At 45.5% G+C, this 57671-nt stretch carries 50 protein-coding genes, 9 tRNA genes, 1 rRNA gene and 1 other RNA gene (1 of these 61 only partly in view); 57 read left to right on the plus strand and 4 right to left on the minus strand.

The annotated features are described in order from the left end of the window. The 34 genes from ACUUJN_RS00785 to ACUUJN_RS00950 form a co-directional block, all read left to right on the plus strand. Window positions 1–2632 (plus strand): 23S ribosomal RNA (locus ACUUJN_RS00785) (it extends 294 nt beyond the left edge of the window). A gap of 128 nt (window positions 2633–2760) precedes the next feature. Beyond that, window positions 2761–2852: transfer RNA gene (locus ACUUJN_RS00790), tRNA-Ser, on the plus strand. A 31-nt stretch (window positions 2853–2883) separates the two neighbouring features. Then, window positions 2884–2960: transfer RNA gene (locus ACUUJN_RS00795), tRNA-Met, on the plus strand. Between the two features lie 10 nt (window positions 2961–2970). Continuing rightward, window positions 2971–3046 (plus strand) — tRNA-Val (locus tag ACUUJN_RS00800). 4 nt (window positions 3047–3050) lie between these two features. Continuing rightward, window positions 3051–3126, plus strand: a tRNA-Thr gene (locus ACUUJN_RS00805). A 23-nt stretch (window positions 3127–3149) separates the two neighbouring features. Next, window positions 3150–3226: transfer RNA gene (locus ACUUJN_RS00810), tRNA-Asp, on the plus strand. Window positions 3227–3304: 78 nt separating this feature from the next. Further along, a tRNA-Phe gene (locus ACUUJN_RS00815) sits at window positions 3305–3377 on the plus strand. A 9-nt stretch (window positions 3378–3386) separates the two neighbouring features. Continuing rightward, window positions 3387–3472 (plus strand) — tRNA-Tyr (locus ACUUJN_RS00820). Between the two features lie 7 nt (window positions 3473–3479). Next, window positions 3480–3552 (plus strand) — tRNA-Lys (locus ACUUJN_RS00825). 159 nt (window positions 3553–3711) lie between these two features. After that, complete coding sequence (locus tag ACUUJN_RS00830; protein WP_023986464.1) at window positions 3712–4854, plus strand: PucR family transcriptional regulator; 1143 nt, start codon at window positions 3712–3714, stop codon at window positions 4852–4854. A gap of 102 nt (window positions 4855–4956) precedes the next feature. Beyond that, complete coding sequence (locus ACUUJN_RS00835) at window positions 4957–6081, plus strand: ABC transporter ATP-binding protein (protein WP_028541867.1); 1125 nt, start codon at window positions 4957–4959, stop codon at window positions 6079–6081. Between the two features lie 349 nt (window positions 6082–6430). Further along, window positions 6431–7369: an HPr(Ser) kinase/phosphatase gene (gene hprK, locus ACUUJN_RS00840; protein ID WP_013308232.1), complete on the plus strand. Its 939-nt coding sequence runs from the start codon at window positions 6431–6433 to the stop codon at window positions 7367–7369. Between the two features lie 43 nt (window positions 7370–7412). Beyond that, the gene (gene lgt, locus ACUUJN_RS00845) at window positions 7413–8468 is read left to right on the plus strand and encodes a prolipoprotein diacylglyceryl transferase (RefSeq protein ID WP_484669156.1); all 1056 of its coding nucleotides are present in this window, start codon (window positions 7413–7415) and stop codon (window positions 8466–8468) included. Further along, entirely contained in the window at window positions 8465–9118 is a 654-nt protein-coding gene (ppaX, locus tag ACUUJN_RS00850) for a pyrophosphatase PpaX (protein ID WP_028541868.1), read from the plus strand. Before lgt ends, ppaX begins: the two co-directional genes overlap by 4 nt. Continuing rightward, on the plus strand, window positions 9115–9612 hold the full coding sequence (locus tag ACUUJN_RS00855) for an acyltransferase (RefSeq protein WP_028541869.1): 498 nt from the start codon (window positions 9115–9117) through the stop codon (window positions 9610–9612). The genes ppaX and ACUUJN_RS00855 overlap by 4 nt, the downstream gene beginning before the upstream one ends. 142 nt (window positions 9613–9754) lie before the next feature. Then, entirely contained in the window at window positions 9755–10906 is a 1152-nt protein-coding gene (locus ACUUJN_RS00860) for an acyltransferase (RefSeq protein ID WP_484669157.1), read from the plus strand. Between the two features lie 338 nt (window positions 10907–11244). Continuing rightward, window positions 11245–12450, plus strand: coding sequence for an ATP phosphoribosyltransferase regulatory subunit (locus ACUUJN_RS00865; protein WP_023986474.1), 1206 nt, complete (start codon window positions 11245–11247; stop codon window positions 12448–12450). After that, entirely contained in the window at window positions 12447–13091 is a 645-nt protein-coding gene (gene hisG / locus ACUUJN_RS00870) for an ATP phosphoribosyltransferase (protein ID WP_023986475.1), read from the plus strand. The genes ACUUJN_RS00865 and hisG overlap by 4 nt, the downstream gene beginning before the upstream one ends. A gap of 68 nt (window positions 13092–13159) precedes the next feature. Beyond that, on the plus strand, window positions 13160–14473 hold the full coding sequence (hisD, locus tag ACUUJN_RS00875; RefSeq protein ID WP_264454304.1) for a histidinol dehydrogenase: 1314 nt from the start codon (window positions 13160–13162) through the stop codon (window positions 14471–14473). Beyond that, a complete protein-coding gene (gene hisB / locus ACUUJN_RS00880; protein ID WP_013308245.1) occupies window positions 14457–15065 on the plus strand; it encodes an imidazoleglycerol-phosphate dehydratase HisB in 609 nt (202 codons plus the stop codon). The genes hisD and hisB overlap by 17 nt, the downstream gene beginning before the upstream one ends. A 3-nt stretch (window positions 15066–15068) precedes the next feature. After that, on the plus strand, window positions 15069–15698 hold the full coding sequence (gene hisH / locus ACUUJN_RS00885; protein ID WP_028541873.1) for an imidazole glycerol phosphate synthase subunit HisH: 630 nt from the start codon (window positions 15069–15071) through the stop codon (window positions 15696–15698). Window positions 15699–15793: 95 nt separating this feature from the next. Next, window positions 15794–16525, plus strand: coding sequence for a 1-(5-phosphoribosyl)-5-[(5-phosphoribosylamino)methylideneamino]imidazole-4-carboxamide isomerase (gene hisA, locus ACUUJN_RS00890; protein ID WP_023986478.1), 732 nt, complete (start codon window positions 15794–15796; stop codon window positions 16523–16525). A gap of 11 nt (window positions 16526–16536) precedes the next feature. Further along, entirely contained in the window at window positions 16537–17295 is a 759-nt protein-coding gene (gene hisF, locus ACUUJN_RS00895) for an imidazole glycerol phosphate synthase subunit HisF (RefSeq protein WP_023986479.1), read from the plus strand. Continuing rightward, window positions 17292–18023: a bifunctional phosphoribosyl-AMP cyclohydrolase/phosphoribosyl-ATP diphosphatase HisIE gene (gene hisIE / locus ACUUJN_RS00900; protein ID WP_484669158.1), complete on the plus strand. Its 732-nt coding sequence runs from the start codon at window positions 17292–17294 to the stop codon at window positions 18021–18023. The genes hisF and hisIE overlap by 4 nt, the downstream gene beginning before the upstream one ends. 36 nt (window positions 18024–18059) lie before the next feature. Further along, window positions 18060–18884 carry a histidinol-phosphatase HisJ gene (gene hisJ, locus ACUUJN_RS00905; protein ID WP_023986481.1) on the plus strand — a complete coding sequence of 275 codons (825 nt, stop codon included), beginning with the start codon at window positions 18060–18062 and terminating at the stop codon, window positions 18882–18884. A gap of 237 nt (window positions 18885–19121) precedes the next feature. Continuing rightward, window positions 19122–20891, plus strand: coding sequence for a tetratricopeptide repeat protein (locus tag ACUUJN_RS00910; protein ID WP_023986482.1), 1770 nt, complete (start codon window positions 19122–19124; stop codon window positions 20889–20891). A gap of 39 nt (window positions 20892–20930) precedes the next feature. Further along, window positions 20931–21884, plus strand: coding sequence for a thioredoxin-disulfide reductase (trxB, locus tag ACUUJN_RS00915; RefSeq protein WP_013308252.1), 954 nt, complete (start codon window positions 20931–20933; stop codon window positions 21882–21884). Window positions 21885–22290: 406 nt separating this feature from the next. After that, the gene (locus ACUUJN_RS00920) at window positions 22291–23241 is read left to right on the plus strand and encodes an ROK family glucokinase (protein WP_023986484.1); all 951 of its coding nucleotides are present in this window, start codon (window positions 22291–22293) and stop codon (window positions 23239–23241) included. A gap of 72 nt (window positions 23242–23313) precedes the next feature. Further along, window positions 23314–24213, plus strand: coding sequence for an RNase adapter RapZ (rapZ, locus tag ACUUJN_RS00925; protein WP_013308254.1), 900 nt, complete (start codon window positions 23314–23316; stop codon window positions 24211–24213). Window positions 24214–24225: 12 nt separating this feature from the next. Further along, window positions 24226–25212 carry a gluconeogenesis factor YvcK family protein gene (locus ACUUJN_RS00930; protein ID WP_023986485.1) on the plus strand — a complete coding sequence of 329 codons (987 nt, stop codon included), beginning with the start codon at window positions 24226–24228 and terminating at the stop codon, window positions 25210–25212. 5 nt (window positions 25213–25217) lie between these two features. Beyond that, a complete protein-coding gene (gene whiA, locus ACUUJN_RS00935; protein WP_013308256.1) occupies window positions 25218–26162 on the plus strand; it encodes a DNA-binding protein WhiA in 945 nt (314 codons plus the stop codon). 136 nt (window positions 26163–26298) lie between these two features. Continuing rightward, entirely contained in the window at window positions 26299–26568 is a 270-nt protein-coding gene (locus tag ACUUJN_RS00940) for an HPr family phosphocarrier protein (protein WP_013368811.1), read from the plus strand. A 272-nt stretch (window positions 26569–26840) separates the two neighbouring features. Then, complete coding sequence (locus ACUUJN_RS00945; RefSeq protein WP_076159786.1) at window positions 26841–27602, plus strand: SIMPL domain-containing protein; 762 nt, start codon at window positions 26841–26843, stop codon at window positions 27600–27602. A 239-nt stretch (window positions 27603–27841) separates the two neighbouring features. Continuing rightward, entirely contained in the window at window positions 27842–28951 is a 1110-nt protein-coding gene (locus ACUUJN_RS00950; RefSeq protein ID WP_484669159.1) for a PdaC/SigV domain-containing protein, read from the plus strand. Between the two features lie 126 nt (window positions 28952–29077). On the opposite strand, the gene clpP is transcribed toward ACUUJN_RS00950, so the two are convergent. Both clpP and ACUUJN_RS00960 read right to left on the minus strand, forming a co-directional pair. Continuing rightward, entirely contained in the window at window positions 29078–29674 is a 597-nt protein-coding gene (gene clpP / locus ACUUJN_RS00955; RefSeq protein WP_013368815.1) for an ATP-dependent Clp endopeptidase proteolytic subunit ClpP, read from the minus strand. 211 nt (window positions 29675–29885) lie between these two features. Next, a tRNA-Arg gene (locus tag ACUUJN_RS00960) sits at window positions 29886–29960 on the minus strand. A 269-nt stretch (window positions 29961–30229) separates the two neighbouring features. On the opposite strand from ACUUJN_RS00960, the gene ACUUJN_RS00965 reads away from it, so the two are divergent. From ACUUJN_RS00965 to ACUUJN_RS01070, 22 genes are all read left to right on the plus strand, one after another. Continuing rightward, window positions 30230–31267: a sugar-binding transcriptional regulator gene (locus ACUUJN_RS00965; protein ID WP_023986487.1), complete on the plus strand. Its 1038-nt coding sequence runs from the start codon at window positions 30230–30232 to the stop codon at window positions 31265–31267. A 94-nt stretch (window positions 31268–31361) separates the two neighbouring features. Next, on the plus strand, window positions 31362–32372 hold the full coding sequence (gene gap, locus ACUUJN_RS00970) for a type I glyceraldehyde-3-phosphate dehydrogenase (RefSeq protein ID WP_023986488.1): 1011 nt from the start codon (window positions 31362–31364) through the stop codon (window positions 32370–32372). A gap of 120 nt (window positions 32373–32492) precedes the next feature. Then, entirely contained in the window at window positions 32493–33674 is a 1182-nt protein-coding gene (locus ACUUJN_RS00975; RefSeq protein ID WP_023986489.1) for a phosphoglycerate kinase, read from the plus strand. A 59-nt stretch (window positions 33675–33733) separates the two neighbouring features. Then, the gene (tpiA, locus tag ACUUJN_RS00980; RefSeq protein ID WP_023986490.1) at window positions 33734–34486 is read left to right on the plus strand and encodes a triose-phosphate isomerase; all 753 of its coding nucleotides are present in this window, start codon (window positions 33734–33736) and stop codon (window positions 34484–34486) included. Between the two features lies 1 nt (window position 34487). After that, window positions 34488–36032, plus strand: a complete 1545-nt coding sequence (gene gpmI, locus ACUUJN_RS00985; protein WP_023986491.1) for a 2,3-bisphosphoglycerate-independent phosphoglycerate mutase — start codon at window positions 34488–34490, stop codon at window positions 36030–36032. 63 nt (window positions 36033–36095) lie between these two features. Next, the gene (gene eno / locus ACUUJN_RS00990; protein ID WP_013308266.1) at window positions 36096–37382 is read left to right on the plus strand and encodes a phosphopyruvate hydratase; all 1287 of its coding nucleotides are present in this window, start codon (window positions 36096–36098) and stop codon (window positions 37380–37382) included. 339 nt (window positions 37383–37721) lie between these two features. Then, window positions 37722–37955, plus strand: a complete 234-nt coding sequence (gene secG, locus ACUUJN_RS00995; protein WP_013308268.1) for a preprotein translocase subunit SecG — start codon at window positions 37722–37724, stop codon at window positions 37953–37955. A 188-nt stretch (window positions 37956–38143) separates the two neighbouring features. Further along, on the plus strand, window positions 38144–40765 hold the full coding sequence (gene rnr, locus ACUUJN_RS01000; RefSeq protein ID WP_023986492.1) for a ribonuclease R: 2622 nt from the start codon (window positions 38144–38146) through the stop codon (window positions 40763–40765). 279 nt (window positions 40766–41044) lie between these two features. Next, complete coding sequence (gene smpB, locus ACUUJN_RS01005) at window positions 41045–41524, plus strand: SsrA-binding protein SmpB (RefSeq protein WP_013308270.1); 480 nt, start codon at window positions 41045–41047, stop codon at window positions 41522–41524. A gap of 250 nt (window positions 41525–41774) precedes the next feature. After that, window positions 41775–42139: a transfer-messenger RNA gene (gene ssrA / locus ACUUJN_RS01010) on the plus strand. Between the two features lie 40 nt (window positions 42140–42179). Then, the gene (locus tag ACUUJN_RS01015; RefSeq protein ID WP_143757182.1) at window positions 42180–42899 is read left to right on the plus strand and encodes a hypothetical protein; all 720 of its coding nucleotides are present in this window, start codon (window positions 42180–42182) and stop codon (window positions 42897–42899) included. An 862-nt stretch (window positions 42900–43761) separates the two neighbouring features. Continuing rightward, on the plus strand, window positions 43762–46827 hold the full coding sequence (locus tag ACUUJN_RS01020; RefSeq protein WP_484669160.1) for a DNA/RNA non-specific endonuclease: 3066 nt from the start codon (window positions 43762–43764) through the stop codon (window positions 46825–46827). A gap of 5 nt (window positions 46828–46832) precedes the next feature. Next, window positions 46833–47321, plus strand: a complete 489-nt coding sequence (locus ACUUJN_RS01025) for an immunity protein YezG family protein (protein WP_484669161.1) — start codon at window positions 46833–46835, stop codon at window positions 47319–47321. 623 nt (window positions 47322–47944) lie between these two features. Beyond that, window positions 47945–48643 (plus strand): hypothetical protein, encoded by a 699-nt coding sequence (locus ACUUJN_RS01030; RefSeq protein WP_484669162.1) that lies wholly within the window; start codon window positions 47945–47947, stop codon window positions 48641–48643. Further along, window positions 48618–49460, plus strand: a complete 843-nt coding sequence (locus ACUUJN_RS01035) for a serine/threonine-protein kinase (protein ID WP_484669163.1) — start codon at window positions 48618–48620, stop codon at window positions 49458–49460. Before ACUUJN_RS01030 ends, ACUUJN_RS01035 begins: the two co-directional genes overlap by 26 nt. Next, a complete protein-coding gene (locus ACUUJN_RS01040; RefSeq protein WP_484669164.1) occupies window positions 49457–50626 on the plus strand; it encodes a hypothetical protein in 1170 nt (389 codons plus the stop codon). The genes ACUUJN_RS01035 and ACUUJN_RS01040 overlap by 4 nt, the downstream gene beginning before the upstream one ends. Before the next feature lie 95 nt (window positions 50627–50721). Further along, entirely contained in the window at window positions 50722–50949 is a 228-nt protein-coding gene (locus tag ACUUJN_RS01045) for a hypothetical protein (protein WP_484669165.1), read from the plus strand. Window positions 50950–51552: 603 nt separating this feature from the next. Further along, the gene (locus ACUUJN_RS01050; RefSeq protein WP_484669166.1) at window positions 51553–52533 is read left to right on the plus strand and encodes a ParA family protein; all 981 of its coding nucleotides are present in this window, start codon (window positions 51553–51555) and stop codon (window positions 52531–52533) included. A gap of 12 nt (window positions 52534–52545) precedes the next feature. Next, window positions 52546–52992: a hypothetical protein gene (locus ACUUJN_RS01055; RefSeq protein WP_484669167.1), complete on the plus strand. Its 447-nt coding sequence runs from the start codon at window positions 52546–52548 to the stop codon at window positions 52990–52992. Between the two features lie 552 nt (window positions 52993–53544). Next, window positions 53545–53772: a DUF896 domain-containing protein gene (locus tag ACUUJN_RS01060; protein ID WP_484669168.1), complete on the plus strand. Its 228-nt coding sequence runs from the start codon at window positions 53545–53547 to the stop codon at window positions 53770–53772. A gap of 67 nt (window positions 53773–53839) precedes the next feature. After that, window positions 53840–54238, plus strand: a complete 399-nt coding sequence (locus tag ACUUJN_RS01065) for a DoxX family protein (protein ID WP_023986495.1) — start codon at window positions 53840–53842, stop codon at window positions 54236–54238. Between the two features lie 74 nt (window positions 54239–54312). Then, window positions 54313–55263 (plus strand): ring-cleaving dioxygenase, encoded by a 951-nt coding sequence (locus tag ACUUJN_RS01070; protein ID WP_484669169.1) that lies wholly within the window; start codon window positions 54313–54315, stop codon window positions 55261–55263. Window positions 55264–55500: 237 nt separating this feature from the next. Here the strand turns inward: ACUUJN_RS01070 and ACUUJN_RS01075 are convergent, their stop codons facing one another. After that, entirely contained in the window at window positions 55501–55848 is a 348-nt protein-coding gene (locus tag ACUUJN_RS01075) for a winged helix-turn-helix transcriptional regulator (protein WP_034094951.1), read from the minus strand. A 175-nt stretch (window positions 55849–56023) separates the two neighbouring features. Between ACUUJN_RS01075 and ACUUJN_RS01080 the strand changes: the two genes are divergently transcribed. Next, window positions 56024–56656: an NAD(P)H-dependent oxidoreductase gene (locus ACUUJN_RS01080; protein ID WP_484669170.1), complete on the plus strand. Its 633-nt coding sequence runs from the start codon at window positions 56024–56026 to the stop codon at window positions 56654–56656. 311 nt (window positions 56657–56967) lie between these two features. Here the strand turns inward: ACUUJN_RS01080 and ACUUJN_RS01085 are convergent, their stop codons facing one another. Next, the gene (locus ACUUJN_RS01085; RefSeq protein ID WP_340859431.1) at window positions 56968–57441 is read right to left on the minus strand and encodes a tautomerase family protein; all 474 of its coding nucleotides are present in this window, start codon (window positions 57439–57441) and stop codon (window positions 56968–56970) included. Window positions 57442–57671 lie beyond the last annotated feature (230 nt).

A 57671-nucleotide genomic window follows, 5' to 3' on the forward strand; every position in this document is an offset into this window, starting at 1 on the left:
GGGGTTGTGGGACGTCTCACATGGAGTTACAAAGGAACCGGTTAGATGAAGAGGTCTGGAAAGGCCCGCCAGAGAAGGTAAAAGCCCTGTAGTTCAAAACTTGTTCTCTCCGAGACGGATCCCGAGTAGTGCGGGGCACGTGAAACCCCGTATGAATCCGGCAGGACCATCTGCCAAGGCTAAATACTCCCTGGCGACCGATAGTGAAGCAGTACCGTGAGGGAAAGGTGAAAAGCACCCCGGAAGGGGAGTGAAATAGATCCTGAAACCGTGTGCTTACAAGAAGTCAGAGCCCGATCTATGGGTGATGGCGTGCCTTTTGTAGAATGAACCGGCGAGTTACGTTCCCGTGCAAGGTTAAGGTGAAGAGCTGAAGCCGCAGCGAAAGCGAGTCTGAATAGGGCGACTTGAGTACGTGGACGTAGACCCGAAACCGGGTGATCTACCCCTGTCCAGGGTGAAGGTGCGGTAACACGCACTGGAGGCCCGAACCCACGCATGTTGAAAAATGCGGGGATGAGGTGGGGGTAGCGGAGAAATTCCAATCGAACCCGGAGATAGCTGGTTCTCCCCGAAATAGCTTTAGGGCTAGCCTCGGAAAAAAGAATCGTGGAGGTAGAGCACTGATTGGGTGCGGGGCCCGCAAGGGTTACCAAGCTCAGTCAAACTCCGAATGCCATAGATTTAGTTCCGGGAGTCAGACAGTGAGTGCTAAGATCCATTGTCGAAAGGGAAACAGCCCAGACCATCAGCTAAGGTCCCCAAGTGTGTGTTAAGTGGGAAAGGATGTGGAGTTGCACAGACAACCAGGATGTTGGCTTAGAAGCAGCCACCATTGAAAGAGTGCGTAATAGCTCACTGGTCGAGTGACTCTGCGCCGAAAATGTAACGGGGCTAAACACACCACCGAAGCTATGGCTTGATGCTTGCATCAGGGGTAGGGGAGCGTTGAATGCGGGTTGAAGGTGTACCGTAAGGAGCGCTGGACTGCATTCAAGTGAGAATGCCGGTATGAGTAACGAAAAGATCTGTGAGAATCAGATCCGCCGAAAGCCTAAGGGTTCCTGAGGAAGGTTCGTCCGCTCAGGGTAAGTCGGGACCTAAGGCGAGGCCGATAGGCGTAGTCGAAGGACAACAGGTCGAAATTCCTGTACCACCGTAATCCGTTATGAGCGATGGGGTGACGCAGTAGGGTAGTGACGCGGACTGATGGATGTCCGTCTAAGCAGTGAGGCTGGTGTGTAGGCAAATCCGCACATCGTAAGGCTGGGCTGTGATGGGGAGCGAAAATTGTAGTAGCGAAGGTCATGATCTCAGACTGCCAAGAAAAGCCTCTAGCCAGGAGAAGGTGCCCGTACCGCAAACCGACACAGGTAGGCGAGAAGAGAATTCTAAGGCGCGCGGAAGAACTCTCGTTAAGGAACTCGGCAAAATGACCCCGTAACTTCGGGAGAAGGGGTGCCTCGGTAGGGTGAATAGCCCGAGGGGGCCGCAGTGAAAAGGCCCAAGCGACTGTTTAGCAAAAACACAGGTCTGTGCGAAGCCGCAAGGCGAAGTATACGGGCTGACGCCTGCCCGGTGCTGGAAGGTTAAGGGGAGTGGTAAGCCTTCGGGCGAAGCTATGAACCGAAGCCCCAGTAAACGGCGGCCGTAACTATAACGGTCCTAAGGTAGCGAAATTCCTTGTCAGGTAAATTCTGACCCGCACGAATGGCGTAACGACTTGGGCGCTGTCTCAACGAGAGATCCGGTGAAATTTTAATACCTGTGAAGATGCAGGTTACCCGCGACAAGACGGAAAGACCCCATGGAGCTTTACTGCAGCTTGATATTGAATTTGGGTACGATCTGTACAGGATAGGTGGGAGCCGTAGAACTTTGAGCGCCAGCTTGAAGGGAGGCATCCTTGGGATACCACCCTGATCGTATCTAGGTTCTAACTTGGTACCGTAATCCGGTGCGAGGACAGTGTCAGGTGGGCAGTTTGACTGGGGCGGTCGCCTCCTAAAGAGTAACGGAGGCGCCCCAAGGTTCCCTCAGAATGGTTGGAAATCATTCGAAGAGTGCAAAGGCAGAAGGGAGCTTGACTGCGAGACCTACAAGTCGAGCAGGGACGAAAGTCGGGCTTAGTGATCCGGTGGTACCGCATGGAAGGGCCATCGCTCAACGGATAAAAGCTACCCTGGGGATAACAGGCTTATCTCCCCCAAGAGTCCACATCGACGGGGAGGTTTGGCACCTCGATGTCGGCTCATCGCATCCTGGGGCTGAAGTAGGTCCCAAGGGTTGGGCTGTTCGCCCATTAAAGCGGTACGCGAGCTGGGTTCAGAACGTCGTGAGACAGTTCGGTCCCTATCTGTCGTGGGCGTAGGAAATTTGAGAGGAGCTGTCCTTAGTACGAGAGGACCGGGATGGACGTACCGCTGGTGTACCAGTTGTTCCGCCAGGAGCACCGCTGGGTAGCTATGTACGGAAGGGATAAGCGCTGAAAGCATCTAAGCGTGAAGCCCCCCTCAAGATGAGATTTCCCAGTATGTAAGACCCCTTGAAGACGACGAGGTAGATAGGTTGGGGGTGGAAGTGCAGTAATGCATGGAGCTGACCAATACTAATCGGTCGAGGGCTTATCCTAAATAAAACGCAAATGAGTTTCGGATCCAGTTTTCAGGGTGTAACCTTGAAATTGCGCTTGATATTCCAAATCACTTTGTTGATTTAAAGAATAACTTGCGGAATTTTGCTAAGCGAGTCCATTTATATGGAGAGATACCCAAGTGGCTATAAGGGGACCCTCTGCTAAGGGGTTAGACTGCGAAAGTGGTGCGAGGGTTCGAATCCCTCTCTCTCCGCCATTTAGGACAAGCTAGCGAAATATTATGTTATGGCGGTGTAGCTCAGCTGGCTAGAGCGTACGGTTCATACCCGTGAGGTCGGGGGTTCGATCCCCTCCGCCGCTACCATACATACCCAGGAGGCTTAGCTCAGCTGGGAGAGCATCTGCCTTACAAGCAGAGGGTCGGGGGTTCGATCCCCTCAGCCTCCACCATTGTGCCGGTGTAGCTCAACTGGTAGAGCAACTGACTTGTAATCAGTAGGTTGGGGGTTCAAGTCCTCTCGCCGGCACCATTTTTGAATTTTGAAAAATCTAGGGAACTGTGGTGTAGAGGCCTAACATGCCTGCCTGTCACGCAGGAGATCGCGGGTTCGAATCCCGTCAGTTCCGCCATTTTTCAATTCAATAGTTTTTCCGTACTAAAGTGGGAAGGGGTATCCCTCCGCACTTTATTTTTTTGTTAATGGGTATGGCTCGGTAGCTCAGTCGGTAGAGCAGAGGACTGAAAATCCTCGTGTCGGCGGTTCGATTCCGTCCCGAGCCACCTTTATATGGAGGATTAGCGAAGTGGCCAAACGCATCAGACTGTAAATCTGCTCCCTTACGGGTTCGGTGGTTCGAATCCATCATCCTCCACCAGTTTTACGAGCCATTAGCTCAGTTGGTAGAGCACCTGACTTTTAATCAGGGTGTCGAAGGTTCGAGTCCTTCATGGCTCATCAGAAGTCATCAACTATAGGTTGATGGCTTTTTTTGTATTGTTTTAAGTTATGTTTTTATATAGCTTTTTTATTTTACGGTATCGACAGGTTATAATGAGTTCATTATGTTCGCTCAATGCTTATTCTATATTCTAAAAAAAGTGAAGTGGTGATCGCGTGACTCTGGATACAGAATGGATTCAGCAACAGCTTCAGAATATTATTCAAGCGCCTTTTACCATAGTGCCTTGGTGCCCGGAAATGATGGCAGAGGGAGAGACAGCCGATTCAGTTATTCCGGATAGATCGTTTGTCCGTGACAACAAGTTATATTTTCCGTTTCGTGCGTCGGCAGGTGAACTGGCTGCCTTTGTGGTAGAGGCCAGATATTTGACGGATCGAGAACGGAAACTGGTAGAAGCGCTATTGGGGAACATGGAGCAGGTCTGGCAGAACGGTCCACAATTGTCGGACAACCCGATTTATAGCGAGGAAGAGCGGATGAATCGTTTTGGACAATGGCTCATACAGCAGGCTGCCAATTTAAACAGGGAAGAAGAGGTTCCTGATGAATTGCAGCTTCGTGATTCGCTATCAGCGTGTATGGTTCCGATTTTACTGAATGGCGAGGGAACACAGGAGGGGGCTATTACTTATACGCAGCTTCATCGATTGTTCGCAAGCTATTTTGGAGGGGATGTGCTGCTTACACCATTGGACGAACAGTCTTGGCTGATTATGGCTAAAAAGGAGCTTTTATTAGGTGCGGACGATGAACGGGATAAAGACACTGAGTCCAGGGATGCAGATTTTACGGAATCGCTGGAGGAGGTTCTTACGGCTTTTAGCTTGGGCCTATATGAGCTTATTGCGAATGAGTGGGTGGGTGTATTCCATTTGGCGGTTTCTAAGCCTTCGATCCCTTTGCAAAGTCTTCCCCAAGAGCTGAATTTGTTATGGGAGACGATACATCTGGGCAAGATTTTTCATGTAACAGAGCACATCCACTTTTCATGGGAGCTTCATTTAGAAAGGCTGTTAAACCGCATTCCCAAGGAACAACGCGTACTATTTTTAGAGCAGGTAATGAAATCATCTGTCATACTGGAAGACTCAGAAACGATGGCTACATTAGATATCTTTTTTCAGTTGGATTGTAATGTGAGTGAGACAGCTAAGCGTCTGTATGTGCATCGAAATACGTTGATTTACCGTTTGGACAAGATCAAACAGGAGACCGGATTGGACGTGCGGACGTTTAATGATGCGGTTTTGGTCAAGCTCTATCTCCTATTGTACAAAGTGACAAAAAGGAAATAGCATCTTTGTGCAGTTTGCGAATAGCCACGCTACAAGGACTAGGGTAAGATACAAGTAAGAAATGTATTCGATTTCATAACTCGATCTTAGGAGGCAAAAGCTATGGCTGGTGTACGTTTAGAGCATATTTTCAAGCAATATCCGGGTGCAGATAAAGCTACGGTTGTTGATGTCAATTTGGACATTCGAGATAAAGAATTCCTCGTATTGGTTGGTCCCTCCGGTTGCGGGAAGTCTACTACACTTCGTATGATTGCTGGTCTGGAGGAAATTTCAGATGGTAAATTGTACATTGGGGATCGTGTTGTGAACGACGTGGCTCCAAAGGACCGCGATATCGCGATGGTATTCCAATCCTACGCCCTGTATCCGCACATGAGCGTGTACCAGAACATGGCGTTCGGTCTGAAATTGCGCAAAGTTAAGAAAGAAGAAATCGACAAGAAAGTACGCGAAGCTGCCAAAATACTCGATATCGAGCACTTGCTGGAACGTAAACCTAAGGCGCTGTCCGGTGGTCAACGCCAACGTGTCGCTCTGGGCCGTGCGATTGTCCGCGATCCTCAAGTCTTCCTGATGGATGAGCCGCTCTCCAACTTGGATGCTAAACTTCGTGGTCAAATGCGTGCTGAAATCACTAAACTGGTTAAACGCCTTGAAACCACTTGTATCTATGTAACACATGACCAAATTGAAGCCATGACGATGGGTGATCGGATTGTCGTTATGAAGGATGGTATCATTCAACAAGCTGCATCCCCGGATGAACTGTACAACCGTCCAGTGAATCTGTTCGTTGCTGGTTTTATCGGCTCTCCTACGATGAACTTTATCACAGGTCAGCTGGTTGAAAAAGAAGGTGCATTGCATTTTACTGCGCCGGGTCTGGATCTGTTCGTACCAGAAGGTAAAGGACAGATTTTAAAAGCGAAGGGCTATATCGGCAAAGATGTGATCTTGGGTATCCGCCCTGAGGATATTCATGAAGAGCCTGTATTCTTGGAGGCTTCTCCGAATACAATCTTTACATCCACTGTGGATGTAACAGAAAATCTCGGTCATGAAATGCTGTTGTACCTGAGCGGTGCCGGAAATGATACGATTATTGCCCGTGTAGACGGACGTTCCAATACTCGTGATGGTGTCAAAGCGAAGTTGGCTGTTGATATGAACAAGGTTCATATTTTTGATAAGGAATCGGAATTGAGTATTCTGGTTGGCGAATAAAATTTGCCTCTGGAAGAGAGTCGCAGTTTTCCCCAAGCGGAGAACTGCGACTCTTTTTGTATATCGCATACGGCTACTAGCTTCGGCATTGCATTCATTGGAAAATTCCGATACGATGGGTACAATGGTACAGGTCTAGATGCAGGCAAGGTTCGTTGGCAAGGGTCCTAGATGGGATCAATCCAGCTGTCGGAATAGAGTTAGCCTGGAACCATAGTGTTAAATCAAATGGAGTGTGGATTGATGCAGTGCAGCATAGACTGGCGTTGGGCTGTATGGTTAATAGGGTAAAGCTACATAAATCAAATGACGTATAGAATCCGGTGTTGCAGATGAAGGGGAGAATACAATGGCTAAACAGGTAAAGGTATCCGAGCTTGTACAGCAGTTTCAAATGGAAGTTATTTCTGGTGAAAAAGGTCTGCGAAGACTGATCACAGTGGATGATTTGAATCGCCCAGGTCTGGAGATGGCCGGGTATTTTGAATATCATACACAGGAGCGGGTACAGCTTCTGGGAAGGTCTGAGTTGGCTTTTCTGGGGATGCTGCCTCCTGAGGAGCGACGGGATCGGATGGAGCGTCTGTGTACAGAGCTGACTCCATGTATTATCATCACACGTGGTCTGGAGGTACCGGCTGAGTTAGTGGAGGCGAGCGCAGAGCGAGATATTCCTGTACTGCGTACTAATATGGCGACGACGATTTTATCAAGCCGCATCACAGGCTTTCTCGAAAGAAAGCTGGCTCCTACGGCGACCATTCATGGTGTACTGTGTGACGTGTATGGCGTGGGAATGCTTATCACAGGAAGTAGCGGAATTGGTAAAAGTGAAACGGCACTGGAACTTGTTAAACGTGGACATCGCTTGGTAGCAGATGATGCGGTAGAAATTCGGCAAACGTCCGATTTTCAGCTGCATGGTACAGCACCTGAGTTGATACGTCACCTGTTGGAAATTCGTGGCGTGGGCATTATTAATGTGATGACGCTGTTTGGGGCCGGTGCAGTTCGTAATAACAAGCGGATTACATTGGTTGTTCGTCTGGAGGCATGGCAGCAGGACAAGCAGTATGACCGTCTTGGTCTCGATGAGGAAACGACACGCATTATTGATACAGATGTTCCACTGGTTACAATCCCAGTTCGTCCGGGCCGAAACTTGGCTGTTATTATCGAGGTGGCGGCGATGAACTATCGTTTGAAACAAATGGGCGTTAATGCAGCCCTGCAATTTACAAACAAGCTGACTGCTACGATTTCTGAAGATATGGAAGAGATGGATTAAGGTTTGTTCGTTTGCAAGGAAGAACGAGGAGTGAGAGAAACATATGTCAACGGCAACATTACTGCTGAATCCGATCGCTTTTTCAATCGGGGCAATCAAGGTCCACTGGTATGGGCTTATTTTGGGGCTGGCGGCGCTTGTGGGTTTATATCTCGCCATCCGTGAAGGAAAAAGATTCGGTATTCCGCAGGACTTTTTTATGGATATGCTGCTTCTGGGTGTTCCATCAGCTATTATTGGAGCACGTATTTATTATGTAGCCTTCAAATGGGAAGACTACCGAGATAATCTATGGGATGTTTTCAAAATTTGGAACGGCGGTATTGCGATATACGGTGCCTTGATCGGAGCCATTATATGTGCGGTCATTTATTTCCGGTATAAAGGGTATAACTTCTGGCGTATCGCTGATATTTGTGCACCAGGCCTACTGATCGGTCAAGCGATTGGACGCTGGGGTAATTTTGTCAATCAGGAAGCCTACGGTGGACCGACGGAAGAAACATTTTTGCGAAATCAGCTCCATCTGCCGGATTTCATTGTGAATCAGATGAACGTTAACGGGGTTTTCCATCACCCTACATTTTTATATGAATCACTGTGGAGTATTGTCGGTGTGATTTTGCTGCTCGTCATTCGTCGTATGAAATTTGTACGTGCAGGCGAAATGTTTGCGTTTTACTTCATTTGGTACTCGATTGGCCGCTTTTTCATCGAGCGTGTACGGACGGATAGTTTGGCTTTTCAGGGACCAGATTGGCTGGCTTCCTTTGTGAATGCTTTGTGGTCTCCTATGGTGTGGTTAGGGTTTGAACCAGGGCATCTGGACCCGAGTTACGGTAATGTACGGATCTCGCAATTGCTGCCTATTTTCATTGTGATAGCCGCCGTGATTTTCATTTTGGTTCGTCGCCGGAAGGGCACATCTGTTGCTCGGTATAGCGATCCGATTATCTCCAGCAAAGCGGGGATTGATCAGGTACCTGACGTGACGCCAGAACAGGTATCCCGTCCAGGACAGGGCGCGGTTCCTCCAACAGCTACGACGGATAAGCTACCTAAGGAAGACACGGACGAGGACAAGAAGGAGCATCTATGATAAATACGATTTTGTTTGATTTAGACGGCACCATCATGGATACGAATGAGTTGATTATCAGCACATTTCTACACATTTTGAATCATCCGGATGCTGATCCGCTGACGCGGGAGCATATTATTCCTCATATGGGTGGAACGCTGGACGATCAACTCCGTACTTTTTCGGGATTAACGGATGTATCTGGGTTAGTTAAGGACTATCGTGCTTATAATCAGATTCATCATGATCAAATGGTGAAGCCATTTCCATATGTCATTGAGGTTATTCAGGAGTTGCGTGCGCGAGGAATTAAGCTGGGGGTTGTGACAACCAAAATACGACCATCCACGTTACGTGTACTTAACCTGTTCAATCTGACCTCCTCTATGGACTATATTGTGACGGTAGACGATGTGGAGCATCCAAAGCCACACGCTGAGCCAGTGCTCAAGGCATTGGCAGGTTTGAATGCTGAAGCAGAGCATACATTGATGGTCGGAGACAGTTCTTTTGATATTTTGTCAGCTCAGGCAGCAGGTGTGAAATCGGCTGGTGTAGCTTGGTCGCTCAAGGGTGAGGAAACTCTGCGCGGATATGGGCCAGACTACATGTTGCATGATATGCGGGATTTGCTGAAGCTGGAGCTTCAAGGTGTCAATGTATCGTGAGAAAGGTGAACCGCTATCCTGTAGAAGGTCCCAATGCGTTGTGGCAGATTTATCGGACGGTGAGCCGCTGGAAAGGCATTAAGAACTTTATTTTTATACAGATTGCCCGGTATTGTCCTGTGCTTTCTCTGAAAAACGTCATTTACCGCAGAATGCTGGGGATGAAGGTGGGGCAACATGCGGCCTTCGGCCTGATGGTGATGGTAGATGTTTTTTTTCCGGAGCATATTACGATAGGGAACAATTCGGTCATTGGATATAACACGACGATACTGGCTCACGAATACCTCATAGAGGAGTATCGTATCGGTAAAGTGGTGATTGGTGATCATGTGTTGATCGGCGCCAACACAACCATTTTGCCGGGTGTGACCATCGGTGACGGAGCTATCGTAGCGGCCGGAGCCGTCGTGCATAAAGACGTGCCCGCAGGTGCATTTGTGGGTGGCAATCCGTTACGTGATTTAAGACGCTCTGGTGTGAATGAGCAGTAAATAGCACAATAGAAAGGCCCCTTATGTATTAAGGGGTCTTTCTTGCATTGTTTTTCTGTATAATAAGTGGGGTAATGCATGTTAATTATGTTTAAAAATTGATAACAGACATATTTGCAAGGCGATATGGGAGCGTGTTGATTTGGTCAAAAAAGAACGTATACCAGAGCTTGATATTTACCGGGGAATATTAATTACAGCCGTTGTTACCATTCATGCGACTTCAATGGCTTTAATTGATGCGCGTCATTCTCTATTGTTTTATCCTTTTTTATTTTTAAATGTGTTTAGTAGCTTTGCAGTGCCCGTATTTATTTTTGTGAGCGGGTTTGTTTTATTTTACAATTATGTCGATAGGCCGCTTCGTGGTAAGAATATGCTTGTATTTTTCCGAAAAAGACTGATGTTTATTGTGTTACCGTACGTTTTGTTTTCTCTTGTGTATTATTTGACCTTGGTAACACGTGGGTTGATGCCGCTCAGTGATCTTCCGCTCGTGCTGTTAACGGGAAAGGCATACACGCATTTGTATTATGTCATCATCATCATCCAATTTTATTTGGTCTTTCCGCTGTTGCTGTGGGGAGTGCAGCGTTTACGTCATTCGATATCGAGTCCACGGAGAGCAGCCTTTGTCATTTTGATAGTAGGGTTAGTCATTCAATGGGGGTTTGTATTGCTGAACAAATACGTTTGGCAAGAGGAAAGAGGAAGTCTTGCGATTACGTATATCAGTTATTTTGCCTTGGGTGCAGCTGTAGCAATTGGATATGAAGGGTTTAAAAAGTGGCTTTTACCGGTGTCAGGTACGGCAATTAGTCGCAGTCAGTTGATCAGTTGGTGGGGCTTGTGGGTGGCTTGGCTACTCCTGGGTATAGCTTATGTGCAAATATGGTTTGTAGCATACCGCAAAGCCATCTATGCAGACTCGCTGATCTATGAACTGCTCCATAATGCATATGCCCTCGTCTCTGCGCTGGTGCTGTTTCAGTTCTCGGTCTTATTATATCGTCATACTAACGATAGGTTGCGAATGTTAATCAGTTGGCTGGGGGCATGCTCATTCGGCATTTATTTACTTCACCCAGCGTTATTGCGGGTGTATCGCAAGTTGGATTTCCAAGGAACGCCGGTAGAATATATCTTCTCTGTTGCGGGTGGATGGTTGTTGGCGCTGTTTGGCTCATGGCTGATTGTGACGTTGTGTTTTCGATATGTACCATTTGCATGGATCGGTTTGGGCACGGTTCCAAAGTTTCCTTCCCGGAGTAAAGATGAACAGATAAATAGCTAAATATTTTGATTTGGACTGTTAGCTTAAAGCTGGCAGTCTTTTTTTAGAGTATAGAATTTATAAGTTTTCAGTGGAGCTGAACAACTCTATATGCACAAAAATTACCGTAAGCGCGGTCTTGCTCCGGAGAATATGTTGATAGATGTTTTTCATATAGGATTCATGTATTTTGCATTGGATAAAATATAGAGGGGGGCAGCCACTTGGCGAATCCGTAAAAAAAGGGCTGCGCTGTTCGGTTGACGTTCACAAGTAGGGCATGATAATATATCGAATATACTTTAGTTTGTTAGCACTTTACCATGATAAAGATATTGTGAAATCATGAGGTGATAGAGATGTCTAAGCCAAAAGGATTTGAGATCCCTGTAGGGGTTCGAGATTATCTTCCGCGTGCAGTGTCGAAGCTGCGGGCCATTGAACTGAATGTACTCGAATGCATGGAGCGTTGGGGTTACCGCCAGATTATGACGCCTACGATGGAATACTACGATACGGTGGGAGTGGCTAGTTCTACTTCCGATCGGAAGCTGTTTAAATTGCTCAATAACAGGGGAACCACGTTGGTGCTGCGATCGGATATGACCGCTCCGATTGCACGGGTGGTATCTTCGTTGCTAAAGGAAGAGGAAGTACCACTCCGACTTTCCTATCACGCAAATGTATTTCGGGCGATTGAGGAAGAAGCAGGAAGAGAAGCGGAGTTTTTTCAGACGGGTGTGGAGCTGGTGGGTGATGATTCGCCTGAGGCTGATGCAGAAGTTGTAGCATTGGCAATTGCATCATTACAGGCAGCAGGGGTGACCTCTTTTAAAATTGCCATGGGACATGTGGGATTCCTGAACGGCTTATTTGAGGAAATCATTCCAGGCCGTCAGGCTGAACAACAAGCGCTAAAGGAACTGTTGCTCAGTCGTGATGTAGTGGGCTACCGAACAGCGATTGAAGCTTTGGGCTTGGCTCCCGAACATCGGGATAAGCTGGAAGCTATTCTTCGGTTGCGCGGTGGAAAAGAAATTTGTGACCAGGCTACCCGTCTTAGTGTGGAGCAGCAGACGATTCGATCCATTGCACATTTGTGCGAGGTGTGGGAAGTACTGGAGGCTTACGGCGTATCTGAGCATGTGTTAATCGACCTTACCATGATCGGAGATTTCTCATATTATACAGGAATGACTTTTGAGGGCTATGCGGCGGAGATTGGATTCCCGGTATGCAACGGAGGTCGCTATGACAATCTGCTTCAGCAGTTTGGTCGATCCGTACCTGCAACGGGATTTGCATTGAAGACAAACCGCATCGTCGATGGTGTGGATGGTATCCAAATGGAGACGAAGCTTCCTGTACTTATCCGTTATGACGAACAGGGACGCCAAGAGGCGTTATCCGCAGCGGCACAGCTACGCGCAATAGGCCTTACGGTAGTGACAGGGCTTACGGGCGGAACGGAAGATCGACGTCGTGAACAGCATGGCCTGTACGCAGAGGTATACAGCTATACAGCCGAAGGAAGACAGCCAGTACAAAGGAGAGAATTGCCATGACGGAAACGTTGAAGGTAGCCATGCCAAAGGGACGGATTTATAAGCAGGCTTCCGAGCTGTTTCGCCAAGCGGGGGTTCCGATTCCACTGGATGTGGACGAAACGCGTAAACTGGTCATTCCACTGCCCGAGCTAGGCATGGAATTTATTATGGCGAAGCCCGTCGATGTTCCTACGTACGTAGAGTACGGGGCGGCGGACATCGGCATCGTGGGCAAGGATGTTTTGCTGGAAGAAAACAAGGATGTGTATGAACTGCTGGATCTGGGGATTGCCCGTTGTCGGATGTCGGTGATTGCTTTACCAGATTGGCAGCCAGGTATTCGTCAGCGGGTCGCTACAAAATATCCGAACGTGGCTTCCCAGTATTTTCGGGAGCAAGGTCAACAGGTGGAGGTTATTAAGCTGAATGGCTCCATTGAACTGGCGCCGTTAATTGGTCTGGCAGACCGTATTGTTGATATGGTGGAAACGGGGCAAACCTTGCGGGAGAACGGATTAGTCGAGCAGATCAGCATACTGGATATTACCAGTCGTCTGATTGCCAATCGGGTCAGCTACCGGATGAAAAACGGCCCGATTCAGGCGTTGTGTGACCGATTGCATCAGGTGATTCCAAATGCGGTGGCACCCCGTGAATAAATGAACTAAAGGAATAAGCCAATGGTTACAGGGCATTCTGCAAGCTGCAAGTAAGGGGGAATGGACAAATGAAGATCGTATCAGCCCGTGATTTCAGCCTCCAACGGGAGGTGGATTACGGCACACCTGAGCAAAATGAGGCTGTGCGTACCATTATTCATTCGGTACGCCAAGAGGGGGATGAGGCTGTCCTGCGGTATACGCAATCGTTTGATGGTGTATCGCTGGTAGCAGAGCAACTTCGTGTGACGGAGGAAGAATTGAAGGCGGCATATGACAAGGTAGAGCCTTCTTTTTTACAGGCGATTCGAGAGGCGGCGGATAATATCCGTGCTTTTCACATGAAGCAAAAACGTAATTCGTGGATGGATTTACAGCCGGATGGTAGCTTGCTCGGCCAAATTATCCGACCGTTGAAACGTGTAGGCGTGTATGTTCCGGGCGGTAAAGCAGCCTATCCATCCTCGGTGCTGATGAATGTCATTCCCGCTCAGGTAGCTGGTGTACCGGAGATTGTCATGGTGACACCCCCGGCTACAGGCGGCAAGGCAGGGATAGATCCATATACACTGGTAGCTGCGGCAGAGGCTGGTGTAACGGAAATATATAGGGTTGGCGGAGCGCAGGCGATTGCCTCTCTCGCTTACGGAACACATAGCATTGAACCAGTCGATAAAATTTGCGGTCCCGGCAACATTTATGTAGCGCTAGCGAAGCGAGAGGTGTACGGCGCGGTGGATATCGACAGTATAGCGGGACCAAGTGAAATTGTCGTGTTGGCTGACGACACGGCGAATGCCTCTTATGTAGCGGCCGACCTGCTTTCACAGGCGGAACATGATGAAATGGCCTCAGCCATACTGGTTACGCCCTCGCAACGCTTGGCCAAAGAAGTATCAGCTGAAGTACAGCGCCAATTGGCAGAGCTGCCGCGTAGAGATATTGCTGCTGCATCTGTGGAGGCATACGGGGCTATCATTGTCGTCGACACTTTGGAAGAGGGTATCCATATTGTAAACCAACTGGCACCAGAACATTTGGAAATTATGACAGAGCAGCCGATGGAGCATGTGGGTCTGATCGAAAACGCGGGAGCTATTTTCCTGGGAGCGTACAGCTCGGAGCCGGTAGGCGATTATTTTGCTGGACCTAACCACATTATCCCGACGAATGGAACGGCGCGGTTTTCTTCGCCAGTGGATATTGATGATTTTATCAAGAAGTCGAGTATGATCTATTACAGCAAGGAAGCACTGCTGCGCAATGGAGAGACGATTATGCAGCTTGCCCGCCATGAAGGACTGGAAGGTCACGCACGGGCGATACAAGTTCGATTGGACAATGAAAAGAAGGCGGTGGATGGCGATGGGGAACGAAAATAACGTAACAGGACGTACAGGCAGCGTCAGCCGAAAGACGAACGAAACGGATATTCAGCTATCTTTTGCAGTAGACGGCACAGGGCAAGCTGAGATTGAAACGGATGTTCCTTTTCTGAATCACATGCTGGATTTGTTCACCAAGCACGGACAATTTGATCTTAATGTACAGGCCAGAGGGGATGTTGATATCGACGATCATCATACCGTGGAGGACATTGGTATTTGTTTGGGGCAAACCTTGCTGGAAGCGTTGGGTGATAAAAAAGGAATTAAGCGCTATGCCAGCGTCTTTGTACCGATGGATGAGGCGCTCGCGCAAGTTGTCATTGATCTGAGTAACCGACCCCATTTTGAGTATCGTGCGGAGTATCCATCACAGCAGGTAGGGAGCTTTTCGACAGAGCTGGTGCATGAATTTCTGTGGAAATTTGCGTTGGAGGCTCGCATGACGCTACACGTCATCGTTCACTACGGGCAAAATACCCACCATATGATTGAGGCGGTGTTCAAAGCACTGGGACGTGCACTGGATGAAGCGACCTCCATTGATCCGCGAGTGACGGGAGTGCCTTCAACGAAGGGAGTGCTGTAGTCCATGTCCATTGCCATTGTGGATTACGGCAGAGGCAATCTGCATAGTGTGAGCAAGGCGGTTGAGCGTCTTGGCTATGAGGCTGTAGTAACGGGAGATGCCCAAGTGATTCGTTCCTCCAGCGGTGTGATTTTGCCGGGTGTAGGGGCATTCGGGGACGCTATGGAGCATTTGCGTTCCAGCGGATTGGATCGGGTGATTCAGGAGGTTGCAAGCGCTGGACAACCGCTGCTCGGTGTTTGTCTAGGAATGCAACTGTTATTCACTCGTGGTGAAGAATACGGCAGTCACGAAGGGCTTAATATTTTACCAGGCGAGGTTATTCGGTTTGCTCCTGATCTGGGGGTTAAAGTGCCGCATATGGGCTGGAATCGTCTGCGTATGACTCAGCCGGATCACCCGATGTTACAGGGCTTGGAGGAAGGACATGTGTATTTTGTGCATTCCTATCATGCGAAGCCGGAGGTCGAAAGTGACCTGCTGGCGGTGACCGACTACGGTGGGCCCGTAACGGCTATCGTGGGCAGAGGCCATGTATATGGCATGCAGTTCCACCCAGAGAAAAGCGGGGAAATGGGGATGCAACTGCTTCGTCAGTTTTTGGAACTAGCGGAAGCGGAAAAGCGAGCGTAACGATTCGTGAGTCTGCAGTTGGAGGTACGCGAACTTTGGTCGTTGATTGATGTAAAGGCATATAGATGTTGAATAGCTCACAAGGGGGTCATACTTTGTTCACGATATACCCGGCGATTGATATTCGCGATGGCAAATGTGTACGACTGGTACAAGGAGATTATAACCAGGAGACGATATACAACGAAAACCCGGTGGAGGTTGCCCAAGAATGGGAGCGTTTGGGCGGCTCCTACATTCACTTGGTTGATTTGGATGGTGCTAAAGCAGGTCAACCGGTGAACGATGAGCTCATTGGGCGCATCGCTTCTGCGGTGCAAGTGCCTGTACAAGTGGGTGGCGGCCTGCGTACACGTGAACATGTCGAGCGGCTGTTGTCGCTGGGCGTGAGCCGTGTGATCTTGGGGACGGCAGCGATTGAGGATCGTGCTTTTACGGAAGCGGTATTGGGTACCTACGGTGATCGGATCGCCATTGGTCTGGATGCACGGAATGGCTATGTGGCCACGCGCGGATGGCTTGAAACCTCGGAAGTTCGAGCGGACGAATTGGCTGCTGAGTTGGCCTCCAAGGGAGCTGAAACGTTCATTTTCACAGACATTTCCCGCGACGGAATGATGCAAGGCCCGAATGTTGAGGCTATCGTAGCCCTTGCGAAAAGCAGTGGACGAACCGTGATCGCTTCCGGCGGTGTCAGCAAGATGGACGATCTAATCACGCTGAGCACCTATGCGAAAGAGGGTGTGGGCGGTGCTATTGTGGGTAAGGCATTGTATACAGGCAGCATTGATTTACAGGTCGCCGTACAAGCTGTAGCAAAGGCATAGGGGGAGTAGGCATGCTGGCTAAACGTATTATTCCCTGCTTGGATGTAAAGGATGGCAGGGTGGTTAAGGGCGTTAATTTTGTGAACTTACGCGATGCAGGCGATCCGGTGGAATTGGCGGCGCTTTATGACCGGGAAGGGGCAGACGAAATCGTATTTCTGGATATTTCTGCTTCAGTTGAAGGGCGTGCCACCATGGAAGAAGTAGTTCGTCAGACAGCCGGGGAAATTGCCATTCCTTTCACCGTAGGTGGCGGGATATCTCATGTCGATGATATGAAACGCATTTTGCGTGCCGGAGCTGATAAAATCGGCGTAAATACGGCAGCTGTCCGTAACCCTCAGCTGATTGCGGAGGGTGCGCGCAGCTTTGGCTCACAATGTATCGTTGTTGCCATTGATGCCAAGTACAACAAGGCGTGGGGCGAGTGGGAAGTGTATACGCACGGAGGCCGCACGCCATCTGGTATCCGCGCCTTGGCCTGGGCCAAGGAAGCTGAGCAGTTGGGAGCCGGTGAGATTCTGCTGACCAGCATGAATGCGGACGGAACCAAGGACGGCTTTGACCTGCCACTGACTTCTGCGGTATCGGATACCGTCGGAATTCCAGTTATCGCTTCTGGTGGTGCAGGCAAACAGGAACATTTCTATGACGTGTTTACGGCGGGCAAAGCGGATGCTGGATTAGCAGCAACGATTTTTCACTATAAAGAAATAGGAATCCCTGAGCTAAAACGGGATTTGAAGCGCAGAGGAGTGGAGATACGATGAGCAACGAATTGAACCAACAGCTATCTCTGGAGCAGATATTGGATAATGTCCGCTGGAATGAGGTAGGTCTTGTCTCGGCGATTGTGCAGGATGATGCTACGCTTCAGGTGCTGACGCTGGCCTATATGAACCGCGAGTCGCTGAAACTATCTTTGGAGTCGGGAGAGACCTGGTTCTGGTCTCGTTCTAGACAGCAGCTGTGGCATAAGGGGGCTACTTCGGGGAATACGCAAAAAATCACCTCCATCCAGCTGGATTGTGACGGTGATGCCCTGTTGGTACGTGTCATTCCGAGTGGTCCTGCCTGTCATACAGGAGCAACGAGCTGCTTTTTTCGTGATATTTCCGCGCCAGGAACGGCTGTAGCACCTGTTGCAGGAAATGCAGGAGACCACACGCTGGTAAATGATGTTTCCAATGCTTCAGCAGACCGCTTTGAGGTGCTTGCCCAGCTGGAGGCGATTATTAAGGAGCGCGAAGAGACACGTCCTGAAGGGGCCTATACGACTTATCTTTTTGATAAAGGTGTAGACAAAATCTTGAAAAAGGTTGGCGAGGAAGCATCCGAGACGATCATTGCCGCCAAAAATAAAGATAATGACGAACTGCGCCTGGAGGTCAGCGATTTGATTTATCACCTGCTGGTGCTGTTGCAGGAGCGCAAGCTACCGCTCGATGACGTGCTGGCTGAGCTGAATCGCCGTCATGAACGTCCTCGTCGTGATTAGTACGGTTTGTTGTAGTGTTGAAAGGGGGAGGGTCGCATGAAAATCGACTATCATACGCATCACGCCCGCTGCGGGCATGCCATAGGGAGTCTGGAAGAGTATGTGCAGCAGGGAATTCGGCTGGGGCTAGATCAGCTCGGCTTGTCCGATCACATGCCACTACTGCATGTAAAACCGGCTGACTATTATCCGGAAATGGCGATGCCTATGGAGGAGCTGCCCCGCTACGTGGAAGAATGTTTGGAACTGAAGGAACGTTTTAAAGGACAAATTGATATTCGTGTTGGCTTGGAAGGCGACTACATCGAGGGCTGGGAACGAGAAATCGAAGACATCATCACCGCGTATCCCTGGGATTATGTGATTGGTTCCGTCCACTTTCTCGGTGAATGGGATGTCACGGACTTCCGTCAGGTACACCATTGGGAAGGCAAAAATGTGCTTGAGGTGTACCGCACGTATTATGATGCGGTTTCCAAGGCGGCAGCTACCGGTTTGTATGACATCATGGGTCATCTGGATGTCATTAAGCGCTTCGGCTATCATCCGAAGCCGGAGGAAATGGAGGAGCTGCGTGAACTGGAGCGCTCCGCACTCTCAGCCGTTGCCCGTAGCGGTCGGGCGATGGAACTGAATGCATCAGGGCTTTCGAAGCCCTGTGCCGAGATGTTCCCGAGCCGCCGCATGCTGGAAGAAGCTTTTACGCTAGGCATCCCGCTGACCGTAGGATCGGATGCTCATGATCCGGCGAAGCTGTCCGAGCACTTGGAGAAGGCACGCGCGCTTCTATATGAAGTCGGCTATCGCGAGCTTGCCGTATTTCAGCATCGCGAGCGCTCGCTGGTGCCGCTGACGCTTTAATTATTACGTTTATTGGGTCTAAGTATCATATCCAGTGGCTAGCCGAACGCTCCCTATTTATACAGGGAAAAAGCGCTCGGCTATTTAGCGTATTCTTGTATCTATATCTATCGGTATACGAGCATATATCCGTTTTTTGGAATGAGGTAGGATCGACTGTCAAGTCGTTTTGAAGTTGTGGTATACTGAAGGGTATGAACATGCCAGTTACTTTTAAAGGAGGTGCCTTGGTTATTTATGAAAGGGAAACATCTGCGAGTATCGGAACCTAGCCCTAAAATTATTGCTTTGCGTTTCGACGCATCTTTCTTTTTTGAGAAAGCTGTGCGCTCGCTTGATCGCAATCATTATGACAAGGCATTGAAATATTTTCGCAAAGCCGTTGAATATGAACCGGATAATCCGGTGAATCATTGCAATATGGCGGGTATATTATCAGAGATGGGGGATTATGCAGGTTCGAATGAGATCCTGTCCTCTGTTCTAAGTGACGTAGACTCGTCGATGACAGAGTGTTATTTCTATATGGCGAATAATTACGCTAATATGGAGCAGTTTGAAGAAGCGGAGAAAGCATTGGTCACGTACCTGGAGGAGGACGAAGAAGGCCAGTTTCTTGATGAAGCGGAGGAAATGATGGAGCTGCTCTATTATGAGCTGGACCGTCCAACGAAGCTGAACCGCATTAAGGCCCGGCAGGGAGTAGTAGAGCATGATCAGGCTCGTGTCCTGCTGGAGGAGGGGAAATTTGCTCAGGCAGCCCAGTTGCTCAAGCAAATTTCAGAGGAACAACCGGATATGTTCGCTGCGCGGAATAATCTGGCGCTGGCGTATTACTACATGGGATTGTTCCAAAATGCTAAGGCTACCATTATTCAAGTGCTGGAAGATGAGCCGGGTAATTTACACGCATTGTGCAACTTGGCGATCTTTTATCAGCACGAGGGCGGCGGCCCGGAATTGGATCGTCTGGTGCAGACTTTGGCGGTTACTATACCGTTTCAGGAGGAGCAGGTATTCAAGCTGGCGACCACTATGGGGATTCTCGGACGCCACGAGGAGGCCTACAGACATTTCCGCAGGTTGCTTCATGGCGATGGAGAGAACAATGCGGACGCTTCTTTGTACCATTACACGGCGGTAGCTGCCAGCAATACGGGAAGATATGCGGAAGCTCGGCGGTTGTGGAGTCATTTGCAAAAGCAGGATGCTTCCTCGGAAGTTCCGCGGTTTTTCCTGTCCCGACTGGAGGAACTCCAGCAGGAGGGTACACCGCTGCAAGTGCTCAGCTATCATTATCATCTCCCGTTTGAGGAGCAATTCCGCATGTGGGAGAAGTTTGGTGCTGACCAGGTGCCTGACAGCATGAAGAAGGACCCGCTAATCCGATCATCCTTCTTCTGGGCCTTGCGCCACGGGGACCGGGCGACTCAGCTTCAGGTCATTCAGGCGTTAAGCCTGATCGGTGATGATGAGGTGCGTCAGGCACTGGAGTCCTTCGTAGAAGACCCGGACCAGGAGGATGAGCTGAAACGTCGTGCCTTGCAAGTATTGCAAGAGCTGGCGGAGCAGGGTGAGCAGAAAATGTACCCGGAAACGGAACATTCTGATCAGTCGGAGGTTGAGAACGATCCGCATACAATTGAAGGTGATGTATCTGCTTCCCCAGTCGATCCACAATGGCAGGCAGTGCTGGATAAGGTACTGACCGTCATGAGCAAGCCATCAGATCCGGCCATGCAGCACGATTTGAAATCGCTTTGGCTGGAGTATTTGGATCGGCTCGCCCCGGAAGTTCCGATGGTTCAGCATACTGAGGGATGGGCAGCGGCGCTGGAATATTTGACAGCCAAAATGCATCATCATTCAGTCACCTATCAGGAAGTAGCCGATCGTTATGGTATTTCCGTATCGACCGTAAGCCGCTATGCACGCCAGATTGACAGCGTGTGTGGTATCAAACAGAAGCTGAAGCAGCCGCTCTCCACGTTTAAAAAGCAGGTCTGAGACCTGCTCCAAACATCACTTAAAGGAGGCAACAAACGTATGTATAAATCCATAATTATTGGTACAGGTCCTGCAGGCTACACAGCGGCTATTTATTTGGCACGCGCTAACATGAATCCGCTGATCATTGAAGGGATGCAGCCCGGTGGGCAGCTTACTACAACGACCGAAATTGAAAATTTCCCGGGTTTTGAGCAAGGTATCCTCGGGCCTGAACTGATGGATAATATGCGCAAGCAGGCTGAACGTTTTGGCGCTGAATTTACTTCCGGATGGGTAGAGGAAGTAGATTTCAGCAAACGCCCTTTTAAAGTGAAGGTAGAGGGTAAAGGTATCATTGAGGCGGAGTCGGTCATTATTGCTACAGGTGCGTCCGCCAAATATCTAGGCATTCCGGGTGAGCAGGACAATGTAGGTCGCGGAGTCAGCACGTGCGCAACTTGCGATGGCTTCTTTTTCCGCGGGAAAAAGATTGTCGTGGTTGGCGGTGGCGATTCAGCCATGGAGGAAGCGAGCTTCTTGACCCGTTTTGCTTCCAGTGTAACCTTGGTCCATCGTCGCGATGAGTTGCGGGCATCCAAAATTATGCAAGATCGTGCGCGTGAGAACGAAAAAGTACATTGGGCATTAAACCGGACTCCTCTTGAAGTTGTGACGGGAGAAGCAGGCTTAAAAGGTTTGAAGGTACACAATAATGAGACCAATCAGGATGAGCTGATTGAGGTAGATGGCGTGTTCGTAGCCATCGGGCATACACCGAACACAGGTTTCCTGAACGGACAAATTCATACCGATGAACACGGCTATATTGTAGTAAAGCCAGGCACAACGGAAACGAACATCCCCGGAGTTTTTGCCTGTGGGGACGTACAGGATAACCGTTACCGTCAAGCTATTACGGCTGCGGGAACGGGCTGTATGGCGGCTATGGACTGCGAGAAGTATCTCGAAGGCAGTGCTGTTCACGACTGGAGCGAAACACTGGATCAATAAAAGCGTGTCTATGGTACACAAAAAGGCTAACGGGAGAGCGAAGGAAACCTCTGTTATGCCGCATCTTTTGTTCAGGAAGAGAAAGCCTGCTGCGTTTGCACAGGCTTTCTCCTTTTTATGATTATAGAATTTATAAGTTTTCAGCGGAGCTGAACAATCTATAATCGCAAGAAAAATTTCCGTTAAGCGTGGTCTGGCTTCCTTGAAAGTACGTCAATAGACGTTTTTCTTATGGGTGCATGAGGTTAAAAATTCCGCTAATCGTACACTTTTCAACAAGGAAGTGTCCTTGACCGTAACGGGGGCTTCAATTATAGTTGGAACGTAGGATTACTATTATGAAGTAGGAATTGTAAGCGTATATTTCATACCAGGTTTTTAAGTAAACATAAAGGTGGCTTGGAACATGTCTGAAAGTATCTATGTAGGTGTCGATTTGGGCGGTACCGCGATTAAAGTCGGCATTTGTAATGAAAACGGACAGCTTTTGCACACATATGAGGGACCAACCGAAACCGATAAAGGTGTAGACGTTGTCATCGGTAATATCGAAAAATATGTGCGGCATATTGTTGAGCAATCTCCTTATGAGTGGGATCAACTAAAGGGTGTCGGTGCAGGCGTTGCAGGTTTTACGAATGTTCGTGATGGTATTATTGTCCTCGCTCCTAATATTGGCTTTCGTGACGTACCGATCCGTGCGCTCCTAGAGAACCGGATTGGCAAGCCTGTGAAAATAGACAACGATGCGAATGTTGCTGCGCTGGGTGAGGCTTGGGCTGGTGCAGGCAAAGGCATAGAAAACTGCGTATGCTATACCCTGGGAACAGGAGTAGGTGGCGGCATTATTATAAACGGTAAAATATACCAAGGTTCTTCGGGCATGGCCGGAGAAATTGGCCATATCAGTGTCGTACCTGATCTGGAGGCTATTCAGTGTGGATGCGGCAAAATGGGTTGCTTGGAAACTGTATCTTCCGCAACAGGCATCATTCGTATGGCCAAGGACGCTGTGGAACGTGGCGACCGGACCTCTCTGGCGCTGGAAGATCAAATTGCTGCCAAGGAAGTATTTGATGCTGCTAAAGCCGGGGATGAAGTCGCTCTGCGTATCGTGAACCGTGCTGCTTTCTATTTGGGGAAATCTATGGCAGCAGTTGCCGCTGTGCTTAATCCAGAGTTGTTTATCATAGGTGGCGGTGTTTCCAAAGCAGGCGACTTTTTGTTTGAAGAGATGCGTCGCGTGTACACCAAACTGGCACCTGAGCCCCTTCAAAAAGGGGTATCGATTGTTCCAGCTGTGCTGGGCAATGACGCAGGTATCGTAGGGGCAGCTGGTTTGTTGCTACGTTCCTGATCCTGATCCACAGGTTACTGATAATACGGGTACTGGCATAGAGCGAAGAAGCAAAAGGAGAGGGAAGTCCATATGACAGATAACCTAAAAAATGCTGCGCCGTGGGCAACGCTCATTATTATTACGGGGATGTCAGGCGCAGGGAAGACCATTGCGGTTCAGAGCCTGGAAGACTTGGGCTTCTTCTGCGTTGATAATTTGCCTCCTGTACTGATTCCCAAATTTGCCGAGTTGATTGAGCAGTCTAACGGTAAAATAGGCAAGGTGGCACTCGTAATTGATTTACGCGGACGAGAATTTTTCACCGCCTTGTCTGAATCGTTGAATTATATTAAAGATCATTTTACGATTCATTGTGAAATTTTATTCTTAAATGCGAATGATGGCGTTCTCGTACAGCGGTATAAGGAAAGCCGTAGACGTCATCCGCTGGCTCCAGACGGCATGCCTTTGGATGGGATTCGGTTGGAGCGCAAGATGTTGGAAGAATTAAAAAGCTCGGCTACACAGGTTATTGATACAAGTGTGATGAAGCCTGCAACCTTAAAGGCGAGGATTATTTCACGATTTTCTCATCTGGAGAGCAGTATGCTTTCCGTGAACATTACTTCTTTTGGCTTCAAGTATGGTATTCCCATTGATGCCGATCTTATATTCGATGTGCGCTTCCTGCCTAATCCCCACTATGTGGACCAACTACGTCCCCACACGGGACAGGATAGCGATGTATATGATTATGTCATGAAATGGCCCGAGACTCAGGCATTCTTGACCAAGTTGCTGGATATGTTACACTTTTTGATTCCGCAATATCGCAAAGAAGGCAAAAGCCAGGTCATTATCGGCATTGGCTGTACTGGCGGTAAGCATCGTTCTGTTGCAATATCGGAGTATTTAGGAAAGATGCTGGGTGCCAGCGAGACAGAATCTGTTTCTGTTTCGCATCGGGATGCTGATCGGGACCGGCATTAATGAGGTGAAATCATGAAAGAGACCGGATCACAACGGGAGCGCCCACGTATTGTTGTTATGGGCGGCGGAACCGGCTTGTCCGTCATGCTGCGGGGCTTAAAGCAAAAGCCGCTAGATATTACGGCTATTGTTACAGTCGCTGACGATGGCGGAAGCTCCGGGATTTTGCGCAGTGAGCTGCAGATGCCCCCTCCAGGGGATATTCGCAATGTGCTGACTGCCTTGGCTGACGTGGAACCAGTGATGTCAGATATGCTGAAATACCGTTTCGGTGCGGGATCAGGATTGTCAGGCCACAGCCTGGGTAATCTGATTTTAGCAGCGATGACCGATATATCGGGAGATTTTGTAACGGCGGTGCGTGAGCTTAGCCGTGTATTTGCTGTCCGGGGACGCGTGCTGCCGGCAGCTGAGGAAGGCGTTGTGCTAAGTGCCGAAATGGAGGATGGCACGGTGATTACCGGAGAGTCCAAGATCCCGGAAGCGGGCGGACGAATCAAACGCGTCTTTCTTGAACCGACTCACGTGGAGCCGTTGCCTGAGGCTGTAGAGGCCATTAATGAGGCTGATGCGATTTTGATTGGCCCCGGCAGTCTATATACCAGCATATTACCGAATTTGCTTGTACCTAAACTCGCTGAAGCTGTAGTAAAATCAGACGCTATCAAAATATTTGTCTGTAACGTTATGACCCAGCCTGGAGAAACCGATGGCTATACGGTAGGAGATCACCTGCAAGCTATTTTTGAGCATGTAGGGCATCATCTCTTCGACTATGTCATTGTAAATAACGGAGAAATTCCACCCCAAGTACAGGAAATGTATGCCGAGCAGGGCGCTAAGCCAGTTCAAGTAGACATGGGCGAGCTGACCGATCGGGGATATAAAGTGGTGGCAGATACTTTAGTTTTGTTCCGTACGTATCTACGGCATGATGCCGACAAATTAAGCCAGCATATTTACCAATTGGTACAAAACTGGATATTAAGAAGGAGGTGAGTCCCTTGTCCTTTGCGGCACAAACGAAAAAAGAGCTTACGATGATTGAAAGCCAGTCCTGTTGTGAGAAAGCGGAACTATCTGCGCTCATACGTATGCTCGGATCCGTACAACTGTCGAATAAAAGGGTGATATTGGACGTGTCCACAGAAAATGCCGCGATTGCAAGGCGGATTTACTCCTTGATCAAGAAGCATTTTCAACTTCATATCGAACTGCTTGTACGGAAAAAAATGCGCTTGAAAAAAAATAATGTGTACATTGTCCGTATTCCCAATGGTGTGCAACAGCTGCTAAAGGATCTTTATATCGTCTCAGAAGGTTTCTTGTTCACTGACGGGATTAATCGGGATATCGTTCGGAAAAACTGTTGTAAGAGGGCTTATTTGCGGGGCGCCTTTATGGCAGGTGGCTCTGTCAACAATCCTGAAGGATCGTCTTACCACCTTGAAATTTCTTCGATGTATGAGGAGCATTGTCAGGCACTCGTTGATCTTGCGAATGAATTTCATCTAAATGCTCGCTGTATTGAGCGAAAAAAAGGTTTTATTCTCTACATCAAGGAAGGTGAGAAGATCATTGAGCTGCTTAGCATCATTGGGGCGCATCAAGCCTTGTTCAAATTTGAAGATGTACGCATTATGCGCGATATGCGCAATTCCGTAAATCGCATTGTCAATTGTGAAACGGCTAATTTGAACAAGACGATCGGAGCTGCTGTCCGGCAAATTGAGAATATTAAGTTGCTGGAGAGGGAAGTTGGTTTGGAGACCTTGCCGGATAAACTGCGTGAAGTGGCAGAAATTCGACTCGCTCATCCCGATTTGAATTTAAAAGAAGTCGGGGAAATGCTCAAAGGGGTCGTGAGTAAATCGGGTGTAAATCATCGGCTTCGCAAAATTGATGAGATGGCTGACAAAATCAGGGGCGAAAATGGCCTGATTCCGTAAAAAGAATGTCCGTGGGGCTTTCAGCCCCGGTTTTTTTAGTTTTTTTTCTAGTGTCTGTCCCGGGTTAATGTTATAATGTGATAAATAAAATGGAGTAAGTAGTGTCCAGATTTATTTGATGAGGGGGTAAGCTGACATGTCAAAACATCCGGTAGTCGTACGCTTGAAAACAGGACTGCACGCCAGACCTGCTGCGTTGTTCGTACAGGAAGCGAATAAATATTCATCTGAGATTTTTGTGGAAAAAGAAGACAAAAAGGTTAATGCCAAGAGCATCATGGGTATTATGAGTCTTGCCATCAGTACAGGTACTGAAATCAATATTAGTGCTGAAGGTGCGGACGCCGAACAGGCTGTAAACGCTTTAGTAAGTCTGGTTAGTAAGGTAGAGCTGGAAAATCAATAAACAAAGATTTGCTTTGTGATATGGTGTATGCTCTTAGTGAAAAGCCCCTTTGGGGCTTTTTTTGTATCCAGAAAAAAGTCTTCGAAAACTCCTCCGTTAACTGTTTTATGGATGGATTTGTTGAATATAGACACCGTATTAAGTTCAAACTATAAATAATTAAAATCCCCGTGGTCATGCTCTGTTTCGGAAATTTGTACGCTTGGCTGCAACCTTTTTCCGTCTTTTCCGTCTGGAAGGTACAAACATTTTCAAGAAAGAGGTTGAATTCAATGAGACTTTGGACAAAAACAGTAGCCACGGCAGTTCTCGCAGGAGCATTAATGGCAGGGGGAGTAGCAGGAGGATTATGGACGGGGGCAGATCGTGCTTATGCTGCGTCAACAGCTTCGACGGTAAACGGTGTAATTAATGTGACTGGAAGCGGGGAAGTATTGGCGAAGCCCGATATTGCTTATCTCTCTATCGGTGTACAATCGGAAGGGAATACGGCAGCCGCTGCTCAAAAAGCCAATGCTACAAAATTGAACAAGGTTACACAACTGCTGAAAGAAAAGTGGAGCATTAGCGCAGATGACATTCAGACCAGCCAGTTTTATGTACAGCCTAACTACACCTATAACGAAAAAGAAGGGCAGAAGCTCAAAGGCTACACTGCCAACCATACACTTTCCGTCAAATACCGCGATTTGGATAAAATCGGTCAGTTGTTGGATGAGGCGACCAAGTCCGGAGCCAATAACGTAGATAATGTACGTTTTTCCGTGGAAGATCCTTCGACTTATGAAGAAGAAGCCATTACTAAGGCATTGGGAAGCGCACAATCTAAAGCCAGTGCTGTAGCTAAGGCAGCCAAACGAGGGTTAGGTGTCCTTGTGAGTGTGACGGTAGATGGCGGAGAAGCACAAATCTTTACACAACGTGAAAATGCCATGTCAAAATCGCTCTTGGACGTAGCAGGTGGCGGGACAGAGATACAATCGGGGCAAGTAACAGTGAAAGTTCAGGTGTCGGCTCAATACGAAATGAACTAATATAGATCATCAAACGAAGCCACAAGCGGCCTGCATCATGTGCAGGCTGGCTTGCTGGCTTTTTTTGTATACCGAAACCTTTTTGTAATGAGTCTGTCATAGCTAAGGGTTATTAGGTGTACATATTGAAATCGGAGAGTGTACAGATTGTAAACTACATACAATAGGGTATAGATATAATATTAAAAGTAGTTATCACACATAGACAATACAGATCATTAACAGGAGGAATATTTAATATGAGTAAGCATGCAATAAAATGGGGTTCAGCACTGCTGGCGGCAGGGATTTTCGCAGGAGTCACAGCTGTTCCCGTTTCCTATATCCAGGCAGCATCGACGAAACAGCAGCAAGCGACAACACGGCAACCAGGAATCAGCATCCAATGGAATGGTAAAACGTTGCCCGCTAAAGGTGTCCAAGTGAACGGGAGTACAATGATTCCGGTGGCCGCACTGCGCGACAGCTTGGGGATTCCAGTAAGCTATGATGCGAAAACAGCGACATATACCGTAGGTAGCGGGTACAATAAACTTTACATTATGGCTTCTTCCTCGGATGCCTACGTCAACGTCAATGGAATCAATACACGTAGTATGGATGCCAAACAGATCGCTGGGAAGCTATACATTCCTATGAGTTTGCTGAAAGACTATCTGGGCATAGATGCTCAATGGAATGCAGCTCAGAAAACAGTAACGCTGAGTAAAAGCCAGCTAAATCCGATTACAATTGCGTCTCAAACACTTCCAGCTTCGAGTAGTGCGAAGGTGTCCTACAAGATTAAGTACCCGCAAATCAGCGGTAGCCAGCTGAATTCTGAGGCTCAACAGGCCATTAACAATGTGCTTAAAAAGCATGCAGAAGGTATATTGGCAGCAGGCAAAAAGATGATGGCTGAGGGAGAGGCTACAACAGAAAGACCGTATGAGTTTGGAAATGATCTTGCGATTGCCTATAACAAAGATGGTATTCTGAGTGTGATTATGCAGGACTACTCGTATACGGGTGGCGCACATGGCATGACGGCACGTAAAGGATATACGTTTTCGCTCGCTGATGGTAAACTGCAGCAATTGTCTGACGTATTGAAGGCAAATCCGAACTACAAAAAGTTCCTCAATGCTGATTTGAAGAAAAAAATCGATGCACTTCAGGCTGGCGAAGGATTCGGCAAATTTAAAGAGCTGGCGGCAGATCAGAATTTTTATGTGACGAACAGTGGAGTAACAATCGTGTTTGATTTGTATGATTATGCGCCATACGCGTATGGAATTCCGGAGTTTACCTACTCGTTCGGTCAATTGCTGCCTCAAGGCGAAAAGCCTTTTGCGGGACAGAATGAATAGTAGAAATAAATAAGTCCAATTGTCTATAACCTAAAAAACAATAATGCAAAAAAGCTGCCTACCGGATAAGAAAGTCCGGAGCAGCTTTTTCATTTACCAGTTATCGAAAGAGGTGAATTTCTTCTCTTATACACCTTCTGGAGAGGAGCTAGTTAGCACTTTATCAATAATACCGTATTCCTTGGCATCATCAGCAGACATGAAGTAGTCACGGTCTGTATCTTTTTCAATGCGCTCCAGTGGTTGGCCTGTGCGATCTGCGAGAATGCGGTTCAGTTTATCACGCATTTTCAGAATGCGGCGTGCGCGGATTTCGATATCCGTTGCCTGACCTTGTGCACCACCCAGTGGTTGGTGAATCATAATTTCACTGTTTGGCAAAGCGAAACGTTTACCTTTGGCGCCTGCATTCAGCAAAAACGCGCCCATGGAAGCCGCCATACCTACGCAAATCGTAGATACGTCAGGTTTAATGTATTGCATCGTATCGAAAATGGCCATACCAGCTGTAATGGAACCGCCAGGGCTGTTAATATACAAGTGAATATCTTTTTCAGGATCTTCGGCAGCCAAAAACAGCATTTGCGCAATTATAGAGTTGGCTACAACGTCATTGACGTCCGAGCCTAACAAAATAATGCGATCCTTTAACAGTCTGGAATAAATGTCATAGGCGCGTTCGCCGCGGTTACTTTGTTCTACTACCATAGGAACATAGCTCACGTCAAAAAACCTCCCTTAAATATCGTTAGTGGATTTGGTGGACATGCCGATTACACGTCCCTTATTTATAAACTGTTACCGTAATAACCACATGATAAACAATTTCAAACAAAAAGTCAAAGAAAGTCAAACTAATGATTAAAAAAAAAGAGCCCTCAGCGCTCTTATTGGTTAAAACATTATATAGAAGCATCTAAGCGTTCATTTAAAATGGCGCGCCCGCGAGGAATCGAACCTCGATCTCAGGCTCCGGAGGCCTACGTCATATCCGTTGGACCACGGGCGCATAGTTGATTCAATGCAAACAACTAACTAATTAAACAGCTAATTGGAAACAAAGATGATTATATGATATACAGCAGTGAATTGCAAGCTTTTATTAAATGCGCATATTCAGATAAATGGTTGAGAAATATAGGTTCAGATAGACTTGCATATGGAGCAAATATTGGTTAAGATATACGTGGGACTTAAAAAGTTATCCCGGGACGTTTTGAGACCAGTTAGAGATAGAGCATTAGAGACAGAACTTAGAAGTGTGCGGGAGTGGAAAGCATGCGAAAGATATTAGAAATACAGAAGCAGCTTCTGCCCGACCTCATGGATGTTTTGAAAAAAAGGTACACGATCCTGCATCAGATTATGCTGTCCGATGTTGTTGGACGCAGAACACTGGCAGCTTCACTGAACATGACTGAGCGCGTGTTGCGCGCCGAAACCGATCTTCTTAAAGCTCAGGGGCTAATTGAGATTGAGAGTGTAGGCATGAAGGTGAGCAAAGCAGGACTGGATCTGCTGGAACAGCTGGAGCCGATTGCGAACAACTTGTTCGGCCTGTCCCAATTGGAGGACCAGATTCGTCAAGCCTATGGTTTGAGGAAGGTGGTTGTCGTTCCAGGGGATTCGGATGCTTCTCCGTTAACAAAGCAGGAGCTGGGGCGCGCTGGAGCAAAAGCGTTGCTGAGTGTTATGGACGACGAGGATGTGGTCGCTGTAACAGGTGGCACGACAATTGCCGACGTGGCGGAACAACTGGCACTACCTTCTAATGGCCCACTTAAGGGTGGGTGGTTTGTACCGGCACGCGGGGGTTTGGGAGAAAGCATGGAAATGCAGGCCAACACAATTGCTTCCACAATGGCTCGCAAGGTAGGCGCTCAATACCGTCTGCTCCATGTACCGGATTTGCTCAGCAATCATGCTTACAACTCCTTGCTTGAAGATACGAACATTCAGGATATATTGAACCTGATTCGCGAGAGTCGTATCATCATTCACGGGATAGGCAACGCCATAGCGATGGCACATAGACGTAAACTTGATCCCGAAACCTTTGCCCAGATCAGCAGTGAAGGAGCGGTAGCCGAATCGTTTGGTTATTACTTTAACGAAGATGGCGTCGTTGTTCACAGAATGCTGACGCTTGGACTCCGATTGGAGGACATTAGGCGTACCGATACGGTTCTAGGTGTAGCTGGAGGCAAAAACAAGGCGGCCGCTATTCATGCGGTACTGCGTTTCGGGCAAGAGGACATTCTAGTCACCGACGAAGGCGCTGCTGTTGAGATTGTAAGTCGTTATTTAAATGATTAATATAGGATTTATGAATATTGTTGTCTTGACGGGCTTTCGGGTCTGTCTTGAATATATAAAACTAAACTAAACGAACTTTGGGAGGAACTCACTCATGACAGTTAAAGTTGGTATTAACGGTTTCGGACGTATTGGACGCCTTGCTTTCCGCCGGATTCAAAATGTGGAAGGTATTGAAGTAGTAGCAATCAATGACTTGACAGATTCCAAAATGTTGGCACATTTGTTGAAATATGATACAACACAAGGTAATTTCCAAGGACAAGTAGAAGTACATGACGGCTTCTTCAAAGTAAACGGTAAAGAAGTTAAAGTTTTGGCTAACCGCAACCCTGAAGAACTGCCTTGGGGAGACCTGGGTGTAGACATCGTTCTGGAATGTACAGGTTTCTTCACAACTAAAGAAGCTGCTGAGAAACATTTGAAAGGCGGCGCTAAAAAAGTTGTTATCTCCGCTCCAGCTACTGGCGACATGAAAACTGTCGTTTACAACGTAAACCATGAAATTCTGGACGGAACTGAAACTGTAATCTCCGGTGCTTCTTGCACAACAAACTGCCTGGCTCCTATGGCTAAAACACTGCAAGATAAATTTGGTATCGTTGAAGGCTTGATGACTACAATTCATGCTTACACTGGCGACCAAAACACTTTGGATGCTCCACATGCTAAAGGAGACTTCCGTCGTGCTCGTGCAGCAGCTGAAAACATCATTCCTAACACAACTGGTGCTGCTAAAGCAATCGGTTTGGTTATCCCTGAGTTGAAAGGTAAATTGGATGGCGCGGCTCAACGTGTTCCAGTACCTACAGGTTCCCTGACTGAGCTGGTAACAGTTCTGGAGAAAAACGTAACTGCTGAAGAAATCAACGCTGCGATGAAAGAAGCTTCCGATCCTGAAACTTATGGATACACTGAAGATCAAATCGTTTCTTCCGACATCAAAGGTCTTACTTTCGGTTCTTTGTTTGATGCAACTCAAACTAAAGTTCTGACTGTTGGCGACAAACAACTGGTGAAAACTGTAGCTTGGTATGACAATGAAATGTCTTACACTGCACAATTGATCCGCACGTTGGAATACTTCGCAAAACTGGCTAAATAAGAACAGTCTTATTGAGCAACATCATAGAGCGGAAACAGGTTATTGTTTCCGCTCTTTATATATCAAATGTGCCTTGAATTCCTGATTCGTAAAATTATAAGGGTGCGGAGGAATATGGAGATGAACAAAAAGAGCGTACGTGATATAGAACTGAATGGAAAACGGGTGTTTGTTCGTGTAGATTTTAACGTTCCGGTTGAGGACGGTAAAATTACGGATGACAAGCGTATTCGTGAAACCTTGCCAACCATTAACTACCTGATTGAAAAAGGTGCAAAAGTTATTTTGGCGAGTCACTTTGGACGTCCAAAAGGTCAGGTTGTTGAATCCATGCGTCTGACTCCTGTTGGCGTACGTTTGTCTGAGCTGCTGAAAAAACCAGTAGTTAAAGTGGACGAATCGGTAGGCGAAGCTGTTAAAGCGAAAGTGGCTGAACTGCAAAACGGCGACGTGCTGTTGCTTGAAAATGTACGTTTCTATGCAGGAGAAGAAAAGAATGATCCTGAATTGGCGAAGCAATTTGCTGAATTGGCAGACGTTTTCGTGAATGACGCATTTGGTGCAGCACACCGTGCTCATGCTTCCACAGAAGGTATCGCGCATCTTCTTCCGGCTGTTTCCGGCCTGCTGATGGAGAAAGAATTGTCTGTAATCGGTAAAGCTCTTTCAAACCCAGATCGTCCTTTTACAGCCATTATCGGCGGTTCCAAGGTAAAAGACAAAATCGACGTGATTGACAACCTGCTGAACATTGCAGATAACGTAATCATTGGTGGCGGTTTGGCTTATACATTCTTCAAAGCTCAAGGTCATGAAGTGGGTCAATCCCTACTGGATGAATCAAAATTGGACGTAGCTCTTGGATTTATTGAAAAAGCGAAGAAGCTCGGCAAAAACTTCTACCTTCCGGTTGATATTGTGGTATCTGACGATTTCAGCGCTACGGCGAACACAAACATTGTGGATATCGACGGCATTCCTTCAGATTGGGAAGGCGTGGACATCGGACCGAAAACACGTAAAATCTATGCAGATGTTATCAAAAACTCCAAATTGGTTGTTTGGAACGGACCAATGGGCGTATTTGAAATCGAGCCTTTCGCTGGTGGTACTCGTGAAGTAGCGGAAGCTTGCGCAACAACAGAAGCATACACCATCATTGGTGGCGGTGATTCTGCGGCTGCGGCTGAAAAATTCCACTTGGCTGACAAAATGGATCATATCTCCACTGGCGGCGGCGCATCTCTGGAATTTATGGAAGGCAAAGCACTTCCGGGTGTTGTTGCACTGAACGATAAATAATCAAACGCACTATGCGTGAATAAAGCTTTAGGGCACCTAATAGTTAGGAGTTGAAACCATTGAGAACACCGATTATCGCGGGTAACTGGAAGATGTTTAAAACCGTACCAGAAGCTAAAACTTTCATCGAAGAGATCAAAGGCAAAGCAGAGGTTGCAGGAGTGGAAAGCGTGATTTGCGCACCATTTACAAATCTTCCTGCTCTGGTTGAAGCAGTAAAAGGCACGTCTATTAAAATTGGAGCACAAAACCTGCACTTTGCAGAAGATGGCGCATTTACAGGTGAAATTAGCGGTGGAATGCTGAAAGATCTGGGCGTAGACTACGTTGTGATCGGACACTCCGAGCGTCGTGAATATTTTAATGAAACAGACGAAACGGTGAACAAAAAGGTTCATGCGGCATTCCGTCATGACCTGACTCCAATCGTATGTGTAGGCGAAAAGCTGGAAGATCGTGAAGCTGGACAAACCAAAGAGGTTGTAAAAGTGCAAACTGTAGCAGCTTTTGCTGGTTTGGCTAAGGATCAGGCTGCACAAGTAGTTGTTGCTTATGAGCCAATCTGGGCCATCGGAACAGGCAAATCCTCCACTTCGCAGGATGCGAATGAAGTGATTTCCTATATCCGTAGTCTGATTAAAGAGCTGTATGATGAAAATACAGCAAATGCTGTACGTATTCAGTATGGTGGCAGTGTAAAACCTGAAAATGTTACTGAGTACCTGGGTCAAAGCGATATCGACGGCGCGCTTGTGGGCGGTGCCAGTCTTCAACCGGCGTCGTACATCGCGCTTGTTGAGGGGGCGAAGTAAGATGACAGCACCAAAACCGGTAGCTTTAATTATTATGGACGGGTTCGGATTGCGTGACAACGTAGAAGGTAATGCGGTTGCGCAGGCCAACAAACCGAATTACGACCGGTATTTACAACAGTATCCTCATACAACGCTGACGGCTTCTGGCGAAGCAGTGGGTCTGCCTGAAGGACAAATGGGTAACTCCGAAGTAGGTCACTTGAACATCGGCGCAGGCCGAATTGTATATCAAGACTTGACTCGTATTTCGAAGTCCATTCGTGACGGCGAGTTCTACGACAATGAAACACTGGTTAAAGCAGTGCAACATGCTAAGAAGAACAACACGAAACTTCACCTGTACGGACTGTTGTCTGACGGTGGCGTGCATAGCCATATCAGCCATCTGTTCGCTATGCTGGACTTGGCGAAAAAAGAAGGCTTAACTGAAGTGTACATTCATGCTTTCATGGATGGACGCGACGTTATGCCTGACAGCGGCGTAGGCTTCATGCAGCAACTGATCGCCAAAATTCAAGAAGTGGGCGTAGGCAAAATTGCGACTGTACAAGGACGCTATTATGCTATGGACCGCGACAAACGTTGGGAACGTGTGGAGAAATCTTACCGTGCAATCGTATACGGAGAAGGCCCTCAATACACAGATCCAATGGAAGCATTGAAAGAATCGTATGAAAAATCAGTGTTCGACGAATTTGTGGAGCCAACGGTTATTGTGAAGGCTGACGGAAGTCCTGTAGGGCTGGTCGAAAGCAATGACTCTGTTATCTTCCTCAATTTCCGTCCTGACCGTGCGATTCAACTGTCTCAGGTATTTACAAACGCGGACTTCCGTGGTTTTGACCGTGGCCCGAAATTGCCTAAAGATTTGCACTTTGTTTGCCTGACGTTGTTCAGCGAAACGGTTGAAGGCTTTGTAGCTTACGAACCGAAAAACCTGGATAACACGTTTGGTGAAGTGTTGGTTCAAAACAACAAAAAGCAATTGCGTATTGCTGAGACTGAAAAATATCCGCACGTTACTTTCTTTTTCAGTGGCGGACGTGATGTGGAGCTTCCTGGCGAAACTCGTATTTTGATCAACTCGCCTAAAGTGGCTACATATGACTTGCAGCCGGAAATGAGTGCGTATGAAGTAGCGGATGCTGCTGTTAAGGAAATCGAAGCCGACAAGCATGATGCGATTATCCTGAACTTTGCCAATCCGGATATGGTTGGACACTCCGGTATGCTGGAGCCAACGATTAAGGCGGTAGAGACGACGGATGAATGTGTTGGACGTGTTGTAGATGCGGTTAAAGCCAAAGGCGGCGTGGTTATTATCATTGCTGACCATGGTAACGCGGATATGGAAATTGATGAGCAGGGACGTCCGTTCACAGCTCACACAACTAATCCGGTTCCGTTCATTTTGACTGACGAAAATATCGTTTTGCGTGAGCATGGAATACTGGCTGACGTAGCTCCAACGCTTCTGGATTTGATGCAACTTCCGCAACCTGCGGAAATGACAGGAAAATCTATGATTGCATCCCGCAAGTAAGCTTGATTTAATAAGTATAGGCTTGACCAATAAATCATGATTCACAAAGGAGATTAAGTACAAATGACTATTATTTCTGACGTGTACGCTCGCGAAGTCCTCGACTCCCGTGGTAACCCAACGGTTGAAGTTGAAGTATATCTGGAATCCGGTGCTATCGGTAGTGCTATCGTTCCTTCCGGTGCCTCCACAGGCGCTCACGAAGCTGTAGAGCTTCGTGATAACGATAAATCCCGTTACCTGGGTAAAGGCGTTCTGCAAGCTGTTAAAAACGTGAACGAAATTATTGCTCCTGAAGTAATCGGCTTGGATGCTGTGAACCAAGTAGAAATCGACACGCTGATGATCAAATTGGATGGTACACATAACAAAGGTAAATTGGGTGCAAACGCAATTCTGGCTGTATCCATGGCTGTAGCTCGCGCTGCTGCTGAAGCTCTGGGCTTGCCACTGTACACTTACCTGGGCGGATTCAATGCTAAACAATTGCCAGTGCCAATGATGAACATCGTTAACGGTGGCGCTCATGCCGACAATAACGTTGACGTACAAGAGTTCATGGTTCTGCCTGTAGGCGCTCCTACATTCAAAGAAGCTCTGCGTGTAGGCGCAGAAATCTTCCACAACCTGAAATCCGTACTGAACTCCAAAGGTTTGAACACAGCTGTTGGTGATGAAGGTGGTTTTGCTCCTAACTTCAAATCTAACGAAGAAGCTCTGTCCACTATTATCGAAGCGATCGAAAAAGCTGGTTACAAACCAGGTGTTGACGTATTCCTCGGTATGGACGTTGCCTCCACTGAGTTCTTCAAAGATGGAAAATACACATTGGAAGGCGAAGGCAAATCCTTCACTTCTGCTGAGTTCGTTGACCTGCTTGCTTCTTGGGTTGATAAATACCCAATCATCACTATTGAAGATGGTTGCTCCGAAGATGACTGGGAAGGTTGGAAATTGCTCACTGAAAAATTGGGCAACAAAATCCAATTGGTTGGTGACGACCTGTTCGTAACAAACACAGAGCGTCTGGCTAAAGGTATCGATGAAAACATCGGTAACTCCATCCTGATCAAAGTAAACCAAATCGGTACGCTGACTGAAACTTTCGATGCTATCGAATTGGCTAAACGCGCAGGATACACAGCTGTCATCTCTCACCGTTCCGGTGAATCCGAAGACAGCACAATCGCTGATATCGCTGTTGCAACAAATGCAGGCCAAATTAAAACAGGTGCTCCTTCCCGTACTGACCGTATTGCGAAGTACAACCAATTGCTCCGCATTGAGGATCAACTGGGTGAACTGGCTCAATACCACGGCCTGAAATCTTTCTACAACCTGAAAAAATAATATTGCGCAAAAATGCTGATGGCGCCTCTGACTCATGGTTCATGATCACGAAGTCTCAACGCTCAAAGCTTTTACGCATTAAAAAACAGACCTACTCGCCACCGCGGGCAGGTCTGTTTTTTTGTTATTATGGATGTGTATGAGAATACATAACTTTGCAAAGGCTTAATGGCTGAGTGACTTGTATAACTGTTGTTATCTACTGGAAGCTGTGGTAGAATAAAAATAGTGTTTTGCGTTAATTTCCGGCTATTTATAACATGATATGTACATGTTTTCATAAAAGAGGCTGTGTTGTTTTGCAAAACAGATGTATAAGCTCAGGAGGTGGGATTTTTCATGGAAATCTTTTTGAAAGTGCTGCTCGTTGTGTTCTCGATTGCTGTTATTGCGGTTGTTTTACTGCAAAAGGGGAAAAGCGCAGGTTTGTCCGGTGCCATCTCTGGCGGTGCTGAGCATCTGTTCGGCAAAACAAAAGCTCGCGGTATGGATTTGATTTTACAACGTGCAACTGCTGTTTTGGGTGCGGGTTTTATGATCGTTTCTGTTTTAGTTGCATTTTTTGCAAAATAAGATAAATATGTACCTTAAGCCTTCGTTTCGCGGGAAACGGGGGCTTTTTTTAGATTTTGGACAGGCAGGGATGCCGTCGATTAAATTCGTGTATACTAGGGTATGAGTATATTAAGAGCCTTGTATCAGGAACAAGGACATGCGGATTTATTACTGAAAATTAAAGGTCACCCGAGGTGGACAATATTATGATAACAGAGCAACAACTACTCGATTTTATGCGCGAGACTGCATACAAACCCATGACTTACCAGGAGCTGGAGCAGCACTTTGATATTAAGGATGCGGAGGATTTCCGTGAATTTCTTAAGCTCTTGAATTCCTTGGAGGAAGAGGGGAAAATCCTGCTGACCAGCACAAACCGTTATGGCGTGCCGGAACGGATGGATTTGCAGCGTGGGCGTTTGCAGGCTCATGCCAAGGGATTTGCCTTTCTGATTCCAGAGGACCGGGAGCACCCGGATGTATATATTCATGCGAACGACTTAAAAAGTGCGATGAATGGAGATACGGTACTGGTAAGAGTGTCCTCGAAGGGACCTGCGGGCGGTCGATTAGAAGGTGAAGTTGTACGGATCGTGAAGCGTGCAGTGCTTCAAGTAGTAGGCGTGTTTCAGAGCCACGAAGCATATGGTTTCGTTCTGCCGGATGATAAGCGTATTAACCGGGATATTTTCATTCCAAAAACAAGCTTCAATGGAGCCGTAAACGGTCAAAAGGTCGTTGTGCGTATTGTGAGCTATCCAGAAGGACGAGCAGCGGCGGAAGGCGAAGTGTTGGAAGTTTTGGGTCATAAGGATGATCCGGGCGTCGACATTTTGTCAGTTATTCGCAAGCATCAGCTTCCGGAAGCTTTTCCAGATGAAGTTACAGAGGAAGCGGAGAATGCTCCCGACGCGATTACGGAAGAAGAGATTGTTCGTCAGGGACGGCGCGATCTGCGTGATAAGATCATTGTTACCATTGATGGTGAGGATGCCAAAGACCTGGATGATGCTGTAAATGTAGAGCGCTTGCCGAACGGAAACTACCGTCTGGGCGTTCATATTGCCGACGTAGGGTATTATGTGCGTGAGAACTCCAAGCTGGATCAGGAGGCATATAACCGCGGTTGTAGCGTGTATTTGGTTGACCGTGTCATTCCTATGCTTCCACATCGACTTTCGAACGGAATATGTTCTTTGAATCCACAGGTGGATCGACTGACTTTATCCTGTGAGATGGAATTCAATGAGCATATGAAGGTTGTAAAGCATGATATTTTCACCAGTGTGATTAAAACGAAGGAACGGATGACGTACACTAACGTTCGCAAAATCCTCGAAGAGGAAGATGCTGAACTGATGGAACGGTACAAGGATCTCGTTGATGTATTCGGCACGATGAAGGAATTGGCATTGAAGCTGCGTGCTAATCGAATGCGCCGAGGTGCGGTTGATTTTGACTTTGATGAAGCTAAAGTGATTGTGGATAATGAAGGAAAAGCTGTAGATATTGTGAAGAGAGAACGTACGATAGCTGAACAAATTATTGAAGAGTTTATGTTGGCGGCCAATGAAACGGTAGCCGAACATTTCCATTGGCTCAAAGTACCTTTCTTGTACCGGATTCATGAGGACCCAGATCCGGAGAAGCTGCAAAACTTTATGGCTTTCGCGGCTAATTTTGGGCATCAGATCAAAGGTAGAGGAAATTCCATTCATCCGCGTGCACTGCAAACGTTGCTGGAAGATATTCAGGGTACGAAGGAGCAAACCGTGCTTAGCACGATGATGCTGCGTTCGATGAAGCAGGCAAAGTATGATGCGGAAACGACAGGACATTTTGGGCTAGCAGCGGAGTATTACTCTCATTTTACATCGCCGATTCGTCGTTACCCTGACTTGGTGATTCACCGTGTCATTCGTGAGGTATTGGAGAACGGCGGGGCTTTAACAGCCGAGCGTCAGGAATATTTGACTGCACGTATGCCTGATATTGCGCAGCAATCTTCCGAGCGTGAACGTGTGGCTGTGGATGCAGAACGTGATACAGAGCAGATGAAAAAGGCTGAATACATGCTGGACAAGGTCGGCGAGGAGTTCGAAGGCATCATCAGCAGTGTAACCAGCTTTGGGATGTTCATTGAGCTGGACAATACAGTGGAGGGTCTGACGCGTCTGAGTGCGCTTACGGACGACTATTACCACTTTGACGAGCAGCATATGGCTTTGATTGGCGAACGCACCTCCAAGGTGTTCCGCATTGGGGATGAGGTTAAGGTTCGCGTCGCGCGTGTGAACATGGAAGATTACACAATTGACTTTGAACTTGTCGATATGAAGCAACGGCAACGCCGTGAACGGACGGGCGGTTCAGGACAGGGCGGAGGTTTTGCGCGTGGCGGTGAGGGCCGAGGTAAAGGCAAACCCCATGAAGGGCGCGAACGTAAGGGTGGTAAAGACAAGGCTGGCAGGGAGCGTAAAGGCGGTCGTGATGCTGCCGGGAAGCCTAAAGAAGCCGGTTCAGGCGTAGGTGGAGGTATTAGCACCGCAGGTCGTTCAGGGCGCGGCGGTGGAAACGGAGCTGGAGCCGGCTCAGCTAGCAGCTTCGGCTTTGGCAGTGGCAAGGGCGGGTATAACTCGCCAGCATCCGGGGCAAGCAAGCGACGGAAGAAGACGTCTGCCAGCGGTATTTTCATCGGCGGAGCAGCTACACCAGGTAGTGATGCCAGACCAAACGGTGAAGGCGCAGCACGTCGCAAGCGGAAGAATAAGGGCGGAAGTGGCGGCAATAGCACCGCGGGCTTTGTGCGGAAAAAGAAGAAGTAGGTAGCTAGAGCTTACTTACTTTGAAGGCTGGAGCTTTCATTGCAGTGTATGAAGCTGATTTGAAGCATAGGTATACGTGCGGTTTCTGTCTGCTGTATTGGATGGAAGCCGCTTGGTTCTAAGTGTGATATAAGTGCAGTTAGAAATGTAGAAGGCTTGACCTTTCTTGCTTTTACCATCTGAAATTTGTTACAATATATTTCTAGGTGGCTCTTTGTAGCCGGATTTTGATGCCTGGATTTCAAGAGTGAATTACGTTATTCATAAGGAGTGGTATTCATGGGTAAGAAGGCAGACGGGAAAGTGCTCGCCCAGAACAAAAAAGCTTCCCATGACTATTTTATTGAGGACACTTACGAGGCGGGCATGGTGCTAACGGGAACAGAAATTAAGTCTCTACGGAATGGTCGCTCTAATATAAGTGATGCATTTGCTACGATCCGTAATGGCGAAATTCATATTCACAATATGCATATCAGTCCCTTTGAGCAAGGCAATCGTAATAATCCTACCGATCCGACCCGTACGCGTAAGCTGCTGTTGCATAAAGAGCAGATTCGCAAACTTATCGGATTGTCCAAACAGGAAGGCTACACGATTGTTCCGTTAAAGATTTATGTTCGCAATGGTTATGCCAAGCTTTTACTCGGACTGGGTAGAGGTAAAAAGCAGTATGATAAACGTGATGCTGCCGCTAAACGTGATGCACAGCGTGATATCCAGCGCGCTTTACGTGAGAAACAGAAAATTGCAAGATAAGTTGCTCTATTATTGGGTATGGTACAAATTACGTGGAGAAGTTACTTGTTCCTGTAATGGTGCTATTTTATAAGGTTTAAATGGCTTCATTTCGTTTCGTAATGACCTGTAATATGGTATACTAACGAAGTAGTCAGTTTTAAAGCTTTTAACTTTGTTCGAGTGTTGAATCTTAGAATTCAGCTTTTGATATTATGCATGCTTATGCTCCGGTATTTCCGGATTTATCCGTGGAGCCCTTTTATAATAAGGGGGCGTTTATGGATTCGACGGGGATAGTTCGAGCATGGGTAGCGGGTAGTGGGGACGCGTCCGCTTCATCAACGCTAAAGCCTATTAAACGGCAAACAACAAAACAACTACGCTTTCGCAGCCTAAGAAACTGTGTGCGTGCTTCTACCCAGCATCGTCCATGTGACTGGGATAGGGGCTAACAAATAGTGGAATACGCTGTCTCATCTCCGCCTGGGGTGAGCAGAAGAAGATAATCAGGCTGACCCGAAGGGAATCCGGTGACAGGGAGTTTCTAGGGTGACATCAAAACTGTCACTACACCCGTAGAAGCTTATGTGTCGTTATCTTCGGACAGGGGTTCGACTCCCCTCGCCTCCATTGCTATCTTTAAAAAAGACACCATTAAGGTGTCTTTTTTTGTATGCAAATCTATTATTCTGGTGAAACTAATTACTATAATATTAGATTTGGAGTGAGGATAATGACCTTAATGACTACTGAAAAGGAAAAACAATTTCAGATTGCGGATTACAAGAATTTAATTGAAAAACTAATCAAGAGGGGATCTTTGTTTACTTTATTCAAATTTCAAACTGAAATGATACGAGAGTTAACTGCTGATGATCCAGACTTCACACAAAATAGAATTGTTGATTTTCTAATAATATTAAAGGAGGTAACTGATGATTGCTTAACATGCACAAAATGCCATCAACCATATAATTTTAGGATCTGCACTGGGCTAAGTTATGAAAAAGATAATGCAATTGAGCTAACTTGTAATGGGTGTGGTGATTGTTTTACTCATTCGGAGAGGAGAAGTCATGTAACATATTTTAATTTCGAAGCTTGGAGAGAAGTAGACAATTTAAGGAAAAGGTCTAGAGGATTCACGATAAGTTATCGACTTAGTTATTCACCTAAGAAGGCACTTCTTTATATATACGATAATAAAGAGATACGTCCTGAATTATGGATTAATGGCTACCAAATCTTTGAAGCGGAAGAAGTGAAGAGTTACTGGGACTACTCAAAAGGGTTAATAAAACAATGGAAAAAGGATGAGGAACTACAATCAGCGTGTATTCAAATTGAGAATGCAAAGATCTACACACTGGATGAAGTTTCAAAGGGTGATTAAATTAGTTTGGAGTTGGCGAAAGAAGTAGTAGTTTTTTACAGGAATTTAGTTTAGTTTGGTGATTGGAGAGTTTCAAGTGAGGTGCTGTTTTTACACAAGGTTTCGTTCTCTCGCTTTACATCAAGGTACTTAAAGCCACCAACCAGTGTCTGGTTGGTGGCTTTTTATATGGCTTTAATAATTGAGATGAAGAGATTTTACAATTGGTTTTTTACTACAGGCGTACATAGAAATATCAATGCCAATTCAGGAGGAACACATTGATTTTGGTACCACTTATAGTTAGGTCTTGATGGTTTGCCTTCCATCCACTGTCTGGAAACCAGTTATTAATCCAGCGATTTCACGTTGGACCGATTTCTTCAGAAGACCCAAAATGAACTGTCACTGCATATAACCCTTCCGTGATGATGTACTCCTGTAAATCGTATGTGTTATCAAAATCAGAATCTACAGTTATTACTGCGTACGATATTTTGTCCTTCGGTAGTATTTTGGGTGAATGGTCAGGAAATACAGACATCCTCTCTTTTGCGTGTGGATATGGCTCATGTTAAGGAAAATAAGGCTTCACCGATAACAGGAGCCTTTCAAAGTAATAATATCTATTTTCTTTTAGGTGGAAGATGGTTTTGGGGTTTCATATATTCATTCGTTAGCATATTAATTCAAAATAACAGATCGGATGGGGCTTTCTGTAAACAAAATCACTAATCTATCCGATACATACATAAGAATGTTTTGCTGTTAAAAATAACCTCTTAAACTCAAAATCTGAATTGTATAGTAGCTATGAACACATGTAAACACAAGGTAGATGGCGAACGTGCCTTGTGCCGCTGGAAAGGAGATATGAAAGCATTTGGACGTACTGCAAAACGGAATAGGGTATGAAAGTCTACACTTATACGGTCCTTTTCAACCTCAGCATATGGAACAATTGCGAATTACCAGGGCCGTTAACGATCATGCATACCTGTATGTGAGCGGCATGCTGTCGGAAGAACAGGGAGCAGCGTGTGTTGGACAGGACATGGAGCAGGAACCGATTGTCATACGTCAGTTAGATGAGCAAGGACAGTCGATCAGAAGATTGTTTCACGGGCTGGTTACACGTATGTCTGTGCACTGCATAAGGGGAGTATATACTTTTGAACTGGAGGCGGCCTCGCATTCCTATCAAATGGATATCAAAACGAAAAGGCGCTCCTATCAGGACATACATCGTACCTATGATGATCTGGTTACAACGATGGTTCGGAAATACATGTATGGAGACGCCATTGATACGGTAACCAATTATACCGAGTTAGGTACTTTTGTTTTACAATATGAAGAAACCGACTGGGCCTTTTTAAAGCGCCTTGTCTCTCGTTTTGGTTCGGTACTTGTGCCGGAGATCACGGCTGCATCACCTAAGGTTTTCTTTGGAATGCCAGAAGGCAAGCAGTACAAGGTGGAACGTGATGTATTTTATAGGGTTCGAAAAACATTTCATGATTTAGATACAGGAAAACCAGGGGAACGTGCTGGTGCGTATATCACCTATACAATTGAAAATCTGCAATACTATGCACTGGGTGACTTGATCACGTTACCCATCGGACAAGGCAAAGAGCTGGTTGTTGTTCGGGCAGTGACAGAGTTAAAGGATGGTTTACTCCAAACTCGTTATGAACTCCAAGCCGAACAGGATATTCACTATACTCGGTATGAAAATGATCAAGCCATTGGGATTTCACTCACGGGAACGGTATTGAAAGTACAACAGGATTTCGTACAACTTCAACTGGAAATTGATCCGAAGCAAGACCCAGCTAAAGCCTGTTGGTTTCCCGTATCCACCCGTTATGTCGCGGAAGAACATGGCGGTTGGTACGACATGCCTGAAGTTGGGGAACAAGTGGAGCTATATTTACCTACACACTGTGAAAAGGAAGCCTATGTGACCGATTCCTTGCAACAGCATCGCCACGCCAATGGACAGCCAGATGTGAAGGTATGGAAACACGTACAAGGTAGCGGCATAGAAATGTCTGAGCAGGGGCTGATCCTGTCCACTTCCGATGGGCTTTCGATTACACTACATGAGGATACGGGCATCACCGTCAACAGTCCGGGGAATGTACAGATTCAGGGCAATCATGTGAAGCTGGATGCAGGCCAGGAGCTATCACTGGAGGCTGGAAACGAACTATACTTAAAAGGCGGAGCCAGCAGTATGGTGCTAGATGGCGAGACGGACACCAAAGCCCCAGTGATTTATCAGGAAGGTGCGGTAAAAGCTCCAGTTTTCGTAGCTGACCTTCCTCCTGTACCTGAGCCGCCATTAATGAACATTAAAGCCTATGAAGCGGCTCAAACTGCAACAACAGCCAAAGCTCCATCCAGCAACACTCCTACCGCGAAAGTCACAAGTCCGGCAGCTCTTCAACAGGCCAAAGCCTTGATGGGTACGGTGTCTAAGCTTTTAGGCTCCATTCCGGTGATGGGAAAAGTGACTGGTGCTGTTATAGGAGCACTAAGTGGGCCTGCGGCGGGTGTCATTCTGAAAGCAACTGCAGCCATTCCTGTTCGAAGTAAAGGAACACCTACGGTTGGGGGAGGCGGTAAGGGAACCAGAATTCATCCGTTAAAATACTTGGCTGGTTTAACAATGCAGGGACTGGTCAGTCAATACGAGTATGAGCGAGCTCAGGAAGCCTATTATAACAAGTGGATTTTGGGGAAAGTGTATACAAGTGCTCGTCATGTGGCTCATTCCGGTGGAACATTGGAGCTGGTTCAAAACTTGCTGAAAGAGTCTAAGATGATGGTTCATGCGTATCAGCAGGTTCCTAAAAGTGTTCGTGAAAAATGGATTAGGGATTATATGAAGCAACAACCTCCTCCTAAGCCGCTTTCCCCAGAAGAAGAAAAATTACAGAGAGCAAGAAAGTATGCGCAAAGTATTCGTGACTGGGAAGCTAATCGTCCCGAACCCCCTAAAAAAAGCTTTGCCGAGGAAACCACACTCTTTTTCCAGGGCATGGAGGAAACAGTTCAAGCGAACGTTGAAGGCTTGAAACAGTTAAAGGATGCCCTTATCGAGCATCCTGTGGATACTATAAGTACAATAGTGTCGGGCCAATTTGAAGAGGCAAAGGGAGATTTGATATTTGCTAAAAATTATGTTTTGGATCAGGGAAATGCCAGAGAAGAGCATCTCAAAGGTTTAAAAGAAGACGATAAACGGATGTTAGAGAAGGGCCAAAGTTACATGGAGGGTGAGACATTAGCTGGGATGCTAATTAGCTCTCTTCTGGGTAAGGGGAAAGTAAAAGGTAGAAAAGGGACACATCATAATTCCAAGGATACCCCAGGAACAAAGCCCTTAAAACCTAATGAGTCGAAAACGGGTCCAACTAAAACTGAGGAAACGGTTAAGTCAAAGCCCCTAGTTTCTCATACAAAAGTGAAGTATGGCGATCAATACACTCGCGAAGGGCGAAGAAAGGTATTAAAATCAAATGTGGAGTACACTTCTCCAAATGGTCACACTTATAGAACGGATGATAAAGGTCGTCTTGTAAGTGCAGAAGGAAAGCTTGAATTAGGCGAAGCCAAAAGGAATAATCATGCCCAGAGAGTGGCTGGTCGGGAAGATCGTTTGCCAGATGATGAGGGTGGGCACTTAATTGCTAGTATATTTAAGGGATCTGGTAGCCTTGATAATCTTGTCCCTATGAACGGTAACCTAAATAAGGGTGAATGGAAGAAGGTAGAAAACTCTTGGGCTAGGGCTTTAGAAGCTGGAGAGGAAGTAAAGGTAAAGATAAAACCTATATACAGCGGGGATTCACAAAGACCTGTAAGTTTTGAGATAAAATACTCAATAGATGGTATTATGCAAAATCCAGTTAAATTTAAAAATATACCCGGAGGTTGATGCAATTGGAAACACAAAAAATTGCGGATTTGTATCAGGATATTGCAGTGACAGTTAATGAAATAATTCCCGAAGAGTGGAGTAAAGTGTTCATTTACGCAGAAGTGCAAGAAGATGTGAGCAAAGTTGGGTTTTATTATTATCCTGAAAGGGAGGGAAATCCGGTTTTTGTTCTTGAAATACCCGAATTGTTTGAGGTTGACGAAGATCATATAGATCAGTTAAGGCATGAACTTTCAGGATGTTTTGAAGAGTTGTGGAAGGAGTATGCACAGGAAAATCAGGATATTTGGACAAGTCTAACCTTTATACTGGATGCAACAGGGCAGTTTAAAATTGACTTTGAGTATGAGGATTTGTCAGAAGTAGATGATTTTGAAAGGCAGATAATTTGGAGATATAAATATCTAGGCTTAGAACCACCTTTGGAAAAAAAGCGAGCTAGGCAGATTTTTGAGAGCTACATTGAAAGTACACAGGATAACCATCAATAACTAGTTGAAAGAGCTGAGACACGAGGTTGACAAATTCAAAAGTCAAATGTGACAGAGGTATCTTCAGTGAATTGGTGAGTGTTTTTCAAGCTTAGTTGAATGACACGTTTAATTTTTCGTTGATGGTTAACGTTGACATGATTTTCGTTCCATTTCTAATTGAGAAGGGTGGGAGTATGGACAGTTACATGCCCATACTTCCGCTTTTTAGTTGGTAAGCTTGATTTGCAAAGAGAAAAGATTATCTTCTTTTGTACTCTGCATGGATATAATTCGTTGCTCCGACGTAAGGAAGGAGTCTTCCAGTGCGATGTAGCAAGGATCAGTAAATTTGTATCGAGGATTTTCGTTCAGAGAAATGACGAATCTTTATTTGACGTTTCAATTTAATAACAATAATAAAGTGATGTATGACAGAGATTTAAAAGATTCAAGACATGAAGGCCGACAATTATGTTGACAGCAAATTCATAGCATGAGACTATTGACCTATTATATTCCATATATTGAAGGTGCTGATACGATTTTCAGCTGGAATATCTGAAATAAGCTAAGAAAAACAAATCGTTTATCATTCATGCTTGGGAAATAAAAGAATTTATGAGTAGGGAGGGGACAAGGTGATGTGGAGTTCAGAAGCCGAATTTGTTAAGTCCTTTCTTTCAACCATTAATTTTATAATTCATTCTAATAAAAATGATTATGAAGTTTGGACAGAAGTCAGGACTGGATTTGGCAGACCGGATATCGTTGTAATTGAATTTGACTCTAAAGTACTTAATAAACGTAGTGAATGCGACCAGGAGTCATTGATAGTGCCCTTATCAACCAAAACGGCTTTTGCCCTTTCTTATCTCTCAACTTGCCGGTGGCTTAGGAAAGAGAATCTTGGGAAGTTCTTAAACGTGACAAATAAACAACTAGATTTGGTTGTACAAGAGCTTCAAGCTCGTGGACTTATTGAAACAAAGGAACATTTAATTAAATTAAGGCCAAAGTCTGAGGTTCTTGCTGTTAAACGTGTTAGGGTGTTTGAAGCGAAATTGACCCATTGGATGGAAGCGATAGAACAGGCAGAAAGACACCTCTGGTTTACTAACGATTCATATATATTGATGCCTGAAGTTAGTGGAAAGAGAGTTACTTCAATCACTAATGAATGTAACAAACGTGGTATTGGGTTGGGCTTTTTTAATGAAGATAAAGGATTTAGCACAGTGCTGAAGCCTGCCCAATCTGGAGTCCAAAACTCCCCAATGCTGTGGCAAATTAATGAGAAGTTAGTTGGAGGTATCCATGAGAGAGAACCTGTTTTCAGTTGACTCAGATGCATTAGCTTATGCGTTTCCTAATGTGAAATTCGAAGATAAGTTAGGCGAGGGGGGCCAAAAATTTGTTTACAGGGCACAGACGCTTTCTGAAGGACTCGTAGCGTTCAAAATAATAAAATCAAATCAGCAAATCGAAAGAACGATGAGGGAGATCAATGCAGCATCTAGTTTTTCTCCACCAAGGTTTCCACGAATACACAGGTATGGAAATGCAACTGTTGGGAACATCGAGGTCGTTTACATTGTCGAACAATTTGTAGCAGGAGTCAGTCTGCGTGATCGAATTAATAAGGGGGAATTGGATGAAGCAGAGGCATTAAAAATAGGTCTAGAGTTACTAAAGGCTTTAATTGAGATTGCAGAGGAGAATTTAGTACATCGAGATATTAAGCCTGAAAACATCATCCTCAATAGTAATGTAGGAGCTGTTTTACTCGATTTTGGAATTGCCCGTCATCTAGATTTAAACAGTTTGACGCATGATGTTGCTATGTTTGGGCCACTTACTCCTGGCTATGCGGCTCCTGAGCAGATCAATAATGAGAAAAGAAGTATTTCCTCAAGAACTGATTTATTTGCATGGGGAATATTAATGTACGAAATGATTTCAGGAATCAACTTCTTTACTCAAGGTTGTACAACACCTGCCGAAGTATTGATGAAAACATTAAAGGAGGAACCAGAACTGTTGCAAACCTGTGATCCACGGTTAGCAACAATAATAAACTGGTGTATGAAAAAACAAATCCATCGCAGACCTTCAAGTCCAAGTCATATATATGAATTGCTAAAGGGGATAATGCTATGACAAACTTTTACTTACAACAGGGGCATGGAATGCTTTCGTTGAATAAGGAATTTGTAGAAAGTAATCCTAATACGGGGGTAATTCTGTCCCCAAGGAACTGCACAAAAGAGCAAATTGAACGTCATGCTAGTGAACTGCATGAGAGAAATGCGGCGGTACTGTTTGATCCTCAATTTTATCAACCACGTACAGAGCGGGAGAACATTTTAAATTACCCCTATTGGAATGATTTAAACTTTGAAACAGTTGACTTCGCGACAAGAGGGGCTTTTGAGTTATGCAAAGGTGTTATTACATACCAGGTTGAGCAATTAAACGTAAGCGAGGTTATATTACCCGGGCGTTTTAGTAATGTTGTCTCTGAAGAATGGTTGGAGACACAATTCGCGTTTGCTGATGCAGCGAATTCAATGAAAATAGGTAAACCAGTGTATTCGACGGTTTCCGTAGGTCCCGATGTTGTAAGAGACCGAAATGCTTTTGACCGTTTATTAAATGAGATTGTCAGCTATCCTGTGGATGGTATTTACTTCATTGTTCAATCACCAAGGGATTTTTTGGTTAACGATGAATTGTTTTTGTATAACATACTTGATGGTTTACTAAGTGTTCGACTTTCAGATAAGAAGATTTTGATAGGATACGCCAATCAACAGAGTTTAATATTCGGTGCAGCGGGAGTAACAGGCTTTGCCACAGGTAACTTTCGCAATGTACGTTCATTTAATCCTGATACATTTGATGTTCAGGAACCAAGTGATAGACAAAGGGCAACTTGGTATTATGATGGAAACACACACTCTGAGTTCCGTCCACAAACACTTGGGCTAGCGTATCAGCGTGGGCTTTCGGGCAGATTCGGCCCAATTACTCAATTCAGTAGATCATTGCTTGAAGCCGCGAATCCGGCAATTGTACCTTGGGGAGAGCCGCTTGCTTTTCGACATTATTTAACGGTCATCAATCGTCAGTGGGCAGAATTGCTTAATATACCTGAATCGCAAAGAATTAGCTACATCATAAAGCAGATCGAAGACGTCAGCAAACACCTTGTTCAGCTTGAGCGTGACGGTGTGAGACTTGGAGATAGATCATTCAAACAGATAATTGACCCAACTCTTAATGCCTTAATGTCATTTAAAAAAGATAGATACATTGAAATGTAATATTTAGACTACCGTTATAAGGGTAAGTCGTTTCATCAAGAGATGCTGGATGAGATGCAGACGGAATTAACGGAGAAGTCGAGTACGGGGCGTTGTTGATAGAATTACATGGGGTCGATGTGCCGGAAGAGTATATTGCGTCTGTGAAGTATGATATTCAATCGTTCATCGGACTGCTGGATGCAGAAGTTCAAAATCTGCAATTGTTGTATCCGTTGATTGGCAAGTTTGTGTCGCAGGTACGAGTGATGAGGGAGAGGAAGCAGGTGTATCTCACAATGCGATTTTTGAATGCAATGAGGTTTTGTATGAGAAGCATATAGTAACTGAATTGTAGTTCAAACTGAATACGAAACAGCCAATAATTCTTTTGACAGTGAGTTCACGTTATGGGGATATAGTTTTATCACATTCCAATATCTTGAAGGAGTTGTTGAAGTTGTCGGCTGAACTTCGTATAAGTATTCAATCCACCATTGTGGGTGATAGCCAATCAAAGCGGTACATACTTTTCATATTATGAAAATGAACATGGGTAGCAAAGCTGGATGGAAACACTCTTCGCATCTAAGGGCTTGATATTGATTGGGAGGAAATCGAACTCAATGCTGAACAGGCTGTGGCTGAGAATAATAGAATTGTAGATCAGATTGTTGCAGGCACATTGATGCAGTCAAAGGATGTAACCGAAAGCATTACAAAGGCGTATCTGGATGTAGCGGCTTTAAAGCAAGGAACCTATGGAGGAGAGCTTCGCTAGTTCAGATCATGTTTGGGACTGGTGAGTTGTTGTGGCTGGCGTCGGTACTAAATGCAACATTTTCTATATTGAATCTTTCCGTGTAAGCCTTTCATTTTGCAATCCGTCTATTGACTTTGAACAGTGAGTAATGTCGTCATTATTTTATCACTTGGGGGAGTAAAAAATGTCTAAAAAGATTTTTTTCGGGAATTATAAGGGTGGAGTAGCAAAAACAACAACTGTTTTTGAAGTCGGAGCGTTGATGGCTCAAGATCACGGAAAAAAAGTACTTCTCATTGATCTAGATCCTCAGTGTTCATTAAGTAAAATATGTTCCAATTCAAGCAGTGTAGTTTTAAATAAATTGAACATTGAAGAGACTTTAAATTTTGCATTAGAGCTGTATAGTGAGTATATTAATGCCTCAACTAGACTGGATTTTTTAGCGGATAAAGTAGAAACAGATTATAATGTTGTTAGTGGGTTTATTAAGAATATCAGTAAGTACTCAACCAATGGCGGGAAACTTAGCTATATCCCTACTGCATTAGATATGAAGAACAGTAGACTAAATGATATATCAGATAGATTATCTGAAAAACCAACCAATATTTTAATTGTTGCAAAAATTTTAATTGATATTATTGAGAATAACGAGTATGATTATATTTTATTTGACTGTCCTCCAACAAGCAATATTCTTATTCAAAGCGTGTTTTTAGCCAGCGACTACTACTTGATTCCAACAGTTGGAGATGAAATCAGTAGTGATGGTGTAGCAGATTACATCACAGAAATTGAGAGTACTTATCTAAAATATGCGTATGATAATAGTATCGGTGGACTCTTATTAAAGAAATATTTCGGTGCAAAACCTGAGTTGATAGGCGTATTGGAGACACTTTACAAAGAAAGACGGCCTTCTACTGCTAATCTCAATGTGTTAGAACGGTTAGACAAATCTATTACCAGTATTGGAGTTACCTCTAAAATTACAGGTACGGATTATGTTGCTAATAATCGAAACCACATATTTGGAACCTATATAAGACATCTCGATAACAGATCGAATCCGAGTAATTATGGTATCCCAATTACATTGAGTAATGGAGATGTCCATAATGAATATAAGGAGGTTGTCAGTGCAATAATTAATCTAGTTTAAGGAGGAAATATGGTGGGCTCGAAAAAAAATGAAGTCATTCAAGCTTTATTTTCATTGTATAAAGACATGTACGATGCCAAAAGCTTGTTTAATAAATCATATTTTAAATATACTCCAGATCAGGTATTTAAAGAGTTAAAGAATGAGCTTACAGATACCATTGCGGACAGTTCAAAGGATGTTGAGATATCAAAATCGCTTGTTATCAGAGATGAAATACTGTCTCTAAAAAATGAGATGGATGTATTGAATTTCATGAAGAAAAATTTTATCTATGATAACAATGCTGTTGATGCAAGAGAAAATCTTTTAAAGAGTTACTCTACGGAGGAACTGAAGCATATGTATAATATACTATATTCTTCGCCTCTTCGTTCAAAAGTTAGAAAAAGTGATGTACTTACAACTATTGAAAAGTACTTTGACTCCATGGATCGTATTAGATCAATGAAGCCATAAAAGCTTGATCGGATGATATTAAAACTGTGACTACACCCGTAGAAGCTTATGTGGCGTTATCTTCGGACAGGGGTTCGACTCCCCTGGCCTCTCATACTAAAACCCGCTCATTTGAGTGGGTTTTTGTTTTTTATTGAGTTAAAATTAGGTGAAATGTAGACTAGGAAATAGACGGTCTATATTCCCAAAAAAATAGACAGAATGTCTACAATTCACCTCGCCTTCATCGATCAAAGCCACAACTTGTAGCTGAAAGATGACTTCTACATGCTTTTGGTAGAAGATCACCTTTTCCCGAGATAGCTGCCGATGGACTTCTTGATCTCAGGAAGGTTCCGGCTGGTGATGGGGTCTCTAAACTCAGGAAGCAGTTGTCGCAGAGCATCCTCTGTGATAACTGCTTTTTCTTTTTCTCCGTAAACAACTCAAGAGTTCATCTTCTTTTCTTTTCGAAAAAGTATTGACACGGATAAAAAAGTATTATATCTTTATATCAAGATAAATAAATTAAAGATAAAACAACCAGAAAATTTTGAATAGGGAGGTATACACATGATCACCATTTTAGAAAGAATTAATCAGCTTGCAAAAAAAGCAAAAGAAGTTGGGTTGACTGAAATTGAAAAAACGGAACAAATGGATCTTCGCAAAGAATACCTTCAAATCTTTCGGGGTTCTGTACAAAGCATTCTCTTGAACGCTACGATTTATGATCCGAATGGAGACGATGTTACGCCTGAGAAACTAAAAAAAGAACAGGCTCAAATCGCTAAACGATGAATTTAATTTTACCTAATATCTCTAATTTAATAATCTTTAAATAAATATAATATGGAGGGTGATTTTTATGTTGGCAAGTGGATTGTTACTGATACGTTTGGTGGTTGGATTGTTATTGGTGGGGCATGGAGCTCAGAAACTTTTTGGCTGGTTTGGTGGCTATGGTCCAAAAGGTACTGGCGGTTGGATGGAATCGATCGGCATTAAGCCCGGAGTGTTCATGGCAGTGTCTGCTGGGTTGATGGAATTGTTGGGAGGAGCTCTATTTGCTTTAGGACTGCTCACACCACTGGCTGCATTGTTGATTACGGTGACTATGCTCGGAGCGATTTTCAAAGTACATGGCCAAAATGGGATCTGGGCAACGGCTAACGGCTATGAATATCCACTAGTTCTTGTTGCAGTCGTAATTGGTATTGCGTTGACAGGAGCAGGTTCATATTCTATCGATGCATTACTTAGATAAAACATGATGTTTAGGTCATTAAAAGTCATCAACAACAAAAAATAAAGGTTCCTACGATTAAAGGAGGATTTCATATGTCACTGCAAACTACAGGTATCCATCATATTACAGCTTTTGCCGGTAATCCACAGGAAAATGTCGACTTCTATGCCGGCGTCCTGGGACTTCGGTTAGTGAAGAAAACAATCAACTTCGATGCTCCTGAGGTTTACCACTTGTACTTTGGTAACGAGGCAGGAAGTCCTGGAACGATCATTACTTTTTTTCCTGCACCAGGAACTCCCAAAGGACGAATCGGAGGTGGCCAGGTGGGCATAACCTCGTATGTGGTCCCACCAGGTTCACTTGATTTTTGGCGGCATCGTTTAGAAAGCTTTGATATTCAAGTTACGAAAACGAGCCGTTTTTCTGAACATTATCTTCAATTCGAGGATAATGAGGGTCTACGTCTTGAGCTTGTCGAACGTGAAGCGGGAGCGAATAGTACTTGGTCTTACGGTGGCATTTCGGCTGATCAAGCAATTAAGGGGTTTGGAGGTGCTGTGCTATTTAGCGTCAATCCACAGAGAACGATGGATGCATTGGAGACCATACTCGGATTTACGAAAATCGCTGAAGACGCCGAATATGCCCGTTATCAGTCCGTAGGAGAAATCGGCAACATCGTAGATGTTCCGCTCGCCAAAATGGGTTTAGGCTTTGGTGGAGCAGGCACGGTACATCACATTGCGTGGCGTGCAAAAGATTTCGAACAACATGAAGAATGGAGAAGCGCAGTCCAGCATTATGGTTATCAACCGACTCCAATCATAGACCGCCAATATTTTAATGCGATATATTTCAGGGAAGCGGGCGGCATACTATTTGAAATTGCTACAGATCCACCGGGATTTGCTAATAATGAACCTGCTGAATCTTTGGGGCAGGAATTAATGCTGCCAGAGTGGTATGAACCGCAGCGGGCTCAAATTGAGGCGAATCTGCATCCTATTGAAGTGAGAACATTAACTGGAAAACAACAGTAAACGAAACGGCAGCTGTTTTGCCTCCAGAGGAAAAGGTGAAGCCACGTTGATGGGAACTGCCAGGTTTAGAAAAACGGTACATGACTGAATATAAATATGACAAGATGAATATCAACACGATTAAACCCACTTTGACAAAATTGGTCATAGTGGGTTTTCATTATGCACTTGGCATGGACTATAACATAGGGATGAAAGTCTGATCACGCTAGGCAGGAAGGGATGTAGATTTAATCGCTATTTTTCAACGCATCTAATTTTCGAGTGCTCCAGATGAACCTCTCCCCAATCATACATACTGCGCAATATGGGGACGAAATTTGCTCCGTGAGCTGTTAGCGAGTATTCTACCCGGGGAGGGATTTCTCTGAATATTTCGCGATGCACAAACCCGTCTTCTTCTAATTCTCTTAGCTGCTTGGTTAACATCGCTTGTGTGATATCAGGAAAGGCGCGTTTAATTTCACCGAATCTTCGGGTACCACGGGACAGAAACCATAAAATCACTATTTTCCATTTGCCGCCAATGATTTTCTGAACCTTTGTTAAGGGGCAATCTGTAAAATAATTCAGATTTTCACTCATTTGTGCCATCTCCTCATCGTTTGTATTCCAGAAAGTCCTATGAAATCAATTAGTATGATTTTTGATAGTATATACTATAAATATGCCTACTTGTTGTTTCGATACCATTGGCTTAACATTACATTAGCATTAAAGCTTTGACAAGCCATCTGAAAATATTCTGGGGGCGAAGAAGATGAACATTAATATTTTATACGGTCACCCTTATGCTAAGAGCTTTAACAAAGCGATTTTGGAGCAGGTGATCGCTCATTTAAACGTACGAGGGGCGAATGTTAAAGTAAAAGACTTAATTCAAATGTCATTTAATCCGACGGCAGGCTTAAAGGATTTAGAGGCTAAGGTCACTAACGTATTGCCAGAGGAGATAGTAAAAGAACAGGAGGATTTATTGTGGGCAGATGCCTTGATTATTATTTCACCGGTATGGTGGGGCGGATTTCCCGCTGTTATTAAAGGATATATAGATAGAGTGTTCACAACAGGACTCATACGCTCTTCTGATGGTGTATATGGGCTTGAGGGCAAGAGAGCCTACTCGATTTTTACAACAGGATCTTCAGAAGATTATATTCGCATATCACGTCAGAAAGATATGCTCTACGCGGCTAACGATAATTTGTTTGGGTTCGCCAAGTTTTCGGATGCCGAGATTAAGCTTCTTTACTCGGTGCCGCGTGTAACCTTGGAGGAACGAAAAGCAATGCTGCTGGATGTCAATCGATTTGTCGATCGTATTTTTGATATGAGACCGGGAGAGGGAGGCAGTACGAGGGATAGCCTTTTCTCTTCAAGCTTTGGAGCATGATTTGGCTAGCCATTAAGATTACGTAAACTGCAGGATGTTTCTTTGGAAAAATGAAGAACACCCTTATGGGTGTTCTTTCGTTTGGACATATGGACATATTACACTGTGCTAAGTTATAAGCTTGTTACTGCTAAAGATATAACCTTTTGGATGGTTCTCCTACTGGATACCGCAGAAGGTTTAAGACGTCAGTTGCCGGTTTGTAAATTGCCTTAGCCACCACGTCAGGAGATTTCCCGGTGTTTCCCGTATCCTCTAGCCGACAAGATATGAATGTTCCTCCAATCTTTAGAAATGCCAAATTCCACGCATTACCGTGTAATATTTTGCTTGATAGCCTTAATTTTCTCCTCAGTAAAGACTCCTGAATCCAGCAGGTCTAGAATGGAGAGCACGCTGCCGCGAGAACCCCAGCTGCCTTCTTCAATGACCTGGAAGGATACCCACCAAGTTGGGGATGGTTCCGGTACACCAAGTACTTTAGTCAAACTGCCAAGAATATTCTCAAGCACTTTTTTGCGAACGTCGTTAGGCCAGTCACCATCCATCACCAGAACATTGACAGTAATTACATCACGTTCTGGCTGATCCGACAGCAATTGCCCGCCAATTGCCATGTAATCTATTGGACGTTCGGTGAAATGGACCTGAAACCCTTCTCTTGCTGGCGGACAATATTGACCTACCTCTGGAACGAGAACTGCATCCGTCAAACCTTCTGCCAAAAGACGGCGCTGTTCAAGCGTTATGCGGCCTGCGGGATAATTTACACTGATCATGGTCATGGTCTGATATCTCCTTATTAAGATTTAACCAAGCGATGTCTTGGAATTCTTTATGATATCTGTATCCAAGGCTTCAGCTTGGCAAGCTCATTGGTATTTTGTTGATATCGTTAATATAAAACGATGATAAACACCTGTCAACACTAATTATTATAATAATATATATTTAAATAATATATAGAGAGATGTGAAGCTAGTTTAAATGGGCTATAATTATGTCTAGTCTAATG

The organism is Paenibacillus sp. LRG-1 (assembly GCF_057220305.1).

Coding starts and splice junctions, on each gene's coding strand:
- ACUUJN_RS01015 (WP_143757182.1), top strand. CDS start 42,180: ATGCAAATCTATTATTCTGGTGAAACTAATTACTATAATATTAGATTT.
- ACUUJN_RS01065 (WP_023986495.1), top strand. CDS start 53,840: ATGTTGGCAAGTGGATTGTTACTGATACGTTTGGTGGTTGGATTGTTA.
- hisIE (WP_484669158.1), top strand. CDS start 17,292: ATGAGCAACGAATTGAACCAACAGCTATCTCTGGAGCAGATATTGGAT.
- ACUUJN_RS01060 (WP_484669168.1), top strand. CDS start 53,545: ATGATCACCATTTTAGAAAGAATTAATCAGCTTGCAAAAAAAGCAAAA.
- hisB (WP_013308245.1), top strand. CDS start 14,457: ATGGGGAACGAAAATAACGTAACAGGACGTACAGGCAGCGTCAGCCGA.
- ACUUJN_RS00835 (WP_028541867.1), top strand. CDS start 4,957: ATGGCTGGTGTACGTTTAGAGCATATTTTCAAGCAATATCCGGGTGCA.
- gpmI (WP_023986491.1), top strand. CDS start 34,488: ATGACAGCACCAAAACCGGTAGCTTTAATTATTATGGACGGGTTCGGA.
- hisD (WP_264454304.1), top strand. CDS start 13,160: ATGAAGATCGTATCAGCCCGTGATTTCAGCCTCCAACGGGAGGTGGAT.
- ACUUJN_RS00920 (WP_023986484.1), top strand. CDS start 22,291: ATGTCTGAAAGTATCTATGTAGGTGTCGATTTGGGCGGTACCGCGATT.
- rapZ (WP_013308254.1), top strand. CDS start 23,314: ATGACAGATAACCTAAAAAATGCTGCGCCGTGGGCAACGCTCATTATT.
- hisJ (WP_023986481.1), top strand. CDS start 18,060: ATGAAAATCGACTATCATACGCATCACGCCCGCTGCGGGCATGCCATA.
- ACUUJN_RS01040 (WP_484669164.1), top strand. CDS start 49,457: ATGACAAACTTTTACTTACAACAGGGGCATGGAATGCTTTCGTTGAAT.
- rnr (WP_023986492.1), top strand. CDS start 38,144: ATGATAACAGAGCAACAACTACTCGATTTTATGCGCGAGACTGCATAC.
- trxB (WP_013308252.1), top strand. CDS start 20,931: ATGTATAAATCCATAATTATTGGTACAGGTCCTGCAGGCTACACAGCG.
- ACUUJN_RS00965 (WP_023986487.1), top strand. CDS start 30,230: ATGCGAAAGATATTAGAAATACAGAAGCAGCTTCTGCCCGACCTCATG.
- ACUUJN_RS00910 (WP_023986482.1), top strand. CDS start 19,122: ATGAAAGGGAAACATCTGCGAGTATCGGAACCTAGCCCTAAAATTATT.
- ACUUJN_RS00930 (WP_023986485.1), top strand. CDS start 24,226: ATGAAAGAGACCGGATCACAACGGGAGCGCCCACGTATTGTTGTTATG.
- ACUUJN_RS01050 (WP_484669166.1), top strand. CDS start 51,553: ATGTCTAAAAAGATTTTTTTCGGGAATTATAAGGGTGGAGTAGCAAAA.
- ACUUJN_RS00975 (WP_023986489.1), top strand. CDS start 32,493: ATGAACAAAAAGAGCGTACGTGATATAGAACTGAATGGAAAACGGGTG.
- ACUUJN_RS00950 (WP_484669159.1), top strand. CDS start 27,842: ATGAGTAAGCATGCAATAAAATGGGGTTCAGCACTGCTGGCGGCAGGG.
- hisH (WP_028541873.1), top strand. CDS start 15,069: ATGTCCATTGCCATTGTGGATTACGGCAGAGGCAATCTGCATAGTGTG.
- hisF (WP_023986479.1), top strand. CDS start 16,537: ATGCTGGCTAAACGTATTATTCCCTGCTTGGATGTAAAGGATGGCAGG.
- eno (WP_013308266.1), top strand. CDS start 36,096: ATGACTATTATTTCTGACGTGTACGCTCGCGAAGTCCTCGACTCCCGT.
- lgt (WP_484669156.1), top strand. CDS start 7,413: ATGTCAACGGCAACATTACTGCTGAATCCGATCGCTTTTTCAATCGGG.
- ACUUJN_RS00865 (WP_023986474.1), top strand. CDS start 11,245: ATGTCTAAGCCAAAAGGATTTGAGATCCCTGTAGGGGTTCGAGATTAT.
- ACUUJN_RS00945 (WP_076159786.1), top strand. CDS start 26,841: ATGAGACTTTGGACAAAAACAGTAGCCACGGCAGTTCTCGCAGGAGCA.
- ACUUJN_RS01030 (WP_484669162.1), top strand. CDS start 47,945: ATGTGGAGTTCAGAAGCCGAATTTGTTAAGTCCTTTCTTTCAACCATT.
- smpB (WP_013308270.1), top strand. CDS start 41,045: ATGGGTAAGAAGGCAGACGGGAAAGTGCTCGCCCAGAACAAAAAAGCT.
- hisG (WP_023986475.1), top strand. CDS start 12,447: ATGACGGAAACGTTGAAGGTAGCCATGCCAAAGGGACGGATTTATAAG.
- ACUUJN_RS01080 (WP_484669170.1), top strand. CDS start 56,024: ATGAACATTAATATTTTATACGGTCACCCTTATGCTAAGAGCTTTAAC.
- ACUUJN_RS01035 (WP_484669163.1), top strand. CDS start 48,618: ATGAGAGAGAACCTGTTTTCAGTTGACTCAGATGCATTAGCTTATGCG.
- ACUUJN_RS01085 (WP_340859431.1), bottom strand. CDS start 57,441: ATGACCATGATCAGTGTAAATTATCCCGCAGGCCGCATAACGCTTGAA.
- hprK (WP_013308232.1), top strand. CDS start 6,431: ATGGCTAAACAGGTAAAGGTATCCGAGCTTGTACAGCAGTTTCAAATG.
- ACUUJN_RS01070 (WP_484669169.1), top strand. CDS start 54,313: ATGTCACTGCAAACTACAGGTATCCATCATATTACAGCTTTTGCCGGT.
- gap (WP_023986488.1), top strand. CDS start 31,362: ATGACAGTTAAAGTTGGTATTAACGGTTTCGGACGTATTGGACGCCTT.
- ACUUJN_RS01075 (WP_034094951.1), bottom strand. CDS start 55,848: ATGAGTGAAAATCTGAATTATTTTACAGATTGCCCCTTAACAAAGGTT.
- secG (WP_013308268.1), top strand. CDS start 37,722: ATGGAAATCTTTTTGAAAGTGCTGCTCGTTGTGTTCTCGATTGCTGTT.
- ppaX (WP_028541868.1), top strand. CDS start 8,465: ATGATAAATACGATTTTGTTTGATTTAGACGGCACCATCATGGATACG.
- ACUUJN_RS00940 (WP_013368811.1), top strand. CDS start 26,299: ATGTCAAAACATCCGGTAGTCGTACGCTTGAAAACAGGACTGCACGCC.